This is a genomic window from Pseudonocardia sp. WMMC193, assembly GCF_021728735.1.
Classification (GTDB): Bacteria; Actinomycetota; Actinomycetes; order Mycobacteriales; family Pseudonocardiaceae; genus Pseudonocardia; species Pseudonocardia oroxyli.
In genome coordinates this window covers 5,380,001-5,434,763 of record NZ_JAKKDO010000003.1, presented here as the reverse complement: position 1 = coordinate 5,434,763, position 54,763 = coordinate 5,380,001, and the positions used below count along the sequence as shown (strand labels likewise).

The window sequence follows — 54,763 nt, the reverse complement described above, 5'->3', positions numbered from 1 at the left end:
GAACCGGTCTTGTTGCTGGTGACCAGTGTGTGACCACACCACCTCTGAACAGCCAGGGCACAGGCCCCCTCGGATACCTAATCCGCGGGTTCACCAAGTCACCGGCAGCAACTCGGTGGACTCCTCGGTCAACCCCTGAATTCCAAGTTGTGACCCTCAGGGCCTCGACTTATAGCACCCCGGAACTTTCCCTGCGGTGGGAAGGATCCATCCGCGTCGCTGCGGGGCGCGCAGGTGACCGGCGTCAGTAGGCTGGCCGACCAGGGATTTTGCCGCCTCCGGCAAGATCTTGCGGGCGCCCGCAAAGACTCGAGTGGCGTCCACCAAGGTGGTGATCGCCAATGCATGATTTGGTTGACAAAGGCTCAGTCGTGATCGGTCCTCTAAAGCGCATAGAGGACGCGCCGGGCAGCCTCTAGAACGCATGGCCGCCCGGTCGCGAGGGGTCTAGCAACCGGCGTGGGCCGCGGCGAGGCTCATCGCTCGCAGGCCGTGGCGTTCCATCTCGTAGGCGACGTCGGCGTTCTCGATGCGCTGGGCTGCGGAGGTGACGGCGTGGAGCACTCCGCCAGAGGTGCAGGCTCCACCGGAGATGAAGTCCGCCAGGATCGCGTCCTGCTGCGCACGATTGAAGTTGAGCTTCTTCGAGACGTGCTCGATGGTCTCCACGGGAGCACTGATCGGAACTCCGGCTGCAGCGGTGATCTCGCGGATCTGGGCACGTACGAAGTCGGGGTTGAGGAACGCCGCGACAGCATCGCTAGTCTTCTGGCCGATGAGCTTCAGCGCGGTGGCCTGGGTTTCGGCGCTCCACTGGATCCGACCGTCGTCCAGTTTGCCCCCGAGGTGCACCTCAGAGAGAGCGTGCTTGTCGATGGTCATGCCGTTGTTGCAGACCTGCACCACCAGCCGCGGGGAGATCTTGAAGCGGCCGTGGCCGGTTTCTGAATTCGAGACGATGAAACCGCCGAAGACGATCGGGTTCTCGATTCCGCGCGCGCCGGTGAATGGACTGCGGTAGCCGGCCAGGAGCTCCGGTGCCATCGCTTCCACGTCGGTGGACCGGATCTGCAGGAATACGTTATTCTCGGTCAGATCCGCCTGCAGTATCTCAACCTGCGCACCTGCCTGCCGGATCCCATTCAAGACGGCTACGATAACGTCCAACGAATCCACGATCCTGTATTGGTCAGAAAGCACAGCGCGCAGTACGCCCGGCTCTGGCGATGCCGCGTCGCGCAGCCCGCGGACGAGGAACCGCCGGTCGGGCCGGTCCTCCAACCAGGCGTTGACGTTCAGGTCGTACAGGTCGGGTTTGACCTGACGCATCCGGCGCAGGTACGGCAGCGGAATGTCGAGTTTGGCGGCCAGGTCTGCGTCGGCCGAGGCCGTCGGGGTCAGCGCGGCATCGCGGGTGGTGACCCCGTCGACAGTCAGTTGGTGGTCGGCACCCGCTATCCGCAGCACGCCGTCGGCCATACGTAGGTTGTGGGCCGCGGAGACCACGTCGAGTTTGGCGTCCTGCTGGGCGCGAAGAACCTCGACGATCTCCGGCAAGGCGGCGTTGCGCCTGGTCAACAGGGCAGTGGCGGTCATGGCAGCTCCCGAGGGACGGGCAGGACGCCCCGGGAACCCGACGAGGGGGGATCGCCGGGCCCGGGGCGGCCTCACCGCGGTGGTGAGGCGCGGCTCGCCCGCGCCCCGGGCGTCGCGCGGGCGGGGCCCTGCGCTCGCCCGACCGGTGTGAGATCGCCGCCAGACCTCAGCCGACCACCGTGAACGCACGCTCGATCTCACCCGGTCGGGCTGGGCTGGCAGGGCATCGACCGGGCAAGCGACGGCCGGGGTGCAGAGTCGCCACGTCCTCACCGCCCGGCGAGACGCGCCGGGGATGATCGACCACGCCGCTGTTGCTGCGGCTCCCGGCGGTACCGCCTGCAGGCGAACGTCGGCAGCCGGACATGGGGCGCCCGCCCCGCTGTCGACCTTGCTGAGCGAAGCTCAGACGTTCTCGGTGATGGGTGGCGGCTTGATCACGAACCTGGGGACGACTGCGCCGGGGTCGGTGATGATCTCGTCGGCGCAGCGGACCCATTGGGTCCGCAGGTACTCGTGGGCGCGGTCCTCGCCGAGCTTCGCCGCGAGCATCCTCTCCAACACCGTCGCCGCTGGGGTCTCCCCGGCGTCGGAGTTCGCGCTGTCCGTCACGCACTGAACGCTACGTCGCAGACTCGGCGGTTCGCGGCTGCCACGCAGACCCCCGTCCGGGTGCTCGCGCTCACGTCTCCGAGACACGCGTCGAGGGCCCCGGTGCGGGGCCCTCGACGCTGCCGAAGGGGTTCAGGCCTTGACGATGCGGATGTTGTGGGCGATGTCGATCGGCGTGACGGAGACGATCTGGTGCTCCTGCCCGCAGTCCGGGCAGGCGATGAGCTCGCCCACGTCCCAGCGCCCCCGACGCATGTCGGTGCTGAAGCCCTGGTCGCAGGCGTCGCCGACGTCCAGGATCGTGCCCGGGCTCAGGTCGAGGCCGGATTCGTCGAGGGTCGCTACGGTCTTCTCGGCCATCTGGTGCTCCTTCGCTGTGGAGTTGTGCTGGAATCGCGGGCTCGCTCCAGCGCGGGCCGCACGGTGTCCCGTAGGGACCGGCGGGGGTTCCGGCTCGCCGGACCGGGTGTGATCGCGTCAGCGACCCCGCCAGTGGCTCGTCTCACCCGTGTCGGGCTCGGGCCGGGTTCATCGGCGGCTCGCCGCGTGCGGGAGGTGCTGCCCTCGGGCGGTTTCATGCCTCTCCACGGCGATGGACGCCCGAGGTCAGCGACAGAAGGGCCGATCCGCCTGAATCGGCTACGCGGCTCTCTGCAGCGACGCTGCCATCGGCGCCGCCCCACCGTCGATGATGCGGAACGCCACACACGTCCAGCGACCTGCGGCGTCCGGCTCGAAGCGAGCGGCCAGAGCGCGAGGGCGGCCGAAGGTGACGAGGCCGTTCGCCTCGACTGTCCACTTGTGAGGCTGCGCAGCGTGCCAGCGATCGATCCGGACTCCCGGAACGGTACGCAGCGCTGGCCTGAGTGCTTTGACGTAGCGAACCACCGTGGGGGCCGCGACGCGGGCCGCGGCCGCGGGGCTGCGTCGCCCCTGCGCGGTCTCCAGAAGGACCTGCACCCCGACTCGCGCCGCGCTCTGCGCGTCACGGTCGGGGACGACGTCCGGCACGAGCGGACCCTGGTAGTTCGGGTCGACCTCCCGCTCTAGCGGTTCAGCTGCGTGTCCGCAGGTCGGGCAGCGGTGCAGGATGTCCGTTTCCTCGGAAACGCCGGTCAGGGTGAAGCTGTAGCCGCTGGAGCGGTCGTGGGAGACGCGGTAGCTGGCCGACATGGACTCGTCCGTCCTCGACGCCCACTCGCTGGGTGCGAGAGGCCGGCGTACGGCGTCGAATGAGGGCCGCCGGCGAACGGCGGGCACCCGAGCCCGGTCAGCCGAGCTGCACGCTCGCCGAAGGCGACCGCGCAGCGGCCGGAGCGCAGCGGAGGGCATTGCGGCGAGGCGCGGGCGCGGGAGTGTGAGCCGCCGGCGGCCGCATCGACGATCGAGTCGCGGACTCCCGCCATCTAGCGGCGGGACCGGCGGACCCCGGGTCAACCTGCCGGGTAGATCCGAGATCGGTCGAACTTGGGAGGCTGCTCCACTCCCTCGACGAACCATGTCACCGGGCGGCGCGACCCGAGGCTCCCCATCGTGTACTCCGTGACCGATGTGGACAGGACGCGCTCGTCGCGGGAGCGATCAGCCGCGTAGGCGAGGGCTTGGTCGACAGTCGGATAGACGACCTCGACGGCGCCGAGCTCGTCGGGCTTGACCGAATGCACTGCGTAAACCCGCTCACGAACGGCTGCCATCGCGCTCCCTTCCCGGTGACCTTTCGACTACTCGAAAGCTAGCACGGCAAAGACTCGACTCGTGAATCCGGAACGGCTGGCGGAGCTGGCGGCTCTGCTGACCCGCGGAGCAGACGAGTTGTCGGAGGCGGAGTTGATCCGGGCCGTCCAGCTCGCGGACGAGGACCGGGATGCGGCGCGCGAGCGCGTAGGCCGTCTGATCGCTGCGCTCTATGAACGAGAGAACCTCTCGTGGCCGAAGCTGGGCGAGGTGACCGGCATCCCGTTCGGTACGGCTCACGGACTCGCGCGGCCCTACATTCAGCGCGACGACCGGCCCTGAGACCGACGGTCACACACTCACACAGGGCGGACCACGAAGGGCATCAGTTCCCGCTGGTCGTAGTCGCCGCCGAGCAGCCGGTCTCGTACCGGCACCCCGGTCGTGGGCGCTTCTCGGATCTGGTTGTCGCCCAGATAGAGGGCGACGTGGTGGATCCCGGAGATGGCTTCGTTGGTGGACCAGAACAGGAGGTCGCCGGGCTGAGCCTCGCCGCGTGGGACCTGTCGGCCACCCGACCGGGCCTGTTCTCGTGAGGTACGAGGTAGTTGGACCCCTGCGGCCTGCCAGGCCCGCAGAGTCAGCCCCGAGCAGTCGAAGCTCTCAGGTCCTGTTGCGCCCCACTCGTATCGCTTTCCGAGCTGGAGTCCCGAGTACTCCAGTGCTGCTGTGGCGGCGCCGGCGGCGGCTGTGCCGGACGCGCAGATGAGCGCGTCGAGCGTCCCCCCGGTCTCGGCAAGCAGATCGGCGGCCGGCTGTTCCCATTTCGCGTACGCCTCGGGGAACGCCGACCGCTGCACCGCCTGTGCCGCCTCGGTCAGCGGCATCGTCTCCCAACCCGGTATGGCGAGCAGGCGCTCGTAGAACCTCCCGGCTGCGTAGTCGGGCGTCCTGAGCTGTTCGGGGGTCCCCCAGCCCTGCGAGGGGCGCTGCTGGAAGAGGCCAACCGAGTCTCTGTCGCCACCGGGCAGGTTGACGAGCGTTGACTCCTGCATGGCAGTGGCGAGCGCGATCCACTTGGCGCGTTCGGGAGCTCCGACGCGGTCCCCGGTGGCGACGATCTCGTGGGCGTTGGCGCGCTGGTCAGGAGTCCACACCGCCTGCGAGTTGACGCGGGGGCTCGGAGGGTCGTTGAGGGGTCCGGTCAGCCCCGCCACGCACCCAGCGGGTCGGCTGTCGAAGGCAGGCTCGCTGGCCACGACGGCACTCAGCGCGGCCAGCGCAGCGACACCTGCAAGGACGAGGACGCCTGCGAGGCCGCCGACGACTCGACGCCGTGTCGGAGGCGGGGCTGCGGGCAGGAGGGTGGGCATCAGGCCTCGGCGAGCGGTTGGACGTCGGCCACTCTCCAGTCCCCGCCGCCGACGTCGACGACCTCGATCCGGATGCTCAGCGAGTCCAGCGGCACCGCTACGACCACCGTTCCCTCGGAGCGGGAGACGAGCCGGGCCGGGCCGGCTACCGCTTGCGCGGGTACGTTCCGGGGGTCCACTTGGGCGAGCACCACTGCGCCGTACTCCTCCGTAGCCAGCGGCATTAGCTGTGCCAGCCACTGCGCGGGAGAGGTCTGCGGAGCGGCCCACAGAACCGCAAACTGCTGCGCCACCTCCATCGGCGGCCGGGGTGGCACTGCGGGTGTGACTGCAGGTGGGGCCGCAGGGGCACTGTTCTGCAGCTCGGGTGCCGGGACAACCACGGTCTCGGGTGCGGCCGCTGGCGCCGCGGTGGCCGCGATTGCGTCGGGCAGCCGTGAGGCGACGACGACGATGGTGAGAGCGCAGATGAGGACCGTGTAGAAGCGCCGCCGGCTGTGCAGCAGCCAGCGCAGTAGCGTTCGGGTCACCACGGGCGTCCACCTCGAGCTTCGGGACGAGGTCGGATCGGAGGTCCGTCACCCGGGTCGGGGGCCGGCCTACGGGCCGGTCGGTAGAGACCGGGCGAGGTGCGTTTCGATTTCGTGTGGTTCAGGCGACCGGCGTCGGTCGACGGAGGCGCGGACGGTCGCGGAGAAGCCCTGCGCGGGCCGGATGGTGCATTGGGTCGCGCCCGCGCCGCATCGGCTGAGCCGTTCTGTGTTGCGAGTCGTGTCCGAGCGTCGACCGCAGAGCCTCCGGAGGGATCTCCTCGCGTGGCGGAGTTCCCAGCTCGCGGCGGAGCTTGCGCCCCGCCGCCGGGGACGGGTCCACGAGTGGGCCCGCTGCCTGCGGGCGGAGTCGCTCCACCACCACCGCCTGATGTCGGCCGTGGTCGTCGCGGACCACCCCGCGGGCCGTCCCCGGACGGTCCGTCGGGTCGCGGGCCGCCAGAGCCGGGCGGGCCACCTCCAGGCGAAGACGGGCCGCCGTCTGGGGGACCACCCAGGGCCCGGACCGCACCGAGCAACTGCTGATGCTGGCGGGCGCCGGCACGGACGGTGTCTCGGTGTCGGGACTCTGCCTTGATCCAGCGGCTGACGCGACCGGCACGGCGGGCCGTGCCGCCGGCGATGGCTCGGACCGAGGTGAAGATGCCGGTCAACGCGACGATCGGTTTGAGGAGCTTGTAGAGGATCACTGCGCTGCCCCAGGACAGGAGGATCATGCTCACGTCCGCCATCGCACCCTGCCCCGCCATCGTCATGACGACCACGGAGTGGACCAGCGCACAGATCGTCGCCACGATGCCGCCGAACACGACGGCGCCGACGACCTTCACCGTCTTCTCGGGGGTGTCGGGCTTCAGGATCCCGAGCAGCGCCACGAGCGGAGCGCCGGCGGGGAGGAAGGCCAGGAAGAGGAACATCAGGTACTGGATCAGGAGCGCGAAGATCTGGAGGACTGCGATCGGCGCGATCATCAGAAGTGCGCCTGCTCCGGCGGCGGTGCGTGACTCGCCCTTGCCCTGCAGGTTGGTGTACTCGGTGGGGGTTGTTCGGTTGTCCGCGGCATTCATCCACCGCTCGCCCTTGTCCTGGAAGAGCTGCTTCTGGTCGACCTTCGCGTCGAGCACGGCCCACCACTCGTTGTAGTCGAGGGCTTGGGCCTGGAACAGCTCCCAGGCGATGTCGTCTCGTCCGTAGGAACCGACGGCTCCGTTCCGCCAGGAGGTGTAGAGGATCTGCTGGTAGATCGCGTCGCGCATGGCATAGGCGGGTCCGGATTCGGCCTGCTCGGGGAACGCCTGGGCGGCGACGGTGTTCTTGGCCGCGACGAGCGTGGACCTGAGGGTGCCGCTGAGCTCCCTCGACATCTGCGCGCCGGATCCGAAGGACAGGGCAGCGATGCCGACCGCGACGAGTACGAGGAGCATGCGGGTCAGGACCTCCCCCACGTCCCCGCGGCGGCTGACGATCATCATGATCGAGCCGGCGATGACGAGTGCGGCACCGGCCCACGGCGAGAAGATCGCGTCGTAGAGGGCGAGCCCGGTGCGGTCTGCGGCGTCGGTGACCTCGTTCCCGGTCTCATCGCCGTAGACGAGGTCCTCGAGGCCTTGCTGGGCGGCGAAGAGTGCCTTGGCGGTCCAGAGGAAGAAGCCGCCGAACATCGTGTCCACGGAGGCGCCCGGGTCGCGGACGCTGCCTCCGCAGCCCAGGTCGTAGGTCGTCCACTGCAGGCCCGCGTAGCCGTACCAGGTGATGAGCTCGCCCTTGATGGCGGTGGCGTCGGCGGGCAGTGGCCCTGAGATCACGTCGTGCAGGACCATCGGGTCAAGCGTGCTGAGGAATCCACCGGCGGGGTCGCTGGGCATCGGTGGGCTCTTGCAGTCGTCGAACGGTGGGAACGCAGCCGCGCCGGGTGCAGCGGTGACGAGGAGTACGAGCATCGCTGCTACCACGGCTCCGACCCGGCGTAGGCCGCGGCACCAGCCGAGGAGTCGGTGCCGTCGCCCGGCAGGTCGGCGGGGTGCCGCTTCCGACGCCGTCATCTGTGGTCCTGGGCGCGTGCGGCGTTGGTGTCCAGCACGGTCCTGAGTCCTGCGAGGTGGTCCCCGGTCACATCGAGCCGGACGTCCTCGCAGTACTCGCCGGACCTCCAGATGAACTCGCGTGGGGCGTCGGCGGTCAGACCGGTTCCGGGCACTCCGACTCCGTTGCTCAGCTCACCGAGTCGGGGCTCGTACCCGACGTCGACGGGGACGCGAAGAAGGCGCAGTGCGTCGCGCTGGGCCTCGGCGTCGGTCGTCCGTCCGACGAAGACGTCGTGGCACAGCGAGGCCAGACCGCTGTCGTCCCCGCCGATCTTCAGGACGTCCGAGGCGAGCTGCCCCGCGACCAGGACTCTCGCCCGATACTTCCGGTTGTCCCGGGAGAACTGAGTGATCAGGGTGCGGCCGGTGGCGGTCATGGACAGCCAGCGCAGCTCGTCGAGGCCGACCATCTTCGGCGCGGCCCTGGGCAGCTCGTAGACGCGGCGGTACGCCAGCCAGGCGGCGAGGTGCAGCAGCGGCAGGGAGAGCTGCTCGTCCAAGCCCCAGTCCTGCTGGTCCACTCCTTCTCTGGGCAGGGTGAGGCCGCGTGTCGACAGGACGAGGAGGCGGTCGGTGTCGCTGGCCCAGCGCTCGCGGCCCGGATGCCCGAGTAGGAGCCGGGCCGGGCCGGAGGTGGAGAGGATCGGCCCGAGCGACCCGGCGAGCCGTTCACCGTCGCTTCCTGCCCAGCGCAACGCTGCGATGACCTCGGCGAGGTCGTGATCAGCTCCAGGCCCGACTCGATCGACGGCTTGCAGCAGGAGCTGTTGAACACCGGATTCGCGACGGATGGAGGCAGGCAGGAGCTGCGTCACGACGCTGATCACCAGGGTGGAGCGTTGTGCCTGCGCAGCATCGAGGTCACGGCCGAAGTGCTCGTCTCCGGGAGGTCCTTCCGGGTAGTTGCGCCGGTCGGGTTCGGCGATCATCGCGTAGGGATTGAGGGTTCCTGCAGGCGCCTCCATGAGCGACAGGCCCCGGGCGTACCCGCGGAGCTCGGGCAGCGTCGTGAGACGAGTGAGCGGGCCGGAGGGATCGAGCAGGGTGACGTAGGCGCCGTTGGCGCGGACGACCTGGGCCGCCAGCGTCCCCATGAGGAAGGTCTTGCCTGAGCCCAGCCCTCCGACGATGGGCGTGAGGCCCGAGACCTGACGGGTGTCCATGTCGTGCCAGGGATCCCACGGGATCATCCGCCCGGAGCTGCGCGCGGTGAACAGGAGCGGGCCGTGGTCGTCGCCGATGATCTCCGTCGCGGTCGGGACCGCCATGGCGAGGTGACGCAGGCTCATCCGCCGCCGGAAGGCGGTCGTGGCCAGGGGCTCTCCCGGGATGAACTCGCGGGCGAGGGCGTACTGCGCCTCAGAACGCTCGACCGCGATCTTGGGGTGGTAGAGGTGGCGGATCTGGTCGAAGGTCTCGAGGGCCTCGCGTTCGGTGCGGCCCGGGATGGCCATGCGCCACCAACCCTCGCAGCGCGCGGAGAGCCCGGTGTGGTCGGTGTCGAGTTCGTCGCGTACGGCGGAGGCGAGTTCGATCTGTCGCGCCAGGATGGGTGGAGCCTCGATGCCGTGGTCGTTCTCGTAGTGCCGCTGCTGGGCGTCGACCCGGTCTGCGACGTGGCGCAGGCTTCGTGCGGCGTGCTCCTGCGGAAGGACGCGCATGCGCGCGGACCACTCGATCGGGGCAGCCACGGTGTCCGGCACGGACATCCACGGCAGATCAACCGCCGGGACGTCGAGCTCACCCATCCGCCCGAGCGAGGCGATGAGGACGTGACGGGTGTGTCGTCGCCCGGCCGCCGTCCCCGAGACCTGCAAGGTCGGCGCGTAGGGGGCGGCGGTCCAGCGGGCGAGTTGATCGACGGCTGCGAGGTCCTCGGTCTCCCAGACCTCGTGTGGAGCGGAGGGCATCACGGTCTCCGGCGGGAGACCCAAGGCGCAGGAGCGGTAGAGCAGGTGCAGCATCTCGGCGGCGGTGACCGGATCTCCACCGAGGGCGGAGGTGGCCATCAGCGAGTCGACTCGGCGGATCTCCCCGTCGAGGGCGGAGAGCTCGGCGTCGACCCATCGGGAGGCCAGCCTGCTGACACCCGGGCGGTGGCTGGCGGCGAGCCGGTCGCCGAAGTTGCCGAGGCGGCTGCGTCCACCGCGGATCTCGACGCCCAGGTAGACCTCCTTCACCGCCTTCGCCTGGCCCAGCGCGCGTTCTTGCTCGGCGATCAGGTGGCGTTCCCAGCTGAGCCCGTCGCGCTGGTCGGGCAGTGGGAGCGCCCACTGATCGTGCGCGCGAGCCCACTCGGCCGCGGGAAAGGGTTTCCAGGTCACGCGCCAATGCAGCCAACGCCCGGGTAGAGCGGCGAGCGCGAGCCCGATCGCCGCCATCAAGGCGTCGCGCTCATGGTCCACTCGCATCGTCCAGGGCCGTGGCGCGAGGGCGTACCAGGCCATGGTGCCGGTGGCGGTGCGCGTCAGATGTCCGCTGATCCCCCGCAAGGCGAGGTCCGGCCGGTACTCCTTGATCTGCGGGTCGGCACCGTTGACGGACGGGGGTCGCTCCCGATTGCGTCGAGACCTCGGCACCGCTCTGCCGCTCTGATGCTGCGCGGATATCGGGCCTGCCGGATGCGCCAGACGCGAAGGGTTCGCGACTCCCTCGCCCGTCCAGAGTGGTGCAGCGTTCTCCCAGGTCATCGCGCGACTCTGCCGTGATGCGGCCGAACCGAACTCAGGTGGACGTGCCTCGGGTCGGAGACGTATACGGCTGTCTGCTCCCGGAGCCGCGGGACACGTAGTTCCGCTGCGAACATCCGCAGGACAGCGGTCGTCGGCCTGTCCGGAGTGATGACTCGCATGGTGAGCTGCGTGGCGACCACCGCACCCACGACGACAATGACGTATCCGAGGAAGCCGTCGAAGAGGCCGAGCTGGGCGTGAGCGATCAGCAGGACGAAGCAGTAGGCCAGCCACAGGCAGTAAGCGGAGTAGCGCGCCTGCCACATCAGGGTGCGACCGGGAGGTCCGAGGTAGCGGTTCTGCAGGGCGTAGAGCTCGTCATCGGAGCGGGAGCGCATCGGTCACGCCCCCGTGAACAGGCCGGCGATGAATCTCGCGACGCTCTCGGAGGCGCCGGGGATGATGCCGATCCCGATGACGATGAAGGCGAGGACGACCCCGATCAGCATCGAGGCGATCTTCCCGAGGTCCTGCTTGGCGGCCGCCATCATCGCGACGAGTCCGATGACGATGGCGGCCAGTGGGATCGCGTTCGCGGTCAGCCATCCGGTCGCTCCTTCCGTCGACAGCTGCGCCAGGTAGGTCGTCATTGCGAGCCCCTTCGTCGAGCGCGGCTCGTGGCGGCGAGCCGTCGATGCGGGGTGCCGCTCGGGGTCGCGAGGGGGCTCACCACTCTCCCGAGCAGCACCCCCTGGATGCGGTGAGTGCCGCCATCACGCCTCACCGCAGGCCCGACCGCAGCCTGCAGCCCCCTGCAGACCATCTCGCAATGCCAGCAAAACGTGATGATCGAAAATATGCTGGCATAGCGTCGGGTTGTCAACTGCCTCTGCTCGGCAGCACCCACGGATCGCGGGTCCGACCGTCACCGCAAGCTGCGCCTCAGCACGCGGCGACCACCCACTCGGGGCAACAGTCGGAGCCGATTTGGATGCAGACCGCTAGACACGCTTGACTGGTTGCGCTTTGCGAGCGAACGAGGAGAGCAGTTCCATGACTAGCCCCGGCGGACACACCGGCAAAACGCTGGCTGAGCGGATCGACCACCTGCTCAAGACCGTGCACCCGGCCGACCGAGGGCCGTACACCCTGGAGGAGGTGTCGGACGGTATCAAGGCTCAGAGCGGACAGTCGGTGTCGGCTGCCTACCTCAACCAGCTCCACCGCGGTAAGCGCGACAACCCCACAAAGCTCAACCTGGAGGCGATCGCCAGGTTCTTCGAGGTTCCGGTCGCCTACTTCTTCGACGATACGCAGGGCGAGATCGCGGACGAGGAGGTGGCGCTCCTGCAGGCGATCCGGGACGGCGGCATCAAGGCCATCGCGCTTCGCAGCCTCGACCTCAGCCCGGAGGGCCGGCTCTCCATCGTGCGGATCATCGAGGAGATCAACCAGCTCGAGCAGCGCCGGGAGCAGCCGAGCCGTCGGCGCCGCCCGGTAAGCGGATCAGAGCCCGACGGGGCCTGATCGGAGTCCGTCGCCCCACTCAGGCCTCTGCGAGGCTTGGCCCCTGTGCGACCTTCTGCAGTCTCCGCAGCTCGCGCGACAGCTTGACGAGCTCGCCCACGTCAGCCTCGACACTGTCACCGAGCGGCTCGGCGAGGATCCCCCGCGCCGCGGCCGGGCGTGGCGACGCCCCCGAGTCGGCGAGCTGCCCGATCTGCCTTGCAAGCTCTGACGTGTCCGAGGCCCCGCCTCGCAGACTCGGACTCAGGCACACCAGCCCGTCCCTGCACTCGATGAGTCGCCGGTAGTAGCGAAGCCGCATGTAGCGCAGGTGGAACAGCTCTCGCAGCAACGGGACCGGCCTGAACAGCGCTATCGCCGGGAAGGCCCGACAGACGATGAACCACAGCGGCCTCAACTGGTGATAGCGCCGCCTGGCCTCCAGCCACAGATGCGCCTTCACCATCCCCGTCCGTGCGCCCGGGTACGCGATGCCGATGAAGAACACCGCGATGCCGGCTGCGAGCGCCGGCGTCGTCCATCGCTCCGTAGCGAGCAGGCCTGCGGGTAGCTCAAGCAGATAGCCCGACGTGGCAGCCACGCGAGGGAGATGCGCGCCCAGGCAGCAGATCACCAGCCCGGCCGCGGCGACCCTCAGACTCAGCCGAGCTCGCGATTGTGTCTGCCGGGCGGCCTGCCAGGCGAGGTAGGCGGTCCTGGCGGTCGCATAGGCCATGTAGGCGTTGCCCACCAGGTAGAACCACAGCGCGGCGGAGTCAACGGTCGCCGCCTCGTAGCTCACTCCGCGGCTGGCTGATGGGGCGGCGATGCACGACACGGTCAGCAGCACGCTGGCGAGAACCGCTAACAGGTATTCGCGTCTCGATCGACGGGTTGCCCGAGGAGCGGAGATGGCCGCCTGCAGGACGATGATGAGGAGCGCGAAGAAGAAGGTCAGGACCACGTTCTGCACCAGTTTGGGCAGGCTCGGTCCGAGCATGTTCACCGGTAGACCGGTCGCCAGCTGCGCGGTGAGAGCGATGAAGACGAACACTGTGCACATGGCCACGGCTCGGAGATAGCGATCCTCAGGGACGCGGAGGACCTGCGAGATCTTCCATCCGGCAGCGACGGTGGCGACCGACCACATGATGAGGTTGGGAACGGTCACAGCCAGCCCTGGTGGTCGTCGAAGGCGGCGTCGACCCGACGGGCCAACGGAGCCCCCGAACCTCCGTACTCGAGGCGGTCGAGGAGCGTGGCCCACTCCTTGATGACCGTGGCGACCATCTCGGCCTCGCGCTCGATCACCTGGTCGTAGCCTTCTCGTCGGAGGCCTCGACGCATCGTGTCCGGAGGGAGCGACGGCAGCACGTGCTCCATCGTCGGCAGATCGCCCTCACTGCCGCCGTGACCGCTGACGATGTGTCCGACCTCGTGCAGGATGATGTGGTCCTGGTGCACGATCGTGGTGTCGCGCTGGTAGACGATGTAGTCCGCACCCTCGCCTTCGAGCCACAGCCCGAAGATGCCCGGTGCCGGGAGAGCCCGGTCGAGGAGAGTGATCGGCCTTCCCCGTAGCTCACCCAAGCGTTCGCAGAGCTCGAAGACATCGAGTGGCGGTCGGATGTCGAGGTCGCGCAGGATCTTGCGTACGCCGCGCCGCAGGTGCAGGTCGTTGCGCCAGCCGCGGGCTCCCTCGCCGGCCATTACAGCCTGTCCGACCCGACGAGCTCGTCGACGAGGGCGGCCGAGCATTGCGGGTGGCTGGCCAGTCCGTTGTGACCCCCGGGAAGCTCGAGGAGCTGAGCTCCGGTCAACGCCGCAAGCGCCGAGGCGCAGCGGTACTCCCACCGCCCGCGAGACCGCACACCACCGGTGAGACAGACTCGGCGTCCCCGGGCAGCGGCGGCGACCTCGGAGGGGTCCAGCGTTCCGCTGCGCACAGCAGTGAAGTCGTGGGCGAAGAAGTAGGCCAGGTTCTCCGTGAGGTTCAGTGGTCGCGCAGGCCGAACCCCGGGCTCGGTCTCCGGATCGGGCTCGGTGAGCTTTCCCATGATCCCGACGGCCGCGAGGTGCTCGCCCTCGGCCGCCTTCGCCTGGACCTGATCCAGGCCCGCCTCTCGTTCCGGGTCGCGGACGAGGTTGGGCAGGGGAGGCTCGTGAGCGAGCAGGCCTGAGACTGCGTTCGGCGACCGGACGAGCAGATGCAGGCCGATGACGGCGCCGATGCTCGCCCCGACGACTCTGCAGGGGCCGACTTCGAGTCGAGCCAGGAGCGCCGCCGCATCGTCTGCGTGTTGCTCCAGTATCTCGCCCGGCCGCGGCGGGATGGGCGCCGGACTACGCGAGAGGCCGCGCCGGTCGTAGGTGATGACCGTGTACTTCCTCGCGAGGTGCTCGACGAACCCCGCCGTGCCGCCCGCGTCGCTCACGCCACCCTGGATCACGAGCAGGGGCGAACCGGCTCCAACGATCTCGCAGTGCAGCTCGACCCCATCGACCGCTACCGCTTCTTGTCGCACCGCCACGACTCAGCCACCCTCCCACCTCTGACCAGCCTGTTCCCCAGGTGATCATTCCGAATCGGACAGTACCGCTCCGCACTCACTTGATCACGCCTCGTCATACCGACGAGCGAGATGCGGCGGACCGGCGATGCCAAGCAGACTATGCCAGCTAATTTACAGCGGACAATCTTTGCTGGTATAACGATCACGCTTCGCCGGTGCGTGGCGGTTCGCCCTGTTCGCCGCGCTCGTCCCCGGCCCCCGACACCCAGACCTGAGGAAGGTGCGCTGATGGGGTTGTTGCGCCGCCGCGTGTCGACCGAGCCACCCGAGCGACAACTGGCCGAGCACCAGCGCGCCTTGGCCGGCAGCCAGGCCCTGTACAGGCCGCAACGCCGCCCGCTCTCCCTTCCCGCAGCAACGGACCCGGTCCGGGTGGACGCTGCCGGACACACACCAGCCGGCCGCCTTCCCAGATCGGGATCGACGGCCGTGGAGTCTCCTTTGGAGATCACCGCCCCACTGCCTGCCGTTGTGGAACCGGGGCTGCGGTCCTTCCCGGTCGCGAGCTACCTCGGACACGACGGCCGGCCGCCTGGCCGCGAGCTGCAGGTTCCGAGCCTGAGGCGGGAGGGCCGACCACTCGGGACCGCAGACCACGGCCGACATGCCAGGGTCGAGCCGGATCCCGAGCCGCACGAGCGCGCCGTCGAGAACGGCGAAGCGATCGCGCTCGCGTGGGCATTCGCGCTCGACCTCGAGAGCTGGGACGAGGAGCATCCCGAGCGCCGGGCTGCTGTGTTGGCTCGGTACCTGCCAGGTGTTCGCACGGCGACGCTCGGCTGGGACGGACTCGGTCGCCAGCGAGCCGAGACAGCAGTGTGTGGGCTGGTCACACGCCTCGACGACACCCATGTCTCGGTCGATGTCAGGGTGCGCGTCACGCCCTACGTCCGCGTGCAGCAGGTGGTGTGGCCGCTCCACCCGCCTCCGGAGCATGTCCCGGACGGCCGAGCCGTCCCGGCCGCAGCCCCCAGTCCGGTCGCGCCCGGATGGGCCGCGTGCGATTCGGAATGGAAGCGACTCCGCATACCGATCACGCGCAACCGGGACGGCGGGCTCGCCGTCGACCTGGGACAGAGCTCCGACCGCTCTGGCGCCACGCGGCAAGCGGGCCAAGACAAGCGCGGCGCATGTTGACTACCAGCCTCAGGAGGACTGCCCCGATGCTCCGACCTCTCAACCGTCGCAGGGCTGCGTCATGGTGACGCTGAGCGCGGTGGCGGTCGCCGCCGCGACCGCTCTGTCGATGACAGCAGCCGCACCACCGGCCGACCCTGCCGCGGATTCGTGCTCCTGGCGCCTCGCTGCCAAGGTGCTCTACCAGGAGCTCAGCGTCCAGACGAGCGATAGGGCGCAGAGTCTCCGCCGGATCCTGGCAAACGCAGGAGCAGGCGAGGAGGACTTCGTACCTCTCCAGTGCAGGAACGGGGGCACTTCGTCGTCCCCGAGCGACCGCGATGCACCTACGACCGACGACCCCCGAACAGAAGACCCATCAGCAGATGCGCGTAGTGGATCAACCACGAGCTCCGGTGGCGCGCCTGGCGGATCGGCACGAGGCGGGAACGGACCCTGCGCTACGACCGCCGCGGATGCGTTCGGCTGGGGTACCCCGAACCGTTCCGACGACTTCGAGTCGGAAGCATCGACCGGGGCGTGGGGAATTTACGACGGGCAAGGCCACGACGGGAACGGGACTCGATCCCCCGCAGCCATCTCGGTCCTCGACGGCCTGCTCACCATCACCGGCGACCCTTCTGGCCAGAGCGGCGGGATGGCGTGGAACCCAGGCCAGGTGTACGGCCGATGGGAGGGGTGCGTGAGGTCACCGGTCGGATCGAACGACCTCCACAGCCTGCTACTCCTGTGGCCCGATGCCGAGAACTGGCCGGTGGGAGGCGAGGTCGACTTCATGGAGATCAGTGACCCGAGTCGCCAGACCGTCGAGGGATTCCTCCACTACGGCGCCGAAAACTCCCAGGAAGTCGCCTCCGTTGACGTCGATGCGACCGAGTGGCACGCCTTCGCCGTCGAGTGGACAGCTGATCGGATCGCCTACTACGTCGACGCCGAGCAGTGGTTCGAGACGATGGAGAAGAGCCACCTTCCTCCCGGACCGATGCACCTGACCATCCAGCTCGACAACTTCGGGAACCCGGACCAGGAGACGAGCATGCATGTCGACTGGGTCCGCCAGTACAGCCTGGACGGATCTGCATCTGGAACTCCCAGCTCGAACGCGGAGTCGGGGACATCGACCGACGCCGCGGGGACCAGACGGGATGGCGGGGACGCCCAGGATCCACGTCGCGACCCCAGCGCTCGGAACGAGTGACCCTGCCTCCTCCGCCAGCTGCATCGCGATCAGACCAGGAGACCACCGATGCCCACGCTTTCCACCGTCGCCGCTGCAGCGCTGACCATGGCGCTGACGGTCGGGCCGACTGCCGCCATGGCCGAGCCGGTCCCGCCAGACAGCCAGACATCTCGGTGCGCCGTGAGCCCCACCCTCCCCGAATCCGCCGATCTCCCTCCGCAGCTCACTGCTGACGAACTTCGAGAGGCCGCCGAGTTGATTGAGCAAGCGCGCGAACTCGTCGCTGAGCTGAGCGGACTCGTCGGGAGCCCACGGGCGACCGCCGTCGAGCACACTCTTCGAGGGGCCGGATTCGGACCCGCTATGGCCCGCGGGTGGCGGCAAGCAGCCCACGACACCTCGGACATCCTGTTACGAAGCACAGATCAAGTCGGCCGAGATGCCGCGCTCGTCCTCGCGAAAGCGGGTGTCGGGCCGACGCCGGCCGACCTGCTGACGTCCTCGGACCGAGGAGAGCCTCGGGGCACGGCCGGCGGAACGGTCGTCTCCGCGCCGTACACGGGCTCCGACACAGCCGTGATCACCGCCGAGCGCCCCGACGTCACATCGCGCCCGAGCGCGATCAAAGCGCTGCTCGCCGCGGGCGCAAGCGGCCGCCCGGCCCTGCCGTTCGCCGCCGTGGACACCGCTGGCGACCCCTCGGCAGCGTGCGGGCCTGCAGCGTCGGCCACAAGCCAGGATGAAGCGCTCTCCAGCCTGGGGGAGCTCGATCGCACGCTGCAGTCCGCCACGGCCACCGATCCCGAGGCGCAAGCCCTGCTCGACGAGCTGCGGGCCCTGAGGCCTTCCCCCGCCGACGCCCCCGGTCGTACCGCTGGATCCAAGGGTGGGCAGTACGAAGACCCGGTCGATCCGGACGTGAGCGACGGCGACTCGGCTGCCTCCGGGCGTCCCTCGAACGTCGACGAGTCACCTGACTGGAGGGCGAGCGAGCAGGACCTCCTCGACAAGCTCACCCGCGCGACCGACGACCCAGCGGCCCAGGACCTGGCTCGCTCCCTTCGCGCCCTCGGCCCACAGAGCACCAACGGGGACCGGACTCCACCGGACGGTGGCGACCGACCAGCCGGCGAGCAAACCGCAGATCCAGCCACGTCAGCGGCGAGGTGGGAGAGCCTCGCCGAGTGCGAGTCCGGCAGCGACTGGACAAGCAATACCGGCAACGGCTACTACGGCGTTATCCGAACAGCTGAGGTCGGCAGTGATGCAGATCACTGCGGCCCAGGGGAGCCGGCGGCTCTCCCGAGCAGCTGGTGGGCCAGCTTGAGCGCCCTTGCAAGCTGGTGGTCGAGATGACCCGCTCCCCCGGGCCGATGTCACTCAGCCTGAGCAGGGCGGGTGCCCTCGAGTTCATCGAGCAGCGTTTGGACGCGACTTGCTGTTCGTCGGTGCCGTTCGGCCTCACGATCCCATCCACGTGCTTCTGCGTCGCAGACGAGCTGCTGTTCGGTGTCGAGCCGGATGCGGAGTCTCGGGGTGTAGTCGGGGGTGGTGACGAACTTCGAGCAGGTCAGGTAGAGGTCGCACTCGCATGGCCCTTCCTGGGGCAGGCGCAGGCAGCGGCCGAGCTCGAGCTCGGTCTTGAAGAAGTTCGTCGACAGCCAGTTGACGGCCTCTGTGGTGAGGTCGCCGTTGCGGATGGCCTCGGCCTGCGGCCCGGCCAGGATTGCGCCGGGGGCGAGGACGGCCTGGTAGTCGGCGAGGACGACGGGGTCGGACAGGCTGGTGTAGGTCATCGACATACCCGCGGAGCGGTGCCCGAGGACCTTCATGATGGTCTGGATCTTCGCGCCGCGTTCGCCGAGCTGGGTGCCCATGGTGTGCCGGAAGCGGTGCGGGTGGACCAACGCCTTGCCGTCGTCGTCGACCAGGCCCAGCGCGCGGCAGACCTCGGTCAGGCCGGCTTTGAACAGGTAGTCCGGGCTGGCCAGGCGCCCGTTGCGCAAGAACAGGTAGCGAACCGTCCGGCCGAGTCGCTGGTCGAACAGCGGCTGGTCGGTCTGGGCGCGGCGACGGGTGATGAGGTCGCGGACGGCCTCGGCGGCCTCGGGGTGGATCGGGACGACCCGTTCCTTGGCGGATTTGCCCGCGGCGAGGCGCAGGCGGTGGGTGCTGTCGGGGTAGGTGTCGAGGCAGTCCAGGTCGAGCTTGCGGATCTCCCCGCTGCGGGCGCCGCTCCAGCGGGCGACCAGCAGGGCGGTGCGCTGCAGTGGGTCAGCCAGGGCGCGGATGCCGTCCATGAGCGGGTCGAGTTGCTCGGCCGGGATGAACCGTGGGACGCGCTCGATCCCGCGAGGAACGTCGGAGCTGGTCAGCGGGGGTCTGGTGGGCATGTGCGGCCACTCGTTGATCGCGGCGTGGCGGAAGAACCGGGCGACGTGGCCGATGACGTGATCGCGGTAGACCGCCGAGAGCGGCTGGTCGGGGTGCTTCCACTTGCGCTGGTGGGGCAGCCAGGCCAGGAACTCCAGCAGGGCGGGCCGGTCGAGCCCGGCCAGGGTGGTCTGCTCGGGCCGGGTCTCAGCGTGCCAGGCCGCCAGGCGCAGCAGGCCCGAGCGGGCCTGGGTGACGGTGCCGGGCGCGCGTCGGACGGCGAGCTCGCGCAGGTAGCGCTGCATCGCCTCCTCGACCGCCGAGACGGTGCTGATCGCGGCCAGCGGGCGGGGTTGCTTGCGCAGTGGCAGGGCTTCGATGAACCCGGCGTGGAACAGCGCGACCCCGGTCTGGGTGACGCTGCTGTGCCAGGCCATCGGGAACCCGGACCGCATCTGGACCTTCAGGTCGAGCTGCTCGATCTCGGGCAGCGAGGCAACGGTGCGGATGGTCGTGCGCAGCTCGTCGATCTCGGCGAGAGACAACGTCGTGAGATCGGGGTCGGCGCGGTGCAGGATCAGCCGAGGCAGCGCCCAGGGCAGGCTCTTGTTGACGCTGGGAACCGAGACACCTCGTCCGAGCTCCTGCTCGCGCAGGGCGGCCATCTGCGCGCGCAGCGGCAGACCCAGCCCGTCGGCGATCGCGAGGATCCGCAGGTTCGCGGCCCCGAACAACCACGGCCAGTCCAGACGCAGCCGCCCGGTCAACGACAGATAGAACAGGTAGGGCCGCGCTCGGAAGCTCGCCGCCGCGCCTGCCGGGTCGACCAGCGTGCCCGCCGGGGCGGGGCGCGCGTGGATCGTGGGACCGACGCGTTCCGCCAGCGGGCGACGGGCCCATCGCGTCATCGACGGGTAGTGCTCGACGAACTCGGCCCTGGCCTGCAGCAGCATCGGTGTCCAGTTCTTCGACCCGCGCAGCCCGACGCGCAGGAACCGCTCGTACTCCTCGACCGAGGCGTGCGAGGGACCCGAGTAGCCGTCAGTGGTGCGCGGTGACCGCGAACGTCCTGGCGCGCTCATCGCGCCGTCTCCGGCTGCGGGCCCTGCTCCAAGGCGGTCCGGTAGTCGTCTCGGACCTGGTGGTCGGTGAGCCGGACGTAGACCTTGGTCGAGTCCGGGTGGGCGTGACCGAGGCGGCGCATCAAGGTCAGCTCCCGCATCCCGAGCTCGGTCATCCGGGTGGCGTGGGTGTGGCGCAGGCTGTGTGGGGTCAGCCAGGGCTCGCGCACTCCGGCGCGGGTCGCAGCCCGCTGGAACAGCCGGACCAGGCCGTCGTAGCTCAGTGCGTGGTCTCTGCGGGCGCCTCGGCCGCCGATCAGGAACAGCAGCGGTGTCTGGGCGTCCGGGGGGCGTTCGAGCAGCACGTAGCGGTTCAAGGCCGGGAGTGCCCGGTCCTCGAGCAGGTCCACCACCCGATCTCGGCGGGACTTCTGCCGTGCGCCCTGCGGGTGATCGTCGCGGTGGCGGACGGTGACCCGTTTCCGACCGTAGGAGATGTCCTCCAGATGCAAGCCCAGCACCTCACCCGGTCGCAGGCCGCCCTCGTGCATGAGCTCAAGCAGCGCCCGGTCGCGCAGCTTGTCCAGCTGCCCCAGCAGCGCCAGATAGGTCTCGTCCGGGATCGGGCGCGGCAGCGTGTCGACGGTGCGGACCCGCAAGATCCGGCGGACCGGGCGCTGATCGGCGCTGGTCAACAGCGGTGGCCGATGCCGGCCCAGCACGCGGGACGAGGCCTGGTCGGCCTCGCGCAGGATCGGGTTCTCCACCTGCGTGTAGCCGCCGCAGCTGATCAGGAACTCGTAGAACGACGACACCGCAGCCAGCACCCGGTTGCAGGTGCGCGCCGACAACCGACGCCCGTCCCCGCTGACCAAACCGAGCTGGCTGCGCTGCGCCCGCCCGGCCGAGGACTGAACCCGCAGCCAGCCCAGGAACTCCGTGGCCAGCATCGGGGAGAACCCACTGACCGGCTCGCCACGCTCGTCGAGGAACTGCAGCAGCTTCATCAGGTCGTAGGCGTAGGCCCGGACTGTGTTCGGCGAGTACTCCCGCACCGCCAACGACGACAGGAACGCCGACACCTCTGCCACCGGCACCTCGCAGTCGTCGACCACAGCCACCGTCGGCTCTCCTGGCCGCTCCGGTTCGCATTTCACCACTCGCATGACCGCGAACTAGATCATGAACCGTCGTCGTCTGACCTGCAGCTTCCTCGTCGTGGCGTAGGAGATGTCCAGATAAGTGGTGGCCTTCAATTCGACGCCGCAACCTGGGTCGCCTACGGCGGCGACCGCCACGCGCCCACGGCCGACGAGGCGACCAAGGCACAGCAGATCGAGATCGCCGAACTCGTCCGCGCCGACCGCGGAGGCTTCGTTGCCTGGCCGAGCTGTGCTCGCAGTCTCGGTCTATCCGACTGAGCCACAGCCACACTCAGCGCACAGAGAGGATCACCGTGTCCACAAACGATCTCTTCCAGCAGGGATGGGACGAGGAGGGGACACCCGCCGCCCCTCCGATCCAGGCGAGACCACAGCGGTCCGCGACGCAGCAATCTGCGAAACCCACACTTCGTACCGGCACGTCGGGACCGCGGCTCTCGCTCACCTGGCCGCCTCCCCCGCCACAGAGCGACGCGACGATCGCTGCCCAGGCGGAGACCGGACGGCCCACTCGGGAGCCGCTCTCGCCGCTGATCGAGGAGCAAGGAGGGGATTCCGTCGGCACCTCCTCCCCGGGGGTTGACGAGGACCACGACAGAGCCACCCGGACCATCAGCGCCGGCGAACTCACTCACGACACTCTCACCCGACATCGCGCCGACATCCCCCGCCACGGCTGGCGACTGGCGCTCTACCGCGCCTCCGGGGGCATGCTGAACCCCGGCATCGGGGAGGCCGAGCGAGCACGCCAGCAGCTACGAGCGCGCGTTCGCCGGCCCCTTCACGCCCCATACCGCGTCGCGGTCATCAGCACGAAGGGCGGCGTCGGCAAGACGACGCTCGCAGCCTGCATCGGCTTCACCATGGCAGACATCCGAGGCGACCAAGTGAGCGTCATCGACGCCAACCCCGACGCAGGAACGCTCGCGGACCGTCTCACCGGGAACACCAGTGTCACGATCCGCCACCTGCTCGACGACCTGGCCGGCGTCGACACCCTCACCAAGGTCACCTCTGAGGTTCCCCCGCTTGCTCGGAGATCGACGATCATGGCCGAAGGGCCGTGTAAGGAGTCTCCGTGGCAGCACCGAAGAAGTACCCCGACGAGCTGCGTGAGCGCGCTGTCCGTCTCTACCGGGAGTCCGACCCCAAGCCGGTGATCCGGCGGCTGGCCGAGCAGTTGGGCGTGCACCACGAAGCGCTGCGGAACTGGATCCGCCAGGCCGAGGCCGACCACGGCGAACGCCACGACCGCCCGACCACCGCCGAGTCCGAGGAACTGCGCCGGCTGCGCAAGGAGAACACCGAACTGCGCCGCGCGAATGAGATCCTCAAGGCGGCGAGCGCTTTTTTCGCCCAGGAGATGGACCCGACAAGGAAGAGGTGGTGAAAGCCGTCGAGGCGCTGAAGGGCCGGTTCGGGATCGCCCCGATCCTGAAAGTCCTCGGTGTCGCCGCGTCGACCTACTACGGCTGGCTCGCCCAACAACGCGACCCGTCGCAGCGGCGCCGCGCCGACACCGAGCTACTCGAACAGATCCGCGAGATCCACGACCGCTCCGGCGCCACCTACGGCGCTCCGCGAGTACACGCGACCCTGCGCCGCCGCGGACGCCACGTCTCCCGCAAGCGAGTCGAGCGGCTGATGCGCGAGCACGGGCTGCAGGGCGCGTTCCTACGCAAACGCTGGCGTGTCGCCTCGACCAGGCAGAACCCGCACCACACCCCGGCTCCCGACCTGGTCAACCGCGACTTCACCGCCGCAGCGCCAGACCGGCTGTGGGTCGCCGACGCCACCCGGATCCCGTGCGGGGAGGGCGTGTTCTGGCTGGCCGCGGTCCGCGACGCCTTCTCCAACCGCATCGTGGGCTGGCGCTGCTCGGACCGCTGCGACACCGACCTCATCCTCGGCGCGCTCGAGTACGCGGTCTGGACCCGCAACGTCGCCAGCGGACAGATAGTCCACCACTCGGATCGCGGCTCGAACTATACGTCTCTAAGATTCGGGCAGCGCCTGGAAGACCACGGGATTCTCGCGTCGATGGGTTCGGTCGGCGATTCCTACGATAACGCGCTCATGGAGAACTTCTTCTCCACACTCAAGACCGAGCTCGTCTACCGGAAATCGTGGCGGACCCGCGAGGAGGCAGAGAACGAGCTGTTCGCCTACATCGACGGTTGGTACAACACCGAACGCATCCAGGCCCGCCTCGGATGGCTCTCACCGGATGAGTACGAGGCCACCTGGCACGCCCAGGAGGGCGTCCTGGACGATCAACCCGCATCACCCGCCAACGGGGCCGACCCGGCCCCGGTCAGCTAATCAGCACTCCGAGCCGGCGGGGGAACCTCACCTCCTACATGAGCCTGGCGGGCCGGCTCAAGGTCCTGGCGTCCGACCAGGACCCGGCGGTCAGCGAGGCGCTGACCGCGGCCGAGTACGAGCAAGTCAGCGTGCTCCTGTCGAAGTACTTCAACCTGGTCCTCACCGACTGCGGCACTGGCATCTCGCACGCCACAATGGAGCCCACCCTGCAGAGGGCGAACACCGTGGTCGTCGTCGGAAGCCCGACCATCGACGGCGCGAGCCGCGCCGGGCACACGCTCGACTGGTTGGAAAGCCACGGCTACGAGGCTGGTGCCCGCGACGCGATCATCGTCCTCAACTGCAAGGACAGCTCCAGCGACGTCGACGCCGACCGGATCGCCCAGCACTTCCGCACGCGGGTCCGTGCCGTCGTCAGCCTGCCCAAGGATCCACACCTCTCCGCAGGCGGCCGGATCGAGCTTGATCGCCTGCGTAGCCGCACAAAGGACGCGCTCGCCGAGATCGCCGCTCACATCGCCGACCAATTCCCGGACCGCCACGCGGGCTAGGGACGAGCAGGAGAGCCACAGGGAAGCGATGTCGTCGCTGCTTCGCGAGGCGCGGCTCTCACGCGGGTGGAGCTCTGCGAGGCTTCGACACGAGCTCACCCGGGCAGCGACCCGCCGAGGAATTCCCGTCGCCAGCAACTCGAGCCTTCGCGTGCTGATCTCCCGCTGGGAGAACGGCCACTCGGAACCCGACGACATCAACCGTTCGTTGCTACAGGAGGTCTACGGGCTCGACGCAAACGCGCTGGGCATAGCCGGAGACGAGGCCGAGTTCGGCTACAACGTCTCACGCCTCCTCGCGAACGTCGTGCGTCGCGAGCTCGTGCCCGCGCCCGTCATCAGCTACTTCGGGGACCAGCTGCGGGCGTTGTCCCAGCTCGACAACGCCACCGGCCCACACTTCGTTGTCGCCACCGCGACTGCGCAGCTCCATCAAGTCGAGCAGCTTGCCGCAGCGGGGCCACCCGAGCTGGCTGCACTCACGGCAAGGTTCGCCGAGTTCACGGGGTGGCTCCACCAAGACCTCGGGCACAGCAAGGAAGCCGGTCTACTCACAGCCCGCGCGGTGGACTTCGCCTACGCATCGGGTGATCAGGAGTTGGTTACGTACAACCTGATGCGCAGAGCCAACATCCTCACCGGGACCGGAGATCACCATCTCGCAGCATCGATAGCCAGCCGGGCACTACGCCAAGCCCAGGACCTGGCACCACATCTCGAGGCGATCTGCCTACGCCAACAGGCCCTCACCGCCGCACATCTGGAGGACGAGTCGACGTCGTTAGCCGCTATCGGACAAGCGATCAGCCTCGCTGCGGCCGGGACAGAGACCGACCTGGGCGGCCCGGCCGCGTACTGCACGACCCCCTACGTCCAGATGGAAGCCGCCCGCTGCCTCTTGTTGCTCGGTCGATCCGCCGAAGCCGAGCAAGCATGCAGTCTCGCCCTACAGGATTGGCCGACCGGGCTGGAACGGGATCGGTCCCTCTGCCTCGCCCGCAGGAGCGCCGCACTCGTTGAACTCGATGAGCTGCAAGAGGCGTGCGCCGCCGCTCTCACCGCACTGGAGAGCGTACGGTCGGCGCCGTCGGGCAGGTCCCTGCAGGTGGTACGGCAGATCGTGCCCCGGCTGCGTCCACTTGGCCGGCATCCGATCGTGCAGGAATTGACCGACGCCCTGGCCGAGGTCGCACAGCGAGGGAGCAGACCGGGTGTTCATCACCACCGCCACCAGCCGAGATGAAGCCGAACGCGGGGCCAGAGTCGCTCTCCTCCCGGTAGGGAGCTTCGAACAGCACGGCGGACACCTGCCGCTAAGCACAGACACCCTCATCGCGGCCGCGATCGCGCGGCGCATCGCTGCGGAATACAACCTGTTCCTCTTGCCGCCGGTGACGATGAGCTGCTCTCACGAGCACGCAGCCTTCGCGGGCACCGTGAGCATCTCATCGACGACCCTTGGGGCGATCGTCCGCGACGTCGCCGACTCCCTCGCTGCCTCGGGCGTACACCATCTCGCGATCATCAACGGCCACGGCGGGAACTACGTCCTCTCAAACATCGTCCAGGAGGCCAACGTCGGCCGCCGCTCGATGCTGCTCTTTCCTCGCAGCGAAGACTGGCGAGACGCTCGGGAAGCTGCTGGAGTCGTCACCAGCAACCACGACGACATGCACGGCGGCGAGGCGGAAACCTCGATCCTCCTCGCCGAGGCCGCGGAGCTAGTCAAGGAAAATTACCTCGAAGCTGATCATGAATCTGGCGATCGCAGGCTTCTCTTGTCGCTCGGCATGTCCGGCTACACCAAGACTGGGATTATCGGACGGCCGTCGCTAGCGAGCGCTCAAAAGGGTCGCGCTCTGGTCGATACCTTCAGCAGGCTCTTCCAGGGCTCATACGACCTCTTGACGACCTAACTGGCAATACCGAGCTAACCACTCGCGGCCCTAACCCAGATCTTTCGTCCCGTGGCCTTGGCTTGATCAACACCGGTGCTGGTCGGTGTGATGTGGTGGATTCTGCCCTCGGGGTATGACAGTTCGGCCGAGGTCGCTCGGGTGGGCGCCGGTTCCACTGGTCCGGTCGGGTTCTCGGTCGTAGTGTCGGTGAGGGAGTGCTCAGCCGGGGACGGCGAGCGTGTGCAGCGCGGTGAGGCCGTCGCGGAGCAGCCCGGCCCAGGGTGCGTGCGCGGGCAGGTGGAGCACGGTCCGGCGGGCGTGGCGGGCTCGCTGGGCGGGGATGGAGAACAGCCGTAGGCGCAGGCGTTTCGGTTCCCAGCGCCGCGCGGGGTGGTCGGTGTAGGCGAGCATCTGCGCCCAGGCGGTGATCTCGCAGGCGAGCGCGACCACGGCTTGCCAGATGCGGTTCTGGTCCAACTCGTGCAGCGGCAGGTTGGTCAGCCCGGTGTCCTTCGCCGCGCGGATGCGGTCCTCGACGCGGGCGCGGCGACGGTGCCGTAGTTCGAGGTCGGCGAGCTGGCGACCCGGGCCGCCGGGTCGGGTGTTGGTGGCGAAAGCGGTGTAGCGCAACCCGTCCTGGTCGGTGATCCGCAGCTGGGCGCCCGGGTGCGGCCGCTCCCGGCGGACGATCACCCGCATGCCGTCGGGCCAGGACGCCAGGTTCATCAGCCCGGTGGCCTCGATGACCCAGGCGCCGGGGCGGGGCTCGCGGTCGGCGTCCAGCGCGGTCTGCCAGTCGTCGGCGGGGAGCGCGGCGAGCTGGTCGACCAGGGCCTGGGTCAGTCCGAACCCGACCGAGTAGGACAACCGCTGCCCGTGCAGCCAGTCCAGCAGCTCGTGCGAGGCGCCGGCGCCGTCCACGCGGATGAGGACCTTGCGACCGGGCCGGTTGCCGGGCCTGTGATCGGGGAGCTGGCGCAGCGCGGACCGGATGACGGTGATGTGGTCGGCGGCGGTGTTCGATCCGGCGTTGCCCGGGCGCAGCAGCGCGGCCAGCGGCTCACCGGTGCCCGCGGCGCCATGATCGGCGAAGGCCCACAACGGGTGGTGACCGAAGCCCTTCTTGAACGTCGGCGCGGCGCCCTGCTTGTCGGAGTGGGCGGTCACCAGGGTGGCGTCCACGTCGATGACCAGCGGATTCGCCATGTCGGTGTCGTGATCGGGAGCCGCGTCCCCGGCCAGTGCCCAGGCCTGGGCCCGTGCTGCAGCGCGAGCGGTGTCGATCGCCGCCGACACCGCGGCAGCGTCGGCGGCGAGGCGGTCGATGGTGCGTGACACCGTCGGATCCGAGGCCACCGACCCGAACAGGGCGGGCTCGGCGCGCAGCAACGCGATGTCGGACAGGCAGTCCCCGCCCACGGCCAGCGTCAGCGCGAGGTCGAGCAGGACCTTCGCCGGGTCGTGGACCGCCAACCGCGGCCGCCACGGCCCCAACGCCCCCGACAGTCCTCGGTCGAGTCCGACCTTGGCGATGGTCTCGGTGAGCAGCCTCGTCCCGGCATGAGACACCACCGTCGTCGCGGCCGTGTCGAGGTCCGGGCACGGGTAGAACCCGATAGTCTTCTTCACCTGGAGGGTGCTCCTGCTCTTGGGCCGATGGAGACTTCAGCAATCCCCATTCTCCCTGCTCAGAGGCACCCTCCAGCCTTCTGACACGCCACATCCGGCGAACCACGATGAAAGCCCCGGGCTAACGGCTGCGAGGGTTCACGTCTGACGCTGGGCCTGGGCCACGAACCGGGTGTTGATCAAGGCGAACCGGTGTCCAACAACGCTACGTGTGTACGTTGACCTGGGCCGCCGAGTCCGACCAGCGACCGACGAAGTAGGCGTGCATCCAAAATGCCCTTGATACTTCGCTCTGGCTCGTCGCCTGGCGAGGCTCGATCGTCACTCGGCCTTCTAGGATGGTTCGACACGGTAAACCTTGCCGACGACACGAACGCTTACACATCGACATGACGTCCCGGTGTCACCGACCCCTCTGGCGATAGCGTCGTTGAAGACCGGCGATATCGTCCCAGCGAGCCGGGAGTACAGGCGGAGACGCTTTCATCCCCCGGAAACAGAATGAAGCGCCCCGCCTGACGGATCAGGAAATTCCTACAATGCCCCTTCTAGGCAACGGAGACCGACGGACAAATGACTTGGCGAGAAAGACTGCGGCTACCTCCTTCTAAAACGCGAGACCATCTCGCCACGTTCTCGTCCGGAGCAATCTCATACAGCTTCACTTTCGATGTCGGCACCCGGGTCAGTCATGTCGAATTGGCAAGCCGCCTTCTTGAGGCGGATATCGCAGAAGCTGGTCGCACATCGATGTCGAACGACATCCCTCTTGGTCGACGATTCCGCCGACTGACGGCGCTCAAGCGTCATGCAATGGGCCTGCGATACATTTACGACCTGACGTTGGGACGCCAACCCGACTCAGAAGTGCCTGCGCCTTCGCGCTGGATCGCATTCTTCAGGGTGATGTGGATGGTACTTCTCGATCGGATCCCCAGGCGACACAAGAAGGAAGCTGCCGAGCAGGCGCCATCCACTTCTAGCGCGGAGAAGTTAGATGAGGCCACACAGTTGCTAGACAGTCAGGTGACGAACCTTCGCGCTCTACTCCTTGCAAGGGCTGCCGTCGATGCAGATATCTACCGGGCAAGCTACCTGTCGGATGCGCCTTTCGTGCGGCTGTCACTCCCCGCTCTACGCCTAGCCGGGTTTGAGAGACCACTCGTCGCATCGGAGCCTGACGAGCCAGTTGAAGTCGAGCTCCTTCTCCATCAATCTGGAGTGGCGATTCTTACCTTCCATCTCATCTATCCGCATGGCTTGAACTCCGATGAGCTTAGCCTGATAAGCAGATCCAGTCGAGTCAAATTCTCCACCTGCGGAGTTCCTGTAAGGATTGTCGGGGCATTCTGCAAAGGACAGTCCGAATCGTTCGCCAAATTCGCCAGCAACGTCCGGTCCGAGGATGGCGAGCCCGACCGAGTTTATACTGAACTTGCTACCGCGATTGCACTTGACGACATATTTGAAATATATCAAGGAGCAATCTTTCTGCACTCGGCAGAACCACGTCACCATGTGTGGTTTTGTCATCCGACGATCTTCGTCGAGGGTCTCCTCTGCTGCAATAACTCGAAGACCTGGCTGACTACTCACGCTGGCGAGAAAACCGCCATCCTGAGCGGCGCACCAGTCCCACAAATGAAGTCTTTCCGGGAGGACAATCTATCCTTTCGCGACTTCGGCCTCACCTTCGATTCCTCGTTCTTCGTAACCGGAGGTCTCGCCGTGGATATCGCGTGGGATTTCGGCCAGTCGCACCCGCCTGAAGCAACAGCGATGTTCTTGCGGCTAGCAGTGATAGAGAATGCACTGATTCAATACTGGCAAATCACCATCCTGGAAGCGTCAATAGATTCCGTTCGAGCCAGCCGCGGGGCGCTTGCGAAAGCGAAGGCCGAGTTGTCATTCGGCATGACAGAGATCGACAAACCTCAACTATCGTACGGAACGGCAAATGAGATCGCCCAACATGCTTTCGACGCCATGGGCGGGCCTGCAATTCATAAGTCTGCCATCAGTAAGTTGAGCGCTTTAGACGATCTACTCTCTGCAGAACGGACCTATTCAACCAATCGGAGATCTGCACGACTTGCCACTGGGGCCATCCTGGGCGCTGTGCTTCTTGGCCTGCCCGCGCTAAGGCAATCGCTTGACATCCTGCGATCCGTACCGGCTTTGAGATCCGCCGGAAGCACCGTCCTCAGCCTCTTCCCAGCGGCATCACTCGACTCTCTTGCCACGATCCTCTACCTGTGCTTTCTCGTTCTAACCTTCCTAATCGCGATAAGCGGGCGAGTCAAAGGTAGGGGATTAAGGCGAATCGCACTCTCACCACTCCGTGGCGAGCATTGGGAACGTCCGGGCTCAATCGAGTCCATCGACCTGGTCGAGAATCGTCCGCATAGCCGAGGAGACGAGGCGCCTGAGCCTCAAACACAGAAGCGAGATTCCGACTAGCTGCGGCGAGTCAGTACTTAGCTCATCAGGTTAACGACTACAAGGATGCCCAAGTAGTGCTATATCTCGCGCCACTGACCGACGAGCCCGGGATCCGAAGTATCGCTAACCTCACGGCCAGACTCTCAGAACCTCTGATTGCCCTCGTTCGCGATTCACGCAAGGTGGGCGAAAGGCTTTTTGGGCGATCCTCAGTTGAGATGCCAGGGAGGCAGGACCTATTCGTCCAAAGTGCTGTTTCGTCGATACCAATCAGCGATCCCTAGAAGTAGGTCAGCTCGAATCGAGAGTCAGGCTAGATTCTCGACCAGCACGTCTTTGAGTAGTGGGCGTGCATGAGCCCGTAACTCGATAAGTGGACGCTCTACGTGGGGCCACCCGTGGTGCAGACAACAACACGCACCATGCAGAGCATCCGGTCAGGTCCAAAGTTCTTGCAGCTCAGAGCACCATCGCCACACATTGAGCAGCGTCTCGGCGTCCTCCTAAAGCGGACGCCGCTGGCTCGAAGACTACTTGGCCTGATCGAACACGACAGACCTATGACAAGCGGAAGATCGCTATGGATTCCTGTGAGCCAGGGCGGCGTAGATGAAGCTCATAGTCTTCGATCCATGCGTTCTCGGGCTCGTCGGCAAGATCCGGCCGCTCGGCGCGGACGATGCCGACGAGGTGCGAGCGAAAAGTGTCCGGGTCTTCGATGTCGCCACGGACAGTCCGTGCAGGGAACTGAATACCGCCGGGGCCGCTCACCTGTACTGACCAGTACGGCAACGGCTTGTCAGCCTGAACACGTCTCTTGTCGGGAACGGCTTCGGCGGTCTTAGAGCTAGCCAGCTGGGCAATCCGTGGCCGCCCCGTGCCATCGGTGAAGATCAGACCCCATTCTCGCGCGAGCGCGACGGCACGCCGTGCGGTCGCCACGGACACTCCGTGCCCCGCAGCGAGAGTCTCTGCCTCCGGTGCCGGATCTCCCGCAGCAAGTTCGCCGCCCTCAACCTGCCGGGCGAGTTCTGCCGCGACCCTCTCGTACGGATGCTGGGGGTCGTTGCGCATCCATGCCCGCGCGTCGGCCAGCTCGGATCGGGCGGGCATGCGCGACGACCAGCCAGCAGCCGCACGTTGATCGGCCTCTGACACCCACGCCGTGTAGGTCCGCAGCGTCGTCGTGCCACCGCCCCCATGACCTAACCGGCCCGCCACCGTCCGAATGTCGACGCCGGCCAGGATCAGCTCCGTCGCGGAGTAATGCCGGAGCTTGTGGATAGTCGTGTGGATATTCAATCGACGGACGAGTCGGTCATAACGCTGCCCCACGGAGTCCGGGATGGGGAAGGTCGAACCATCCGGCTCCGTAGAGAAGACGAAGCCATCGGGACGGAGGCGCATCCCGAGGGTTCTCGCTCTCTCCTCACAACGAGCCCGATGCTCGATGAGCGCCGCGGCCGTCTCCGAGTCGAGTGCGATGCGCCGCTGCTGATGGGTCTTGAGCTCAGCCTCCTCCCAGCCGCCCTTGCCGTCCTTCCGGATGCCGTACTTGAGCCAGATCGACTCGCGTCCGCTCTCAACACTGACGGTCGACCAGCGCATCGCGCACATCTCGCCTCGCCGAGCCCCGGTGGTCATCTTGGTCCAGACGAAGGTCCCCCAGTCCGAATCTCGATAAGCCGCGGTCACGATCCGAGCGGCGTCCTTCGGGTTGGGCGGGTCGGGGTTCTCGGACGAGGCTGCAGGTGGTTCACCCTGAGAGATCGGCGAGAAGGTCACCCACCTCCACCGCACCGCCTTGCGGTAGGCGCCGGACAGGATGAAGTGGATATGCCGGACCGTGGAGCGAGCAAGCGGCCGGCACTTGTGCTCACGGCACCGCTCGTCACACTCGTGGGACTTCTGCGTCCGGTGGTCGACGAGTCCGCGTGCCCGGTCGCAATGGACACGACATCGCCGGAGCTCGCTGTAGAACGAGTCGAGCAGCTCCGGGTCCAGGGCCCGAACCTTCGTCGAGCCGAGTAGAGGCGAGAGGTGGTTCTTCACGTAGCCGCGGTACAGCGTGAGCGTGTTCGGCGAGCCGTCGAGCTGGTCAAGGTACTTCTCTAGCAGCTGATCAATCGTCGCGCCGGTGCGTGGGTTACGTCGTTCCGCCACCTCGGCCACGAGGCGAGCCCGCGTGGCCTCAGCCTCGACAGCAGCCTTCGGCCCGGCTGGGACCGTCTCCTTCAGGTAGTGCCGACGGCCGGATACAGGATCGATCCCGGCGTAGACGCTGACGCGCAGCGCGCCGCTGGGCAAAGGCTCGATGTTGCCCTTGGGTCGCTTCTTCCCTGCGCGGACGGGGCCTGCCACCAGGCAAACCTACCGCACTCGCACCACGTTTGATCCCACGAGCACAGACTCAGCGATCACAGGTCGCGCAAAGCGCCTGGTCAGGCACTGAGCCGGAGGTCGGGATCGAACCGACGACCTACCGCTTACAAGGCGGTTGCTCTACCACTGAGCTACACCGGCGTGCCCCGCCGCTCGACCGGGCGGCCCCGAGTGTAGAGCCCGCGGGTCGGATGGCAGCCTGGCGGCGTGGTCGACGAGCTCAATCCCGCGGAGCGACTGGCGAACCGGCTGCGTGCGACCCTGCGGCGGGACGCGAAGCGGCTGCTCTCCCCCGGGCCCCCGACGCTGCCCATGCTCATGGTGGGCCCGCAGGTGCCGGACGACGCACGGGTCCAGGAGGTCCTCGACCTCTGCATGCGCGTGGGCGAGGTGCAGCTGTCGAGCGGGGAGAGCGTCGCGGTCGTCACCGACCTCATGCTGCGGCTCGCGGAGGCGTGCGGTCTGCCCGCCGTGGACGTGGACATCACGTTCACCTCGATCACGATCTGCTGTCACCGCGGCAACGCCGCCAGCCCGGTCACGTCCATGCGGCTGGTCCGGTACCGGACGCTGGACCTCACCCGCCTGGCCAAGGTCGACGGCGTCGTGGAGGACCTGGAGTCCGGCACGCTCGACGTGCGGGCGGCGGCCGTGGCCGTCGACGAGGCGATCGAGACCCCGCACCCCTACCCGCGCTGGGCAGCGACGGCGGGGTGGGGGCTGCTCGCGGGCGCGATCGCCTTCCTGCTCGGCGGCGGGCCGGTCACCGCGCTGACCGCCTTCCTCGTCACCGGCGCGATCGACCGGGTCGGCCGGGTGCTGAGCCGGTGGGGGCTGCCCGCCTTCTTCCAGCAGCTCATGGGCGGGCTGCTCGCCACCACGGCGACCGTCGGGCTGTTCGCCGCGGGGCTGTTCCCGCCGGGCACCCGACCGTCGTTGGTCGTCGCGGCGAGCATCACCGTGCTGCTGTCCGGGCTGTCCGTGGTCGGCACCGTGCAGGACGCGATCTCCGGCTACTACGTCACGGCGGCAGGCCGGGTCGCCGAGGTCGCGCTGCTGTCCGCGGGGCTGCTCACCGGCGTCGTGCTGGGGCTGAAGTTCGGGTTCGCGGTCGGGGTGGCGCTGGACGTCGCGGGGTCGGTGTCGGTGTCCGTCGGGCGGTTCAGCCTCGCGATCGTGCTCGGCGCCGTGGCCGCGGCCGGGTACGCGCTCGCCGGGTACGCGCCGCTGCGCAGCCTGGCCGTCGCCGCCGGGTCCGGCGCGATCAGCTGGGGTGTCTTCAGCTCCCTGACCCAGCTCGGGAACGTCGGGGCGGTCACGGCCACGGGTGTCGCGGCGGTCTGTGTGGGTGCGCTGGCGGGGCTGCTGCGCCGCACGGCGCAGGTGCCCAGCCTGGTCGTCACGCTCGCCGGCATCACCCCGCTGCTGCCCGGCTACTCGGCCTACCGCGGCTTCTACCAACTGGCCGTCGAGGGGCTGTCCGAGGGCCTGGTCACCGTCACGATCGCGCTGGCGACGGGGCTCGCGCTCGCGGCGGGGGTCACGTTCGGGGAGTTCCTGTTCCGGCCGCGCCGCCGAGCGGTCGACGTCACTGCGGACGATTCAGATCCCGCGAACCCCGCCGGCGGTCAGTAGGGTCCGGGTGCAGAACGGCAGCGTGACCGGCAGGGAGGACCCGATGGCCCGTACGAAGTTTCCCCCGCCCGATTTCGTCGTCGTCGCGAACCGGCTGCCGGTGGACCTGGAGAAGCTCCCCGACGGGGGTCGGCGCTGGAAGCGCAGCCCCGGTGGCCTGGTCACCGCCCTCGAGCCGATGCTGCGCGCCCGGGAGGGCGCGTGGGTGGGCTGGCCCGGCGTGCCGGACGTCGAGGTGGAGCCGCTGGTCGAGGACGGCCTGCAGCTGCACCCGGTGAACCTGACCGCGCAGGAGGTCGAGGACTACTACGAGGGCTTCTCCAACGGCACCCTCTGGCCGCTCTACCACGACGTGGTGGCCCCGCCCGCCTTCCACCGGCACTGGTGGCAGGCCTACGTCACGGTCAACGAGCGCTTCGCCGAGTACACCGCGAAGGTGGCGGCCAAGGGCGCCACGGTGTGGATCCAGGACTACCAGCTGCAGCTGATGCCCGGGATGCTGCGCGAGCTCCGCCCGGACCTCAAGATCGGCTTCTTCCTGCACATCCCGATGCCGCCGGTCGAGCTGTTCATGCAGCTCCCGTGGCGCACCCGGATCGTGGAGGGGCTGCTCGGCGCGGACGTCATCGGGTTCCACACCGCGGGCGGGGTCCGCAACTTCCGCTGGCTGGCGACCCGGCTGGCCGGCGCCGGGACGGTCCGCAACAAGACCAACGAGGTGACCGTGGGCCGCCGCACGATCACGCTCGGGGCCTTCCCCATCTCGATCGACTCGAAGCACCTCGACGAGCTCTCCCAGACCGACGCCGTGCAGAAGCGCGCCGCGCAGATCCGCGAGGACCTCGGGAACCCGTCGAAGGTCATCCTCGGCGTGGACCGGCTGGACTACACCAAGGGCATCGACGTGCGGCTGCGCGCCTTCCACGAGCTGCTGGAGGAGGACCGGGTCCAGGTCGAGGACACGGTGATGATCCAGCTCGCCACCCCCAGCCGGGAGCGGGTGGAGCACTACCAGAAGATGCGGGACGAGATCGAGCTCGCCGTCGGCCGGATGAACGGCGAGTACGCCAACATCGGCCATCCCGCCGTGCACTACCTGCACCAGTCGCTGCCGCGGGAGGAGCTGGCCGCCTTCTTCGTCGCCGCGGACGTCATGCTCGTGACGCCGCTGCGGGACGGCATGAACCTCGTCGCGAAGGAGTACGTCGCCTGCCGCCACGACCTGGGCGGGGTGCTCGTGCTCAGCGAGTTCGCGGGCGCCGCGGTGGAGCTGACCAGCGCGCTGCTGGTCAACCCGCACGACACCGACGGGGTCAAGGAGACGCTCTACCAGGCGTTGACCATGGAACCCCAGGAGGGCCGCAAGCGGATGCGCACGCTGCGCAAACAGGTCATGAGCCACGACGTCGACCGGTGGGCCCGGTCGTTCCTGTCCGCGCTGGGGCTGGACACGTGATCGATCTCGACGGCCTGGACGGCCCGCTCCTCGTCGCCCTGGACTTCGACGGGGTGCTCTCCCCCATCGTGCCCGTCCCGTCCGACGCGCGGCCGCTGCCCGAGTCCGCCGCGGCCGTCCGCGCGCTGGCCGAGGCCCCGGATACGCACGTCGTGCTGGTGTCCGGGCGCGGGCTCGCCGACCTGGCGGCGGTCTCGGGTTTCGGGCCGCCGGTCCTCATGGTCGGCAGCCACGGCGGCGAGTTCGGCCCCGGCCTGCTCGACGGCGACACCCCGCTGCTGACCGAGGAGCAGCAGGCGCTCAAGGAGAAGCTCACCCTGGCGCTCACCGACCTCGTCGAGGGCGCGGCCGGGGTCACCCTCGAACACAAGCCCGCGGGCCTCGCCGTCCACGTCCGCAACGCCGCACCCGAGGTGGGCGAGCAGGTGCTGGGCGCGGTCCGCCGCGGGCCGGTGACCTGGGACGGCGTGGACGCGATCGAGGGCAAGTCGGTGATCGACCTCGCCGTGCTGCAGGTCAGCAAGGGCACGGCGGTGGACGCGCTGCGCGAGCGGTTCGGCGCGCGGGTGTTCTTCGCGGGGGACGACACCACCGACGAGACGGTGTTCACCCGGCTGCGGCCCGGGGACGTCGGCGTCAAGGTGGGTGAGGGCGACACCGCGGCCGCCCACCGGGTCGCCGACCCCGCCGAGCTGTCGACCGTGCTGGCCGAGCTCACCAGCCGGAGAAGAACTCCTCGCGCTTCTTAGCGGGCCCGCTGGTGGCGCCCACGACCAGCTCGGTCGGCAGCACGACGTACTTGGGGGTGTTCCGGTCGCCGCGTTCGAGCAGCAGCTCGCCCGCGACCTGCCCCTTGCGCCGCACCGGCTGGCGCACGGTGGTGAGCCCGAGGCGGTCCGCCTCCGGCACGCCGTCGAACCCCGTCACCGTGAGCCTGCCCGGCACGTCGATCCCCTGCTCGGCGGCCCACTGCAGGGCCCCGATGGCGATGACGTCCGAGGTGCAGACCAGGGCGGTGACGTCCGGGTGCGCCGCGAGCAGCTCGGCCGCGGCGGAGGCGCCCGCCTCCGGGCTGTGCTCGAACCGCTCGACGACGGGGACGCTCGCCCAGTCCACGCCCACCTCGACCAGGGCGTCCCGGATCCCGCTGATCCGCTCCCGCTGCACGGGGTAGGACGTCTCCTGCTGCCGCGCGAGCGAGGCGGGGCCGTCCTGGCGCTGCGGGCCGAGCCGCATGCAGAGCACCCCGATCCGGCGGTGCCCGAGGCCGGTCAGGTGACGGCCGAGGGCCCGCATGCCGTCCCGGTCGTCGACGCTCACCCGGTCGACGCCCTCCACACCGATCGGCTGGTCGCAGATCACCGTGGGGACCGGCCGCTCCAGCACGGCCCGGAAGTGCGGGTCGTCCTCGCTGACCGAGTACACGACGAACCCGTCCACGCCCGCCTGGTGGACCGCGGCGACGTCCGCGTGCTCGGGGCTCACCGGGACCAGCAGCAGCCCCTGTCCGGCCTGCTCACAGGCCAGCGCGAGGCCCTCCAGGAAGCCGGTGGCCACCGGGTCCCGGAACGCGTAGGACAGCGCCTCGGTGAGCAGCAGGCCGACGGCGCCGGCGCGGCGGGTGCGCAGCGAGCGCGCGACCGGGTCGGGGCCGGGGTAGCCGAGCCTGCGTGCCGCCTCGAGGACCTTCTCCCGCAGGGGTGCGGAGAGCTGGTCCGGGCGGTTGTAGGCGTTCGACACCGTGGTGCGGGACACGCCCAGCTCCGCGGCGAGCGACGCCAGCGTCGCGGGCCGTCTGACGTGGGGGGGACCGCTCACACCCCGAAAGGTAGCCGTCCGTGGTGGGCAGTCGGTACCCCACCCGCTAGAGTGAACTGACAACGGTTTTCAATAAAACCATGCGCACAGGTTGATACGGAGCACGATGAGAACGCGAGTCCCCACCACCCTGCTGGCCGTCACGGCCCTGTTCGGCCTCGCGGCCTGCGGCTCGTCCACCGACACCGCGGCCCCCGCCGAGGCGGCCAAGCCGGTCGTCGTGGCGTCCACCGACGTCTACGGCAGCATCGCGACGGCGGTCGGCGGCGACCTCGTCGAGGTGCGGTCGATCATCGACTCGCCCTCGGCCGACCCGCACGAGTACGAGGCCACCCCGGCGGACGCGGCGGCCGTGGCACGCGCCGCGATCGTCGTCAAGAACGGCGGGGGGTACGACTCCTTCGCCGACCGGCTCGTCGAGTCCGCGGGCACGAACCCGACGGTGATCGACGCCGTCACGCTGTCCGGGCTGGAGGGCGCCGAGGAGGAGACGCACGCCGGGGAGTCCCCCGCGGAGCACGCGGAACACGCACACGGCGAGTTCAACGAGCACGTCTGGTACGACCTGGGCACGGTCCGCACGGTGGCGAACCAACTGGCCACCGACCTGGGCGCGAAGGACGCGGCCCACGCCGCGACCTACACCGCCAACGCCCAGGCCTTCGGCGCGGACCTCGACGCCCTCCAGCGACGCGTCGACGCCATCAAGGCGACCCACGACGGCCAGGCGATCGCCGTGACCGAGCCCGTGCCGCTCTACCTGACCGACGCCGCGGGCCTGCGGAACATCACCCCGGAGGCCTTCTCCGAGGCCGTCGAGGAGGGCAACGACCCCGCGGCCGCGGTGCTCGCCGAGACCCTGCAGATCGTGCCGACGGCGAAGGTCGTGGTGTCGAACAGCCAGACGGAGAGCGCGTCGACCCAGGAGGTCGAGCGGGCGGCGACCGCCGCGAACGTGCCGGTCGTGCCCTTCAGCGAGACCCTGCCGGACGGCGTCGACTCCTACGTCGCCTGGCAGACCGGCCAGCTGGACGAGCTGACCGGAGCCCTGAACCGCGCGGCGTGAACGGCGGCGTGAACAATGCGGCCATGACTCCTGCCGTGTCCCTGCGCGGCGCCTCGGTCCGCTTCGGGACCCGGCAGCTCTGGGACGGGCTGGACCTCGACGTCCGGCCCGGTGAGTTCCTGGCGGTGCTGGGTCCGAACGGATCGGGCAAGACCACCCTGCTGCGCGTGCTGCTCGGCCTCCAGCCCCTCCTCGCGGGCGAGGTGCTGGTGGGCGGGGCGCCCGCGCGGCGGGGCGGCGGGGGCATCGGGTACGTGCCGCAGCAGAAGGCGCTCCCGGAGGACCTGCCGCTGCGCGCGGCGGACCTCGTGGGCCTCGGACTCGACGGCCACCGCTGGGGCCTGGGCCTGGGCGGGCGCCGGGCCCGCCGGGAGCGGGTCGCGGCCGCGCTGGAGTCGGTCGGCGCCACCCGGTACGCGAACGAGCCCGTCGGACGGCTCTCGGGCGGCGAGCAGCAGCGGCTGCGGGTCGCCCAGGCGCTGGTCGGCGACCCGTCCGTGCTGCTCTGCGACGAGCCGCTGCTCTCCCTGGACCTCGCCAACCAGCGCGTCGTCAGCGCGCTGATCGACGCGCGGCGGCGCACCGCGGACACGGCCGTGGTGTTCGTGACGCACGAGATCAACCCGGTCCTCCCGCTCGTCGACCGGATCCTCTACCTCGTGGGCGGCCGGTTCCGGATCGGCACCCCGGACGAGGTGATGACCTCGGCGACGCTCTCCGAGCTCTACGGCACCGACGTGGAGGTGCTGCGGGTGCGGAACCGGCTCGTCGTCGTGGGGGCCGAGGACCAGCACGCGCACCACGCGGAGGCGCAGCTCGCGGAGCCGACCATCGGCGGGGAGGCGGCGTGGACCGCCTGATCTCGTTCGACGGCGTCGGGGAGCTGCTCGGGCTGCCCTTCGTCCAGAACGCGTTCCTCGCCGCGGCCGTGCTCGGGCTGGTCGCGGGCGCGCTCGCGCCGCTGATCGTCGCCCGCGGGATGGGCTTCGCCGTGCACGGCACCGCCGAGCTCGCCTTCACCGGTGGTGCCGCCGCGCTGCTGGCCGGGATCTCGGTCAGTGTCGGGGCCGTGGTCGGCGCGGCGATCGCCGGGCTGGTGTTCGGTCTGCTGGGGCTGCGCCAGCGCGAGCGGGACTCCGTGATCGGCGTCGTGCTCGCCTTCGGGCTGGGGCTCGGCGTCCTGCTGCTCGCCCTCTACGACGGCCGGGCGGCGAACAAGTTCGGCCTGCTCACGGGCTCGATCGTGTCCGTGGACAGCGGCAACATCGCCGTTCTCGTCGGGGTGACGGTCGTGGTGCTCGCCGTGTTGGCGGTGATCTACCGGCCGCTGCTGTTCGCCAGCGCGGACCCGGACGTCGCGGTGGCCCGCGGCGTCCCGGTCCGGATGCTGTCCCCGCTGTTCGCCGTCCTCGTCGCCCTGACGACCGCCCTGGCCGTCCCGATCGTCGGCGCGATCCTGGTGCTGTCCGTGACGATCATCCCGGGCGCCGCGGCGGCCAGGGTCACCGCGAGCCCGGTCAGGGCCACGATCCTGGCGGTCGCGATCGCCGAGCTCTCGCTGCTCGGCGGCACCCTGCTGTCTTTGGCCCCGGGCCTGCCGATCAGCGGGTACGTGGCCACCCTGGCGTTCCTGAGCTACCTGGTCTGTCGGGTGATCGGGCGGCGGCGGGGCGCGGTGCGCGCGACCTAGCCGTGCGCGGCGATAGTCGCCATGGCGACTATCGCCGCTCACGACATGGTGAAGACCCCGGGCTCCTGCAGGGCCTTCTTCACCAGGGCGCTCCAGTCGTCGGCGAGGATCTCGATCTCGTCCCGCTCCACGCCGTCGAGCACGATCCGGGCCAGGTCGGCGGGCGCGAGCTTCGGGAACCCCTCGATCTTCTCGGCCATGTCCGTGTCGGCGACGCCGAGGTGGACGCCGGTCACCAGCGCCTGCGGGAGCTCGAGCCGCAGCGCGTTGGTCAGCCCCCACTGGGCCGACTTGGCCGCGGCGTAGGACGTCGCGCCGGGGGCCGCGAACCAGGACAGCGCGGACAGGACGTTGACGACCCCACGCAGCCCCGGGGCGAAGGCGCGGGTGACGTTCAGCGTGCCGAAGTAGTGGACCTCCATCTCGCGACGGATCTCCGCGAGGTCCCCGGTGAGCAGGCTCTGGCCGGTGGAGATCCCGGCGTTGTTCACCAGGAGGGTCACGTCCGGCGCCGCCTGCGCCGCCGCGGCGACCGACGCCGGGTCGGTGACGTCCAGCGGGAGGACCTCGACCCCGGCCAGGTCGACGGACTCCGGACGGCGGGCGGTCGCGTAGACCTTCTGCGCCCCGCGCTCGACGAGGGCCTGGGCGAAGGCGCGGCCGAGGCCGCGGTTGGCCCCCGTGACGAGGGCGACTGAGCTTGCGATCTCCATGCCGCCGACGGTAAAACCTCACATTGACGTCAGAGGCAAGGATGAGTGAGGCAGGTCATGCGGATCGGGGAGCTCGCCCGCGGCGCGGGGGTCAGCGTGCGATCACTGCGCTACTACGAGGAGCAGGGACTGCTCACCGCCGAGCGCAGCGCGAGCGGCCAGCGGCACTACCCGGACGGGGCGGTCGACCGCGTCCGGCTGGTGCAGCAGCTCTACCAGGCGGGCCTGTCGTCGAGGACCATCGCCGAGCTCATGCCGTGCGTGGACGCGCACGAGAGCACCCCGGAGTCCCGCGCCCGGCTCGCCGCCGAGCGGGACCGCATCGACGCACAGATCCGGGAGCTCACCGAGACCCGGGACCGGTTGGACGCGGTCATCCGCGCGGCCACCGACCCGGCCCACCACTGCATCATCAGGTCGTGAGTGGCGATGGTCGCTCTGGCGACACCGTTCGTTCGCCCCGTCGCTGCGCTCCTGCCGACCCCCGGCCGCCACTCACGGGGTCAGCGGGCGAGGCGACGGCGGCGGGCGACCTCGGCGAGGACCACGCCGGTGGCCACCGAGGCGTTCAGCGACTCCACGGGCCCGGCCATCGGGATCGAGACCGTCACGTCGCAGGACTGGCGGACCAGCCGGGACAGGCCCTTGCCCTCCGACCCGGTCACGATCACCAGGGGGTCGGTGGCGAGGTCGAACTCGTCCAGCGTGACGTCGCCCTCCGCGTCGAGGCCCGCCACCATCAGCCCGGTCTGGGCGTACTCGCGCAGCGTCCGGGTGAGGTTCGTGGCGCGGGCGACCGGCAGCCGGGCGGCGGTCCCCGCCGAGGTCCGCCAGGCCACCGCGGTCATGCCCGCCGACCGCCGCTGCGGCACCACGACCCCGTGTCCGCCGAACGCGCTGACCGAGCGCACCACGGCGCCGAGGTTGCGCGGGTCCGTCACCCCGTCGAGGGCGACGATCAGCGCCGGGTTCCCGGAGTCCGTCGCCGCCTCCAGCAGCTCGTCCGGGTGGGCGTAGGAGTAGGGCGGGATCTGCAGCGCGATGCCCTGGTGCAGGGCACCCCCGGAGATCCGGTCCAGCTCGTTGCGCTCGACCTCGAGGATCGCCAGGCCCAGGTCCGCCGCGAGGTGCACCGACTCGGCCACCCGCTCGTCACCGGTGGAGCCGACGGCGACCCGCAGCGCCGTCGCGGGCACGCCCGCCCGCAGGCACTCGAGCACGGGGTTGCGCCCGAGCACGGTCTCCGGGACGTCCCCGTCCTGGGGTCGCCGACCGCCGCCGCGGCGGCCCGCGACCCGGTCCTTCGCGGCGGCCCGGCGCGCGGCGGGATGCCCCTTGCGCTCCGAGGCGCGCGGGGTGGGTCCCTTGCCCTCCAGCTGCTTGCGCCGCTGTCCGCCCGAGCCGACGACGGCGCCCTTCTTCGTGCCTTCCTTGCGCACCGCACCGCGGCGCTTGGAGTTGCCGGCCATGATCCCTTGCTCTTCGGTTGCTCAGTCGTCTTTGAGTGACCACGTGGGACCGTCGGCGCCGTCCTCGACGCTGATCCCCGCGGCCAGCAGGCGGTCGCGCACGGCGTCCGCCTCGGTGAAGTCCTTGGCCTTGCGCGCCGCCTGGCGGCGCTCCAACATCTCCTCGACCAGCGAGGACAGTGCGCCCACGGCCGCGGTGTCCGTGCCGCCCGCACGCCAGCGCGGGTCCAACGGGTCCACACCGAGCACCGCGGTCATCGCGCGGACCGCCTCGGCCGCGGCCAGGGCGGCCTTCCGGTCACCCTTGTCCAGGGCCGCGTTGCCGTCTCGCACCGTGGTGTGGACGACGGCGAGCCCGCCCGGCGTGCCCAGGTCGTCGTCGAGCACCGCGGCGAACTCCGCGGGCACCTCGTCCGCGATCTCCGGCGCGCCGATGCGCTCGGTCACCCGGTTCACGAACGACTCGATCCGGCGGTAGGCCGCCACGGCCTCCGACAGCGCCGCGTCCGAGTACTCGATCGCGGACCGGTAGTGCGGCCCCACCAGGTAGTACCGCAGCTCGACGCCGCGAACCCGCTGCAGCAGCGCGTCGATCGACAGGGTGTTGCCGAGCGACTTGGACATCTTCTCGCCGCCCATGGTGACCCAGGCGTTGTGCAGCCAGTAGTTCGCGAACGGGTCGCCCGCGGCCTGGGACTGGGCGCGCTCGTTCTCGTGGTGCGGGAACACCAGGTCCAGCCCGCCGCCGTGCAGGTCGAACTGCGGGCCGAGATAGGTGGTGGCCATGGCGGAGCACTCCAGGTGCCAGCCGGGCCTGCCCTCGCCCCACGGGGTGGGCCACGCGGGCTCACCGGGCTTGGCGCCCTTCCAGAGCGTGAAGTCCAGCGGGTCCCGCTTGGTGGCGGACTCGCCCTCGCCCTGGGCCACGTCGTCCACCTTCTGGCCGGACAGCTGCCCGTAGCCGGGGAAGGTGCGCACGGCGAAGTAGACGTCTCCCCCCGCGGCGTAGGCGTGCCCGCCCTCGATCAGCCGCTCGATGTAGGTGACCATCTGGGTGACGTGCCCGGTCGCCCGCGGCTCCAGGCTCGCGGGCAGGCAGCCCAGCGCGTCGTACGCCGCGGAGAAGGCCCGCTCGTGCGTGGCCGCCCACTCCCACCAGGGCCGACCCGCCTCGCTCGCCTTGCGGAGGATCTTGTCGTCGATGTCGGTGACGTTGCGGACCAGCGTGACGTCGTAGCCCCGCCGGGTCATCCACCGGCGCAGCACGTCGTAGTTCAGCGAGCTGCGCACGTGCCCGATGTGGGGCAGGCCCTGCACCGTGGCGCCACAGACGTACATCGACACGGCTCCGGCCCGCAGCGGCACGAAGTCGCGCTGCTTCCTGGTCAGGGTGTCGAAGAGTCGGACGCTCACCTCTACCAGAGTACGGACGCCCTGGTACCGGCACCGCGGCAGGTCTGCATCACATTCCTCCACGACGCCGGACGGTCCGCCCGGCACGCTGGGCGGCATGACGACCTACGAGCAGCTCCACCCCCGCCTCGTCGTCCGCGGCGCGGACGAGGCCATCGCGTTCTACCGGCGCGCCTTCGGTGCCGAGCTCGTCGAGCGCTACACCGCGCCGGACGGCACGGTGGTCCACGCCCTGCTGCGGGCGGGCGCCGCCGTCTGGGCGGTCAAGGACGCCGACGAGTACGACCCGCCGACGCCGACGATCCAGGCCCTCTACGTCTCCGACGCCGACGCCGTGGGCGCGGCCCTGGAGGCGGCGGGCGCCACCGTGCGGTTCCCGATCTCCGACCACCCCTACGGCGAACGCGGCGGCCGGTTCACCGACCCGTTCGGCCACCAGTGGATGGTGTCCCAGCGCACGGAGGACCTGACCCCGGAGGAGGTCCGGGAACGCACGCGGACGATGTTCGAGTCCTGAGCCTGCGCCCCTAGTGTCCCGAGCCCGGGAGGAGCAGGGCGGTCGCGATCGCCGCGATGCCCTCGCCGCGACCGGTCAGCCCCAGGCCGTCCGTCGTGGTGCCGCTCACGCTGACCGGCGCGTCCAGGACCTCGCCCAGGACCTTCTGGGCCTCGGCGCGCCGGGCGCCGATCTTGGGGTGGTTGCCGATGACCTGGACCGCGGCGTTGCCGACCCGCCAGCCGTCCGCGACGAGCAGGCGGTGCACCTCACCGAGCAGGGCGAGGCCGCTGGCGCCGGACCACTCCGGTCTGCCGGTGCCGAACACCGCGCCCAGGTCACCCAGGCCCGCGGCCGACAGCAGGGCGTCGCACAGGGCGTGGCAGGCGACGTCCCCGTCCGAGTGGCCCGCGCACCCGTCGACGCCCTCCCACCAGAGCCCGGCGATCCAGCACGGCCGCCCGGCCTCGACGGGATGGACGTCCGTCCCGATGCCCGTTCTCACGACCCCTCCAGCAGGAGCTCGGCGATGCGCAGGTCCCAGGCCGTGGTGACCTTGAAGGCCGCCGGATCGCCGGGAACGGTGTGCACGGTGCCGCCGACGCGTTCGACGAGACCGGCGTCGTCCGTGGCGACGGCGTCCACACCGGACTGGGCGTAGGCGGCCCGCAGCGTGTCGACGGTGAAGCCCTGCGGGGTCTGCACCGCGCGCAGCCGGGACCGGTCGACTGTGGACTCGACGTGCGAGCCGACGACCTGTTTCACCGTGTCCGCCAGGGGGAGCACGGGCACCACGGCCGGGTGGCCCGCGCGAACCGCCTCGACCACGGACGCGATCAACGCGGGCGGGGTGAGCGGGCGCGCCGCATCGTGCACGAGGACGATGTCGGCGTGACCTTCCGGGGTCGCCGCTCGTTCACCGCCGTGGGCAGCGCGGGCTTCGAGGGACTCCAGGGCACGGCGCACCGTCGCCGTGCGCTCGGCGCCGCCCACCAGCACCCGCACGGGGCGACCGGCGAGCAGCTCCTCGGCCTGGTCCACCAGGGGGGCGGGCACGGCGACGAGCACCTCGTCGACCACGCCGGACGCCAGCAGCCCGTCGACCGCGCGCACGACGATGGGCACGCCAGCCAACGGGACGAACGCCTTCGGCGCGCCCGCGCCGAGGCGGGTCCCCGAACCGGCGGCCGGGACGACCGCCGCGACGCTCACGCGTTGGTGGTGGCCAGCACCTCGTCGAGCAGGGCCTCGGCCCGCTCCTCGTCGGTGCCCTCGGCCAGCGCCAACTCGCTGACCAGGATCTGCCGCGCCTTGGCGAGCATCCGCTTCTCGCCTGCGGACAGCCCGCGGTCCTTCTCGCGGCGCCAGAGGTCACGCACGACCTCGGCCACCTTGTTGACGTCCCCCGACGCCAGCTTCTCCAGGTTCGCCTTGTACCGGCGGGACCAGTTCGTGGGCTCCTCGGTGTGCGGGGTGCGCAGCACCTCGAACACCTTGTCCAGCCCCTCCTGGCCCACGACGTCACGAACGCCGACGACCTCCGCGTTCTCCGCGGGGACGCGAACCGTCAGGTCACCCTGGGCGACCTTCAGGACGAGGTACTTGCGCTCCTCGCCCTTGATGGTCCTCGTCTCGATCGCCTCGATGAGCGCGGCACCGTGGTGCGGGTAGACGACGGTCTCTCCGACCTTGAAAACCATGTGTCCTCTGGCCCCTTTCGCTGGACCCAGGTTAACACGGCCGACCCACCCCTCGTCGGCCGGGATACCCCATCGTCGCAGGTCACGGGGTTGACATCTCGTCCAAAACGTGCACGTGGGGGGTGTGACACACCCCCGCGTGTGACGGATGCGCACCGAGTGCACGAACTGTCGGAGCCTCCCACTAGGCTGCACCCGCAAGTGCAGGCTTCCAGGAAGGACACCGCACCGTGAGCCGCGCGTCGTTGGTCGACAGAGCCACCACCCAGCGCACCCCCGCGCGACTCGTCCGCGTCCTCGCCGCCGTCGCCGTGGCCGGGGTCGCCCTGGCGGGCTGCGGTGCCGGCATGCAGGCCCAGACCTCGCAGCAGGTGGCGGCGGTGGCCGGCGCCAGCGCGAACGGCGGCGGCATCGCCGTGCGGAACGCCGAGATCGCCTACCCGGGCGGACTGTCCCCCGAGGCCGCGATCTACCCGGTCGGCGGCGTCGCCCCGGTCGAGATGGTCATCGTGAACCAGGGCGCGCAGACCGACCGCCTGGTCTCCGCCACCAGCCCGGCGGGCACCGTGACGATCACCGGCGAGCAGACCGTCGCCCCGGACATCTCGCTCGTCGCGGGCCAGGTCGCGGGCGCGCCCGGCGGCAAGCAGGTCACCATCGAGATCACGGGCCTGCGCGAGGACATCCTCTCGGGCCGCACGTACCCGCTCGTGCTCACGTTCGAGAAGGCGGGCCGCATCGAGGTCGGTCTCCCGGTGGCGAGCCCCACCGTCGCGCGCGTGGACCAGGCCCCCGAGGGCGGCGGCGGGCACTGAGTCCCACCCAGCGCCCTCGAGCCCGCACCACCTACACCTGCACGGAGTGCGGGCACCGCGCCGCCCAGTGGGTGGGCCGGTGCCCGAAGTGCCAGGCCTGGGGTTCGCTGATCGAGCAGGCGGCGCCCGTCACCCCGGCCAAGAAGGTCGCCGCGGGCGCGCCGAGCACGCCCGCCCGGCCGATCGCCGAGGTCGCGCTCGACACCGCCCGCGCCCGGCCGTCCGGCGTGGACGAGCTCGACCGGGTGCTGGGCGGCGGGCTGGTGCCCGGTGCGGTGGTGCTGCTGGCCGGTGAGCCCGGCGTCGGCAAGTCCACCCTGCTGCTCGAGGTGGCCGCCAAGGCGGCGGTCGCCCGCACCGTCCTCTACGTGACGGGTGAGGAGTCCGCGGGCCAGGTGCGGTTGCGCGCCGAGCGCACCGGCGCTCTGCACGACCGGCTCTACCTGGCCGCGGAGTCGGACCTGTCGGCGATCCTGGGCCACGTCGACCAGCTGCGGCCCGAGCTGCTGATCGTCGACTCGGTGCAGACCATGACCTCGCCGGAGGTCGACGGAACGCCGGGCGGGGTCACCCAGACCCGCGCCGTGACCGTCGCGCTCACCGCTCTGGCCAAGGAGCGCGGCCTGCCCGTGCTGCTGGTCGGGCACGTGACCAAGGACGGCACCATCGCAGGCCCCCGGGTGCTCGAGCACCTGGTCGACGTGGTGCTCGCGTTCGAGGGCGACAAGCACTCCACGCTGCGCATGGTCCGCGGCGTGAAGAACCGGTTCGGCCCCGCGGACGAGGTCGGCTGCTTCGAGCTGCGGGACGAGGGCATCGTCGGGCTGCCGGACCCCTCGGGGCTGTTCCTGGCCCGGTTCGGGGCCACCCAGGCCAGCGTGGTGCCCGGCACCGCCGTCACGGTCGTCATGGACGGGCGCAGGCCGCTGCTGGCCGAGGTGCAGGCGCTGGTCGCGAGCTCGCACATGCCCACCCCGCGCCGGGCGGTGAGCGGGCTCGACTCGAGCCGGGTGGCGATGCTGCTCGCGATCCTGGAGCGGCGCGGCGGGATCCGCCTGCAGGACTCCGAGGTCTACACCGCGACCGTCGGCGGGATGAAGGTCACCGAGCCCGCCGCGGACCTGGCGCTGGCCATGGCCGTGGCGAGCGCGAAGAACGACGTCGCGCTGCCACCGGATCTCATCGTGCTCGGCGAGCTGGGGCTGGCGGGCGAGGTGCGCCGCGTCTCGGGGCTGCGCCGCAGGCTGACCGAGGCCGCCCGGCTCGGCTTCACGCACGCCCTGATCCCCCCGGACAGCGACGCGGGCACCTCCGGCATGCGGATCACCGAGGTCGCGGACGTCACCCAGGTCCTGACCCGCATCAAGCGCTGAACCGGGCGTCGGCCCAGGCGGTGAGCGCGGCCGCGATCTCCGCCGGGCGGTCCTCCGGCGCGTGGTGCCCCGCCCGACCGCCGTGGACGACGGACAGGCGCGCCACGTGGTCGAGGCACCACCGCCGCAGCTCGGGACCGATCATCAGCGTCGGGGACCCCTCGAACGTCACCAGCAGCTTGGGCACGTCGCTCGTGGTCAGCCAGGGCTGGAACGCCGCGATCCGGTCGTGGACGTCCGCGGGCTCGCCGTCGAGCGGCAGCGACCGCGCCCACTCCAGGATCGGCCGTCTGCTCGGCGGGTCCGGGAACGGCGCACGGTAGGGCTCCAGGTCCGCCACCGGCGTGCAGACGCCACCGGTGAAGGCGGCGTCGACGAAGGCGGTCGACCCCAGCACGAACTCCTCGCCCCCGGGCCCGCGCACCACCTCCGCCCGGGCGCGCGGCGCCGCACCGAGGTCCGCCCACGTCATCGGTCGGATCACCGCCTCGAGGAACGCGACGCCGCGGACCCGCCCCGGGTGCCGGGCCGCGTGGTCGAAGGCGAGCGCTCCACCCCAGTCGTGACCGACGAGCACCACGTCGTCGAGCCCGAGGGCGTCGAACCACGCGTCGAGGTACCGGGCGTGGTCGGCGAACCGGTAGCCGATGTCCGGCTTGCCGGAGGCTCCCATGCCGATGAGGTCCGGCGCGAGCAGCCGCCCGGGCCCCATCCGCTCCAGCACTCCCCGCCACAGGTGCGAGGAGGCGGGATTGCCGTGCAGGAACACCCACGCCGGGCCCGTGCCGCGCTCCTCGTGGTGGATCACCGAGTCGAGAACCCTCGTGTCGGGCATCGCCACTCCATTCGTTAGTCCGACCAACGTTTGTCACACTAACGCTAGACTGCGGGACATGGAAGGAGCCGAACGGCTGCACGCGCTGCCCAGCCGCCTGCTGGGGCTCGCCGCCCTGCAGGCGGACCGGATCGTCGGCGAGGCCCTGGCGGGCACGGGGGCGCGGAAGTGGCACTACGCCGTGCTCGCCACGCTGGTCGACGACGGGCCCGCCGGCCAGGCCCGGCTCGCCGAGCGCAGCGGCATCTACCGCAGCGACCTCGTGGGCGTCCTGGCCGAGCTGGGCGCCGCGGGACACGTCGACCGCGTCCCGGACCCGACCGACCGGCGGCGCAACGTCGTGTCGGCCACGGCGGCGGGCGTCCGCAGACTCGCCGAGCTGGACGGGCTCGTCCAGGCCGCCCAGGAACGCCTGTTGGCCCCCCTCGACCGTGCACAGCGGGCTCAGCTCGTGAACCTGCTCCGCGCCCTCACCGGAGCAGGCGCTAGCCCCGGGGAGCGAGGGTGAAGAACGTCGGCCCGCTGATCTTGTCGGCCACCCTCGTCAGCAGCGTGTAGTCACCCGCGGGGAGGCGCGTGCGGGGCGCGGTGCAGCCGGGGTTCGAGGACAGCCCCGACCAGGTCACCGCGAAGGCGACGGGCTGCCCGGGCACCAGCGTCCGGAGGTCCTGTGTGGACGGGTTGACGCAGTCGTTGCTGGACCACAGCCGGTTCTGGATCGGCCGGTCCCACACGACGATCTCCTGCAGCGCGCCGTCGAGGTCGCGCACGCACGCCTGCCCCGAGATGTTGACGACCACCAGGCGGAGCACCGGCCGGTCGCCCACGGTGTGCTGCGGCGAGTCGATCTCGGCGCCGACGGCGATCATGTCGTTCGTGCAGGCGGGCGGGCCGGTGGCGGGCGCGGGCTCGGTCTCCAGGACGGGGACGGACTCGCGCGGGGTGTCGTCGGGCCGCTTGGACTCGTCCGTCGTGGGCTCGGGGGTCCCCTCGGCGAGGGGCGTGCCGGTTCCGTCCGGCGCCGTCGTGCCCGACGGCGGCGTGGTGCCCGCGGGGACGCCGGTCACCGACAGCGTGGGGTCCGGCTGCGCGGGATCGGACAGGGTCGTGACGGGCAGGCTGGTCGCGGTGGGATCGGCCAGCTCGGAACGGTGGGCGGCGGGGGTGGTGGCCTCGTCCTGCGGGCCGGGGTCGGACGGCAGCGCGGCGAGGGCCGCGGCGGTGAAGCCGGACGCGACGAAGAACCCGATCACACCCAGCAACGCGAGCCAGCGCCGCTTCCAGTAGACGTGCGCGGGCAGCGGTCCCACCGGCTCCCACATGTCACGCAGCGTAGATCGATGATTACTACACGTGGAGGGATGTCGCGCGGCGCGGCGCGGCCGTTCCACCGGTGTGGGGGACGGTACCGCGGGCGGAACCGCCCTGACGGAGGACGCTCCGGAGAGCGATGGCACGATCACCGCGTGACCTGCGTGACGCCCCCGCTCGCGGGACGCGCCGCGGACTGGTTCCGGGCCCAGGCCCGCGACCTGCCGTGGCGGCGCCCGGGGACCACCCCATGGGGTGTGCTGGTCAGCGAGTTCATGCTGCAGCAGACGCCGGTGGCCCGGGTCGCGCCGGTCTGGGAGCGGTGGATGGCCGAGTGGCCGACCCCGTCGGCGCTGGCCGCCGCCTCCCGCGCGGACGTCCTGCGCGCCTGGGGCAAGCTCGGCTACCCCCGCCGCGCGATGCGGCTGCATGCCGCCGCCGAGGCCATCGCGACCGAGCACGGCGACCGGGTGCCGTCCGATGTGGACGTCCTGGAGTCGTTGCCGGGCATCGGCTCCTACACCGCGCGGGCCGTGGCGGCGTTCGGCTACGGGCGGCGCGCCCCGGTCGTCGACACCAACGTCCGACGGGTGGTGGCGCGCGCCGTGCACGGCGCCGGGGACGCCGGCCCCGCGCGCACCAAGGCAGACCTCGCGGACGTCGACGCGCTCCTCCCCGAGTCCGACGCCGAGGCCGCCGTCGTGTCCGCGGCGCTGATGGAGCTCGGCGCCGTGGTCTGCACCGCGCGCACGCCCCACTGCACGCTCTGCCCGGTGCACGCCGACTGCGCCTGGGTGGCGGCGGGCTGCCCGGAGTACACCGGGCCGCGGCGTCCGGTGCAGGGCTTCGCGGGCACCGACCGCCAGGTCCGGGGCAAGCTGCTGGACGTGTTGCGGGCCGCCGAGGACCCCGTCGAGAAGCCCGCGCTCGACGCCGTGTGGTCCGACGGGCCGCAGCGAGACCGCTGTCTGGACTCACTGCTGGTCGACGGGCTGGCCGAACAGACCACGGACGGCAGGTTCGTACTGGGCGGCACCATGCCGGGTGCGAGAGACTGAGCCGGTACAGGACCAGGGGAGCTCGATGGCGCAGATCGTCCGGTTCCGGCTCGACATGGCCGCGGAGGACCGCGTGCTCGCCATGCGCAAAGTGCTGCAGGACCACGGCCTGCGCATCCCGCACGAGCTGCCGACGGTGACCTTCGCCGCGGCCGCCCAGATCCCCGCCGTCGCGCGGGTCCAGCTGACCGAGGCGCTGCGCGGACTGTCGCTGCCCGCCCTCTGGCTGGCCACCCTCGGCTCGGTCGCGGGCCACGACGACGATCTCGTGCTCTCCGCGATCGTCGACACCGAGCTACTGGCCGTGCACAGCGCGGTGCACGACGCGCTGGCCGGGAAGGTCAAGTCCCCCTTCGGTTCCTACCTCCCGGGCGCCTGGCTGCCGCACGTGGTCCTCGCCCACGACAAACCGGCCGAGGCCTTCACCCTGCTGCACCCGATCCGCCCCGTCCGCGCGGCGATCGAGGCCGTGGAGATCGCCGACACCCGAGACGGCACCGCGGAACCACTCTTCGCCGACTGACCGGCCCCCGCCGAACGGCGCGGTGGTTCAGGGCGCGGCGACCACCTGCTCCAGGAAGGGCACCAGGGCGTCGAGGAAGGCCGTCTCGTGCGCGTGCGCCAGATGGCCCGTGCCCGGCAGGACCGCGCGCTCCGCACCGGGGATCCGGGCCGCCGTCTCGGCGCCCTGCCCGGCCGGGACGATCGACTCCTCGGCCTCCAGCAGCAGCGTGGGGCAGCGGATCGCCTCGGCGGCGGACCAGAAGTCCCGGCGCACCCACTCCCCCGCGATCTCCGCGGCGTTCGCGACGCGGGTCAGCAGGTGGAAGCCGTCCGCCCGCTCCTCGCAGCACTCGGCCATGTAGTCGCCGAACTCCGGCCGCGGATGCCCGAAGGCCTCGCGCACCGCGGCCAGCGACGGGAAGGGCTGCGGGATCGCGCCGAACCACGCCGCCATGTCCCCCATCCACCGCGGCGACACGCCGGTCAGGTCGCAGGACATGTCCTCCACCACCAGACCCCGCACCAGCTCCGGCCGCGTCGCGGCGAGGACCAGGGCGTGCAGCCCGCCCATGGAGTGCCCGACGACCACGCCGGGGCCGAGGGGCTCGAGGACCTCGGCGGCATCCTCCGCCATCCGGTCCACCGTCCACGGGCCCCCGGCCTGCGACCGGCCGTGCCCGCGGGCGTCGAGGGCGACGACGCGGCCGTACGCGGTCAGCCTGCGCGCGAGCGACCACCAGGTCGTGGCCCGGCCCATGAGCCCGTGCAGCAGCAGGATCGGGGTGCCCGCGCCGCCGAACTCGACGACTGCGAGGTACGTCCCGTCGGACGTGCGCACAGACCTCCGCATCGGCTGGAACAATAGCGCCATGGCCGTCGTGAAGATCAACGCAATCCATGTGCCCGAGAACGCGGGCCCCGAACTGGAGAAGCGGTTCGCCGCCCGGAAGCACGCGGTGGACAGCCAGCCCGGTTTCCTCGGCTTCCAGCTCCTGCGCCCGGTCAAGGGCGACACCCGCTACTTCGTCGTCACCACCTGGGAGTCGGACGAGGCGTTCGAGGCCTGGCGCAGCGGACCCGCCGTCGAGGCGCACGCGGGCTCCCGCGCGCCGGACGCGGGCGGCAAGCCGGTCGCGTCCGGCGCGGACCTGCTCGAGTTCGAGGTCGTGGATCTCTGAGTCTCGACACCGCCGCCGCGCACCTGCGTGCGGCCGGCGCCCTGCTGATCTGCGCGGGCGCCGGCATGGGCGTCGACTCGGGGCTGCCGGACTTCCGCGGCACCGAGGGGTTCTGGCGCGCCTACCCGCCGTACGAGCGCCTCGGGCTGCGGTTCGAGGAGCTCGCCGATCCCGTCCACTTCGCGGACGACCCGGCGCTGGCCTGGGGCTTCTACGGGCACCGGCTCGCGCTGTACCGGAAGACGGTGCCGCACGCGGGGTTCGAGATCCTGCGCCGGTGGGCCGAGCGCTACCCGACGTGGGTGTTCACCAGCAACGTCGACGGGCAGTTCCAGGTCGCCGGCTTCGACCGCGTCGCGGAGGTGCACGGCTCCATCCACCACCTGCAGTGCCTGCAGGGTTGCGGGCAGGAGATCTGGCCCGCGGGCGAGGTTCCCGAGATCGACCCGGAGACGATGCGGGCGGTCGGCCCGCTCCCCGCCTGCCCGAGCTGCGGGGCGTTGGCCAGGCCGAACATCCTGATGTTCGGGGACTGGGAGTGGGACCCGGCGCGTTCGGGCCCCGATCTGCAGCGGCTCCACGAATGGATCCGCGGGCACCGGCGCGAGCTGGCCGTCGTCGAGATCGGGGCGGGTACCGCCGTGCCCACCGTGCGCCGCGAGGCCGAGCTGGCCAGCGCGGCGTCCGGCAGGCTGGTGCGGATCAACGTCCGCGAGCCCCAGGTCCGGGACCCGCGCGGCGTCGGGATCGCGCAGGGGGCCGAGTCCACCCTCCGAGAACTCGACACCCTCCTGTGAGTGGCGATAGTCGCCATGGCGACTATCGCCACTCACGGGTCACCCGAGCTGCGCGTACTCCTCGTCGGTGAAGATGCGGCTGCGGATCAGGAACCGGACGCCCTCCGGCGCCTCGACCGAGAACCCGCTCCCGCGACCCTTCACCACGTCGACGGTGAGGTGGGTGTGCTTCCAGTACTCGTACTGCGAGGCGGACATGTAGAAGCCGATCGGCTTCGCCAGGCCCTCGACGGTCAGGTCGCCCAGGTGGACGTCCTGACCGCCGATCTTGAAGTCCCCGTCCGGGTAGCACATGGGCGCGCTGCCGTCGCAGCACCCGCCGGACTGGTGGAACATCAGCGGGCCGTGGATGTCCGTGAGCTTCCGGAGGAGCTCCTCCGCGGTCTCGGTCAGTGCGACCCGCTCGACCATCAGAAGAAGCCCTGGGCGTTCTGCGAGTAGCTGACCAGCAGGTTCTTCGTCTGCTGGTAGTGGTCCAGCATCATCTTGTGGTTCTCGCGCCCGATGCCGGACTGCTTGTAGCCGCCGAACGCCGCGTGGGCCGGGTAGGCGTGGTAGTTGTTCACCCACACCCGGCCCGCCTGGATGTCCCGACCGGCGCGGTAGGCCACGCTCCCGTCGCGGGACCAGACGCCGGCACCGAGGCCGTAGAGC

Annotated in this window: 58 protein-coding genes and 1 tRNA gene (1 of these 59 only partly in view); 28 read left to right on the top strand and 31 right to left on the bottom strand. The window is 70.1% G+C overall.

All coding sequences use genetic code 11. The features are described from left to right. Nucleotides 1–447 precede the first annotated feature (447 nt). The 5 genes from L3X23_RS27925 to L3X23_RS27905 all read right to left on the bottom strand — a co-directional run bounded on the left by L3X23_RS27925 (nt 448) and on the right by L3X23_RS27905 (nt 3,902). Nucleotides 448–1,596, bottom strand: coding sequence for a DUF932 domain-containing protein (locus L3X23_RS27925; protein ID WP_237195796.1), 1,149 nt, complete (start codon nt 1,594–1,596; stop codon nt 448–450). 405 nt (nt 1,597–2,001) lie between these two features. Beyond that, nucleotides 2,002–2,208 carry a hypothetical protein gene (locus tag L3X23_RS27920; protein WP_237195794.1) on the bottom strand — a complete coding sequence of 69 codons (207 nt, stop codon included), beginning with the start codon at nt 2,206–2,208 and terminating at the stop codon, nt 2,002–2,004. 132 nt (nt 2,209–2,340) lie between these two features. Then, nucleotides 2,341–2,568 carry a hypothetical protein gene (locus L3X23_RS27915; RefSeq protein WP_237195792.1) on the bottom strand — a complete coding sequence of 76 codons (228 nt, stop codon included), beginning with the start codon at nt 2,566–2,568 and terminating at the stop codon, nt 2,341–2,343. Between the two features lie 279 nt (nt 2,569–2,847). Next, nucleotides 2,848–3,381, bottom strand: coding sequence for an Rv3235 family protein (locus tag L3X23_RS27910; RefSeq protein WP_237195790.1), 534 nt, complete (start codon nt 3,379–3,381; stop codon nt 2,848–2,850). 260 nt (nt 3,382–3,641) lie between these two features. Continuing rightward, nucleotides 3,642–3,902 (bottom strand): hypothetical protein, encoded by a 261-nt coding sequence (locus L3X23_RS27905; protein WP_237195788.1) that lies wholly within the window; start codon nt 3,900–3,902, stop codon nt 3,642–3,644. Between the two features lie 61 nt (nt 3,903–3,963). On the opposite strand from L3X23_RS27905, the gene L3X23_RS27900 reads away from it, so the two are divergent. Next, on the top strand, nt 3,964–4,224 hold the full coding sequence (locus tag L3X23_RS27900) for a hypothetical protein (protein WP_237195786.1): 261 nt from the start codon (nt 3,964–3,966) through the stop codon (nt 4,222–4,224). A 17-nt stretch (nt 4,225–4,241) separates the two neighbouring features. Here L3X23_RS27900 and L3X23_RS27895 read toward each other — a convergent pair whose 3' ends face one another. The 6 genes from L3X23_RS27895 to L3X23_RS27870 form a co-directional block, all read right to left on the bottom strand. After that, complete coding sequence (locus tag L3X23_RS27895) at nt 4,242–5,255, bottom strand: C40 family peptidase (protein ID WP_237195785.1); 1,014 nt, start codon at nt 5,253–5,255, stop codon at nt 4,242–4,244. Next, nucleotides 5,255–5,788, bottom strand: coding sequence for a hypothetical protein (locus L3X23_RS27890; protein ID WP_237195783.1), 534 nt, complete (start codon nt 5,786–5,788; stop codon nt 5,255–5,257). Before L3X23_RS27890 ends, L3X23_RS27895 begins: the two co-directional genes overlap by 1 nt. Then, complete coding sequence (locus tag L3X23_RS27885; RefSeq protein WP_237195781.1) at nt 5,782–7,626, bottom strand: hypothetical protein; 1,845 nt, start codon at nt 7,624–7,626, stop codon at nt 5,782–5,784. The genes L3X23_RS27890 and L3X23_RS27885 overlap by 7 nt, the downstream gene beginning before the upstream one ends. Before the next feature lie 218 nt (nt 7,627–7,844). Then, nucleotides 7,845–10,580, bottom strand: a complete 2,736-nt coding sequence (locus L3X23_RS27880; RefSeq protein ID WP_237195779.1) for an ATP-binding protein — start codon at nt 10,578–10,580, stop codon at nt 7,845–7,847. Then, a complete protein-coding gene (locus L3X23_RS27875; RefSeq protein ID WP_237195776.1) occupies nt 10,577–10,960 on the bottom strand; it encodes a hypothetical protein in 384 nt (127 codons plus the stop codon). The genes L3X23_RS27880 and L3X23_RS27875 overlap by 4 nt, the downstream gene beginning before the upstream one ends. A 3-nt stretch (nt 10,961–10,963) precedes the next feature. Further along, a complete protein-coding gene (locus tag L3X23_RS27870) occupies nt 10,964–11,212 on the bottom strand; it encodes a hypothetical protein (RefSeq protein WP_237195775.1) in 249 nt (82 codons plus the stop codon). Between the two features lie 403 nt (nt 11,213–11,615). Here L3X23_RS27870 and L3X23_RS27865 point away from each other — a divergent pair, with 403 nt between their 5' ends. Next, entirely contained in the window at nt 11,616–12,089 is a 474-nt protein-coding gene (locus L3X23_RS27865; RefSeq protein WP_237195773.1) for a helix-turn-helix domain-containing protein, read from the top strand. 19 nt (nt 12,090–12,108) lie between these two features. On the opposite strand, the gene L3X23_RS27860 is transcribed toward L3X23_RS27865, so the two are convergent. From L3X23_RS27860 to L3X23_RS27850, 3 genes are read right to left on the bottom strand one after another with little or no spacing between them, the layout of a single operon-like run. Next, nucleotides 12,109–13,239, bottom strand: a complete 1,131-nt coding sequence (locus L3X23_RS27860) for an MAB_1171c family putative transporter (protein WP_237195771.1) — start codon at nt 13,237–13,239, stop codon at nt 12,109–12,111. Then, on the bottom strand, nt 13,236–13,778 hold the full coding sequence (locus L3X23_RS27855) for a hypothetical protein (protein ID WP_237195769.1): 543 nt from the start codon (nt 13,776–13,778) through the stop codon (nt 13,236–13,238). Before L3X23_RS27855 ends, L3X23_RS27860 begins: the two co-directional genes overlap by 4 nt. Further along, the gene (locus L3X23_RS27850; protein ID WP_237195767.1) at nt 13,778–14,599 is read right to left on the bottom strand and encodes an alpha/beta fold hydrolase; all 822 of its coding nucleotides are present in this window, start codon (nt 14,597–14,599) and stop codon (nt 13,778–13,780) included. The genes L3X23_RS27855 and L3X23_RS27850 overlap by 1 nt, the downstream gene beginning before the upstream one ends. A 270-nt stretch (nt 14,600–14,869) precedes the next feature. Between L3X23_RS27850 and L3X23_RS27845 the strand changes: the two genes are divergently transcribed. The 3 genes from L3X23_RS27845 to L3X23_RS27835 all read left to right on the top strand — a co-directional run bounded on the left by L3X23_RS27845 (nt 14,870) and on the right by L3X23_RS27835 (nt 18,314). Then, nucleotides 14,870–15,778: a hypothetical protein gene (locus L3X23_RS27845; protein WP_237195765.1), complete on the top strand. Its 909-nt coding sequence runs from the start codon at nt 14,870–14,872 to the stop codon at nt 15,776–15,778. A gap of 79 nt (nt 15,779–15,857) precedes the next feature. Beyond that, nucleotides 15,858–16,976 carry a glycoside hydrolase family 16 protein gene (locus L3X23_RS27840; RefSeq protein ID WP_237195763.1) on the top strand — a complete coding sequence of 373 codons (1,119 nt, stop codon included), beginning with the start codon at nt 15,858–15,860 and terminating at the stop codon, nt 16,974–16,976. 48 nt (nt 16,977–17,024) lie between these two features. Next, the gene (locus tag L3X23_RS27835) at nt 17,025–18,314 is read left to right on the top strand and encodes a transglycosylase family protein (RefSeq protein ID WP_237195761.1); all 1,290 of its coding nucleotides are present in this window, start codon (nt 17,025–17,027) and stop codon (nt 18,312–18,314) included. Nucleotides 18,315–18,334: 20 nt separating this feature from the next. Here the strand turns inward: L3X23_RS27835 and L3X23_RS27830 are convergent, their stop codons facing one another. Further along, complete coding sequence (locus L3X23_RS27830) at nt 18,335–20,413, bottom strand: site-specific integrase (protein WP_237189972.1); 2,079 nt, start codon at nt 20,411–20,413, stop codon at nt 18,335–18,337. Next, a complete protein-coding gene (locus tag L3X23_RS27825; protein ID WP_237189971.1) occupies nt 20,410–21,513 on the bottom strand; it encodes a tyrosine-type recombinase/integrase in 1,104 nt (367 codons plus the stop codon). The genes L3X23_RS27830 and L3X23_RS27825 overlap by 4 nt, the downstream gene beginning before the upstream one ends. Before the next feature lie 81 nt (nt 21,514–21,594). Here L3X23_RS27825 and L3X23_RS27820 point away from each other — a divergent pair, with 81 nt between their 5' ends. The 7 genes from L3X23_RS27820 to L3X23_RS27795 all read left to right on the top strand — a co-directional run bounded on the left by L3X23_RS27820 (nt 21,595) and on the right by L3X23_RS27795 (nt 26,347). Continuing rightward, nucleotides 21,595–21,813, top strand: a complete 219-nt coding sequence (locus L3X23_RS27820; protein ID WP_305080984.1) for a transglycosylase family protein — start codon at nt 21,595–21,597, stop codon at nt 21,811–21,813. 452 nt (nt 21,814–22,265) lie between these two features. Continuing rightward, nucleotides 22,266–22,715 carry an AAA family ATPase gene (locus L3X23_RS36710; RefSeq protein WP_374205010.1) on the top strand — a complete coding sequence of 150 codons (450 nt, stop codon included), beginning with the start codon at nt 22,266–22,268 and terminating at the stop codon, nt 22,713–22,715. Continuing rightward, a complete protein-coding gene (locus L3X23_RS27815) occupies nt 22,634–22,945 on the top strand; it encodes a transposase (RefSeq protein WP_237190013.1) in 312 nt (103 codons plus the stop codon). Before L3X23_RS36710 ends, L3X23_RS27815 begins: the two co-directional genes overlap by 82 nt. Then, entirely contained in the window at nt 22,942–23,877 is a 936-nt protein-coding gene (locus L3X23_RS27810) for an IS3 family transposase (protein WP_237190012.1), read from the top strand. The genes L3X23_RS27815 and L3X23_RS27810 overlap by 4 nt, the downstream gene beginning before the upstream one ends. A gap of 38 nt (nt 23,878–23,915) precedes the next feature. Next, nucleotides 23,916–24,431, top strand: coding sequence for a hypothetical protein (locus L3X23_RS27805; RefSeq protein WP_237195759.1), 516 nt, complete (start codon nt 23,916–23,918; stop codon nt 24,429–24,431). A 151-nt stretch (nt 24,432–24,582) separates the two neighbouring features. Then, nucleotides 24,583–25,674 carry a hypothetical protein gene (locus L3X23_RS27800; protein ID WP_237195757.1) on the top strand — a complete coding sequence of 364 codons (1,092 nt, stop codon included), beginning with the start codon at nt 24,583–24,585 and terminating at the stop codon, nt 25,672–25,674. Then, nucleotides 25,643–26,347, top strand: a complete 705-nt coding sequence (locus L3X23_RS27795; protein WP_237195755.1) for a creatininase family protein — start codon at nt 25,643–25,645, stop codon at nt 26,345–26,347. The genes L3X23_RS27800 and L3X23_RS27795 overlap by 32 nt, the downstream gene beginning before the upstream one ends. Nucleotides 26,348–26,548: 201 nt before the next feature. Here L3X23_RS27795 and L3X23_RS27790 read toward each other — a convergent pair whose 3' ends face one another. Continuing rightward, the gene (locus L3X23_RS27790; RefSeq protein WP_237195269.1) at nt 26,549–27,958 is read right to left on the bottom strand and encodes an IS1380 family transposase; all 1,410 of its coding nucleotides are present in this window, start codon (nt 27,956–27,958) and stop codon (nt 26,549–26,551) included. 573 nt (nt 27,959–28,531) lie between these two features. Between L3X23_RS27790 and L3X23_RS27785 the strand changes: the two genes are divergently transcribed. Continuing rightward, entirely contained in the window at nt 28,532–30,418 is a 1,887-nt protein-coding gene (locus tag L3X23_RS27785; RefSeq protein WP_237195753.1) for a hypothetical protein, read from the top strand. A 540-nt stretch (nt 30,419–30,958) separates the two neighbouring features. Here L3X23_RS27785 and L3X23_RS27780 read toward each other — a convergent pair. Both L3X23_RS27780 and L3X23_RS27775 read right to left on the bottom strand, forming a co-directional pair. Next, entirely contained in the window at nt 30,959–32,761 is a 1,803-nt protein-coding gene (locus tag L3X23_RS27780) for a tyrosine-type recombinase/integrase (RefSeq protein WP_237195752.1), read from the bottom strand. Between the two features lie 90 nt (nt 32,762–32,851). Continuing rightward, nucleotides 32,852–32,923 (bottom strand) — tRNA-Thr (locus tag L3X23_RS27775). A 66-nt stretch (nt 32,924–32,989) separates the two neighbouring features. Here L3X23_RS27775 and L3X23_RS27770 point away from each other — a divergent pair. From L3X23_RS27770 to otsB, 3 genes are read left to right on the top strand one after another with little or no spacing between them, the layout of a single operon-like run. Further along, entirely contained in the window at nt 32,990–34,417 is a 1,428-nt protein-coding gene (locus L3X23_RS27770) for a threonine/serine exporter ThrE family protein (RefSeq protein WP_237195751.1), read from the top strand. Between the two features lie 43 nt (nt 34,418–34,460). Next, nucleotides 34,461–35,873, top strand: coding sequence for a trehalose-6-phosphate synthase (locus L3X23_RS27765; protein WP_237195750.1), 1,413 nt, complete (start codon nt 34,461–34,463; stop codon nt 35,871–35,873). Further along, nucleotides 35,870–36,622 (top strand): trehalose-phosphatase, encoded by a 753-nt coding sequence (otsB, locus tag L3X23_RS27760; protein ID WP_237195749.1) that lies wholly within the window; start codon nt 35,870–35,872, stop codon nt 36,620–36,622. Before L3X23_RS27765 ends, otsB begins: the two co-directional genes overlap by 4 nt. Here otsB and L3X23_RS27755 read toward each other — a convergent pair. Continuing rightward, entirely contained in the window at nt 36,588–37,691 is a 1,104-nt protein-coding gene (locus L3X23_RS27755; protein ID WP_237195748.1) for a LacI family DNA-binding transcriptional regulator, read from the bottom strand. The genes otsB and L3X23_RS27755 overlap by 35 nt on opposite strands. A 106-nt stretch (nt 37,692–37,797) precedes the next feature. Here L3X23_RS27755 and L3X23_RS27750 point away from each other — a divergent pair, with 106 nt between their 5' ends. From L3X23_RS27750 to L3X23_RS27740, 3 genes are read left to right on the top strand one after another with little or no spacing between them, the layout of a single operon-like run. Next, a complete protein-coding gene (locus L3X23_RS27750) occupies nt 37,798–38,757 on the top strand; it encodes a metal ABC transporter solute-binding protein, Zn/Mn family (protein ID WP_237195747.1) in 960 nt (319 codons plus the stop codon). Between the two features lie 23 nt (nt 38,758–38,780). Further along, a complete protein-coding gene (locus L3X23_RS27745) occupies nt 38,781–39,617 on the top strand; it encodes a metal ABC transporter ATP-binding protein (protein WP_237195746.1) in 837 nt (278 codons plus the stop codon). Further along, on the top strand, nt 39,605–40,447 hold the full coding sequence (locus L3X23_RS27740) for a metal ABC transporter permease (RefSeq protein WP_237195745.1): 843 nt from the start codon (nt 39,605–39,607) through the stop codon (nt 40,445–40,447). The genes L3X23_RS27745 and L3X23_RS27740 overlap by 13 nt, the downstream gene beginning before the upstream one ends. A gap of 38 nt (nt 40,448–40,485) precedes the next feature. On the opposite strand, the gene L3X23_RS27735 is transcribed toward L3X23_RS27740, so the two are convergent. Next, complete coding sequence (locus L3X23_RS27735) at nt 40,486–41,160, bottom strand: SDR family oxidoreductase (RefSeq protein ID WP_237195744.1); 675 nt, start codon at nt 41,158–41,160, stop codon at nt 40,486–40,488. Between the two features lie 57 nt (nt 41,161–41,217). On the opposite strand from L3X23_RS27735, the gene L3X23_RS27730 reads away from it, so the two are divergent. Continuing rightward, nucleotides 41,218–41,583 carry a MerR family transcriptional regulator gene (locus L3X23_RS27730; RefSeq protein ID WP_237198137.1) on the top strand — a complete coding sequence of 122 codons (366 nt, stop codon included), beginning with the start codon at nt 41,218–41,220 and terminating at the stop codon, nt 41,581–41,583. An 80-nt stretch (nt 41,584–41,663) separates the two neighbouring features. Here the strand turns inward: L3X23_RS27730 and rlmB are convergent, their stop codons facing one another. Both rlmB and cysS read right to left on the bottom strand, forming a co-directional pair. Continuing rightward, entirely contained in the window at nt 41,664–42,629 is a 966-nt protein-coding gene (gene rlmB / locus L3X23_RS27725) for a 23S rRNA (guanosine(2251)-2'-O)-methyltransferase RlmB (RefSeq protein WP_093083030.1), read from the bottom strand. 21 nt (nt 42,630–42,650) lie between these two features. Continuing rightward, a complete protein-coding gene (gene cysS, locus L3X23_RS27720; RefSeq protein ID WP_237195743.1) occupies nt 42,651–44,042 on the bottom strand; it encodes a cysteine--tRNA ligase in 1,392 nt (463 codons plus the stop codon). 97 nt (nt 44,043–44,139) lie between these two features. Here cysS and L3X23_RS27715 point away from each other — a divergent pair, with 97 nt between their 5' ends. After that, nucleotides 44,140–44,559: a glyoxalase/bleomycin resistance/extradiol dioxygenase family protein gene (locus tag L3X23_RS27715; RefSeq protein WP_237195741.1), complete on the top strand. Its 420-nt coding sequence runs from the start codon at nt 44,140–44,142 to the stop codon at nt 44,557–44,559. 10 nt (nt 44,560–44,569) lie between these two features. On the opposite strand, the gene ispF is transcribed toward L3X23_RS27715, so the two are convergent. The 3 genes from ispF to L3X23_RS27700 are packed head-to-tail and all read right to left on the bottom strand — an operon-like array spanning nt 44,570 to nt 46,238. Continuing rightward, the gene (gene ispF / locus L3X23_RS27710) at nt 44,570–45,043 is read right to left on the bottom strand and encodes a 2-C-methyl-D-erythritol 2,4-cyclodiphosphate synthase (RefSeq protein WP_237195739.1); all 474 of its coding nucleotides are present in this window, start codon (nt 45,041–45,043) and stop codon (nt 44,570–44,572) included. Continuing rightward, nucleotides 45,040–45,750: a 2-C-methyl-D-erythritol 4-phosphate cytidylyltransferase gene (ispD, locus tag L3X23_RS27705; RefSeq protein ID WP_237195737.1), complete on the bottom strand. Its 711-nt coding sequence runs from the start codon at nt 45,748–45,750 to the stop codon at nt 45,040–45,042. The genes ispF and ispD overlap by 4 nt, the downstream gene beginning before the upstream one ends. Next, the gene (locus L3X23_RS27700; RefSeq protein WP_093083048.1) at nt 45,747–46,238 is read right to left on the bottom strand and encodes a CarD family transcriptional regulator; all 492 of its coding nucleotides are present in this window, start codon (nt 46,236–46,238) and stop codon (nt 45,747–45,749) included. The genes ispD and L3X23_RS27700 overlap by 4 nt, the downstream gene beginning before the upstream one ends. A 230-nt stretch (nt 46,239–46,468) precedes the next feature. Here L3X23_RS27700 and L3X23_RS27695 point away from each other — a divergent pair, with 230 nt between their 5' ends. After that, the gene (locus L3X23_RS27695; protein ID WP_237195736.1) at nt 46,469–47,053 is read left to right on the top strand and encodes a copper chaperone PCu(A)C; all 585 of its coding nucleotides are present in this window, start codon (nt 46,469–46,471) and stop codon (nt 47,051–47,053) included. A 71-nt stretch (nt 47,054–47,124) separates the two neighbouring features. Then, nucleotides 47,125–48,426, top strand: a complete 1,302-nt coding sequence (radA, locus tag L3X23_RS27690; protein ID WP_237195734.1) for a DNA repair protein RadA — start codon at nt 47,125–47,127, stop codon at nt 48,424–48,426. Here radA and L3X23_RS27685 read toward each other — a convergent pair. Then, a complete protein-coding gene (locus tag L3X23_RS27685; protein WP_237195733.1) occupies nt 48,416–49,261 on the bottom strand; it encodes a haloalkane dehalogenase in 846 nt (281 codons plus the stop codon). The genes radA and L3X23_RS27685 overlap by 11 nt on opposite strands. 58 nt (nt 49,262–49,319) lie before the next feature. Between L3X23_RS27685 and L3X23_RS27680 the strand changes: the two genes are divergently transcribed. Beyond that, nucleotides 49,320–49,769, top strand: coding sequence for a MarR family winged helix-turn-helix transcriptional regulator (locus tag L3X23_RS27680; RefSeq protein WP_237195732.1), 450 nt, complete (start codon nt 49,320–49,322; stop codon nt 49,767–49,769). Here the strand turns inward: L3X23_RS27680 and L3X23_RS27675 are convergent. Further along, on the bottom strand, nt 49,747–50,583 hold the full coding sequence (locus tag L3X23_RS27675) for a hypothetical protein (protein ID WP_093083061.1): 837 nt from the start codon (nt 50,581–50,583) through the stop codon (nt 49,747–49,749). The two genes, L3X23_RS27680 and L3X23_RS27675, sit on opposite strands and share 23 nt — an antisense overlap. A 144-nt stretch (nt 50,584–50,727) precedes the next feature. Here L3X23_RS27675 and L3X23_RS27670 point away from each other — a divergent pair, with 144 nt between their 5' ends. Both L3X23_RS27670 and L3X23_RS27665 read left to right on the top strand, forming a co-directional pair. Next, on the top strand, nt 50,728–51,630 hold the full coding sequence (locus L3X23_RS27670) for an A/G-specific adenine glycosylase (protein WP_308116948.1): 903 nt from the start codon (nt 50,728–50,730) through the stop codon (nt 51,628–51,630). A 25-nt stretch (nt 51,631–51,655) separates the two neighbouring features. Beyond that, nucleotides 51,656–52,153, top strand: a complete 498-nt coding sequence (locus L3X23_RS27665) for a 2'-5' RNA ligase family protein (RefSeq protein WP_237195731.1) — start codon at nt 51,656–51,658, stop codon at nt 52,151–52,153. Nucleotides 52,154–52,180: 27 nt separating this feature from the next. Here the strand turns inward: L3X23_RS27665 and L3X23_RS27660 are convergent, their stop codons facing one another. Further along, a complete protein-coding gene (locus L3X23_RS27660) occupies nt 52,181–52,984 on the bottom strand; it encodes an alpha/beta fold hydrolase (protein ID WP_237195730.1) in 804 nt (267 codons plus the stop codon). A 19-nt stretch (nt 52,985–53,003) separates the two neighbouring features. Here L3X23_RS27660 and L3X23_RS27655 point away from each other — a divergent pair, with 19 nt between their 5' ends. Both L3X23_RS27655 and L3X23_RS27650 read left to right on the top strand, forming a co-directional pair. Further along, nucleotides 53,004–53,312 carry an antibiotic biosynthesis monooxygenase gene (locus L3X23_RS27655; protein WP_093083080.1) on the top strand — a complete coding sequence of 103 codons (309 nt, stop codon included), beginning with the start codon at nt 53,004–53,006 and terminating at the stop codon, nt 53,310–53,312. Further along, nucleotides 53,309–54,109 carry an NAD-dependent deacetylase gene (locus tag L3X23_RS27650; RefSeq protein ID WP_374205009.1) on the top strand — a complete coding sequence of 267 codons (801 nt, stop codon included), beginning with the start codon at nt 53,309–53,311 and terminating at the stop codon, nt 54,107–54,109. Before L3X23_RS27655 ends, L3X23_RS27650 begins: the two co-directional genes overlap by 4 nt. 39 nt (nt 54,110–54,148) lie before the next feature. Here L3X23_RS27650 and L3X23_RS27645 read toward each other — a convergent pair whose 3' ends face one another. Together L3X23_RS27645 and L3X23_RS27640 are read right to left on the bottom strand one after the other, a co-directional pair. Continuing rightward, nucleotides 54,149–54,520, bottom strand: coding sequence for a DUF779 domain-containing protein (locus L3X23_RS27645; RefSeq protein ID WP_237195728.1), 372 nt, complete (start codon nt 54,518–54,520; stop codon nt 54,149–54,151). After that, nucleotides 54,520–54,763, bottom strand: partial view of an aldehyde dehydrogenase family protein gene (locus L3X23_RS27640; RefSeq protein ID WP_237195727.1) — the 3' end only. The gene runs 1,280 nt beyond the window's last position; only the last 244 of its 1,524 coding nucleotides appear in the window; its start codon lies beyond the right edge, outside the window; the stop codon is at nt 54,520–54,522. The genes L3X23_RS27645 and L3X23_RS27640 overlap by 1 nt, the downstream gene beginning before the upstream one ends.

What these genes read in the sequence shown, in the direction of transcription:
- L3X23_RS27925 (WP_237195796.1), bottom strand. Translation starts at nt 1,596, where the DNA reads ATGACCGCCACTGCCCTGTTGACCAGGCGCAACGCCGCCTTGCCGGAG.
- L3X23_RS27885 (WP_237195781.1), bottom strand. Translation starts at nt 7,626, where the DNA reads ATGGTCCTGCACGACGTGATCTCAGGGCCACTGCCCGCCGACGCCACC.
- L3X23_RS27665 (WP_237195731.1), top strand. Translation starts at nt 51,656, where the DNA reads ATGGCGCAGATCGTCCGGTTCCGGCTCGACATGGCCGCGGAGGACCGC.
- L3X23_RS27675 (WP_093083061.1), bottom strand. Translation starts at nt 50,583, where the DNA reads ATGTGGGAGCCGGTGGGACCGCTGCCCGCGCACGTCTACTGGAAGCGG.
- L3X23_RS27830 (WP_237189972.1), bottom strand. Translation starts at nt 20,413, where the DNA reads ATGAGCGCGCCAGGACGTTCGCGGTCACCGCGCACCACTGACGGCTAC.
- L3X23_RS27785 (WP_237195753.1), top strand. Translation starts at nt 28,532, where the DNA reads ATGACTTGGCGAGAAAGACTGCGGCTACCTCCTTCTAAAACGCGAGAC.
- L3X23_RS27880 (WP_237195779.1), bottom strand. Translation starts at nt 10,580, where the DNA reads ATGACCTGGGAGAACGCTGCACCACTCTGGACGGGCGAGGGAGTCGCG.
- L3X23_RS27765 (WP_237195750.1), top strand. Translation starts at nt 34,461, where the DNA reads ATGGCCCGTACGAAGTTTCCCCCGCCCGATTTCGTCGTCGTCGCGAAC.
- L3X23_RS27735 (WP_237195744.1), bottom strand. Translation starts at nt 41,160, where the DNA reads ATGGAGATCGCAAGCTCAGTCGCCCTCGTCACGGGGGCCAACCGCGGC.
- L3X23_RS27805 (WP_237195759.1), top strand. Translation starts at nt 23,916, where the DNA reads ATGAGCCTGGCGGGCCGGCTCAAGGTCCTGGCGTCCGACCAGGACCCG.
- L3X23_RS27750 (WP_237195747.1), top strand. Translation starts at nt 37,798, where the DNA reads ATGAGAACGCGAGTCCCCACCACCCTGCTGGCCGTCACGGCCCTGTTC.
- rlmB (WP_093083030.1), bottom strand. Translation starts at nt 42,629, where the DNA reads ATGGCCGGCAACTCCAAGCGCCGCGGTGCGGTGCGCAAGGAAGGCACG.
- L3X23_RS27645 (WP_237195728.1), bottom strand. Translation starts at nt 54,520, where the DNA reads ATGGTCGAGCGGGTCGCACTGACCGAGACCGCGGAGGAGCTCCTCCGG.
- L3X23_RS27660 (WP_237195730.1), bottom strand. Translation starts at nt 52,984, where the DNA reads ATGCGGAGGTCTGTGCGCACGTCCGACGGGACGTACCTCGCAGTCGTC.
- L3X23_RS27685 (WP_237195733.1), bottom strand. Translation starts at nt 49,261, where the DNA reads ATGCCCGACACGAGGGTTCTCGACTCGGTGATCCACCACGAGGAGCGC.
- L3X23_RS27855 (WP_237195769.1), bottom strand. Translation starts at nt 13,778, where the DNA reads ATGGCCGGCGAGGGAGCCCGCGGCTGGCGCAACGACCTGCACCTGCGG.
- L3X23_RS27700 (WP_093083048.1), bottom strand. Translation starts at nt 46,238, where the DNA reads ATGGTTTTCAAGGTCGGAGAGACCGTCGTCTACCCGCACCACGGTGCC.
- L3X23_RS27845 (WP_237195765.1), top strand. Translation starts at nt 14,870, where the DNA reads ATGGGGTTGTTGCGCCGCCGCGTGTCGACCGAGCCACCCGAGCGACAA.
- L3X23_RS27680 (WP_237195732.1), top strand. Translation starts at nt 49,320, where the DNA reads ATGGAAGGAGCCGAACGGCTGCACGCGCTGCCCAGCCGCCTGCTGGGG.
- L3X23_RS27715 (WP_237195741.1), top strand. Translation starts at nt 44,140, where the DNA reads ATGACGACCTACGAGCAGCTCCACCCCCGCCTCGTCGTCCGCGGCGCG.
- L3X23_RS27730 (WP_237198137.1), top strand. Translation starts at nt 41,218, where the DNA reads ATGCGGATCGGGGAGCTCGCCCGCGGCGCGGGGGTCAGCGTGCGATCA.
- L3X23_RS27875 (WP_237195776.1), bottom strand. Translation starts at nt 10,960, where the DNA reads ATGCGCTCCCGCTCCGATGACGAGCTCTACGCCCTGCAGAACCGCTAC.
- L3X23_RS27865 (WP_237195773.1), top strand. Translation starts at nt 11,616, where the DNA reads ATGACTAGCCCCGGCGGACACACCGGCAAAACGCTGGCTGAGCGGATC.
- L3X23_RS27745 (WP_237195746.1), top strand. Translation starts at nt 38,781, where the DNA reads ATGACTCCTGCCGTGTCCCTGCGCGGCGCCTCGGTCCGCTTCGGGACC.
- L3X23_RS36710 (WP_374205010.1), top strand. Translation starts at nt 22,266, where the DNA reads ATGCTGAACCCCGGCATCGGGGAGGCCGAGCGAGCACGCCAGCAGCTA.
- L3X23_RS27910 (WP_237195790.1), bottom strand. Translation starts at nt 3,381, where the DNA reads ATGTCGGCCAGCTACCGCGTCTCCCACGACCGCTCCAGCGGCTACAGC.
- L3X23_RS27915 (WP_237195792.1), bottom strand. Translation starts at nt 2,568, where the DNA reads ATGGCCGAGAAGACCGTAGCGACCCTCGACGAATCCGGCCTCGACCTG.
- L3X23_RS27895 (WP_237195785.1), bottom strand. Translation starts at nt 5,255, where the DNA reads ATGCCCACCCTCCTGCCCGCAGCCCCGCCTCCGACACGGCGTCGAGTC.
- L3X23_RS27870 (WP_237195775.1), bottom strand. Translation starts at nt 11,212, where the DNA reads ATGACGACCTACCTGGCGCAGCTGTCGACGGAAGGAGCGACCGGATGG.
- L3X23_RS27655 (WP_093083080.1), top strand. Translation starts at nt 53,004, where the DNA reads ATGGCCGTCGTGAAGATCAACGCAATCCATGTGCCCGAGAACGCGGGC.
- L3X23_RS27835 (WP_237195761.1), top strand. Translation starts at nt 17,025, where the DNA reads ATGCCCACGCTTTCCACCGTCGCCGCTGCAGCGCTGACCATGGCGCTG.
- L3X23_RS27905 (WP_237195788.1), bottom strand. Translation starts at nt 3,902, where the DNA reads ATGGCAGCCGTTCGTGAGCGGGTTTACGCAGTGCATTCGGTCAAGCCC.